Source organism: Paraburkholderia phymatum, assembly GCF_038900715.1.
GTDB lineage: Bacteria > Pseudomonadota > Gammaproteobacteria > Burkholderiales > Burkholderiaceae > Paraburkholderia > Paraburkholderia phymatum_A.
On record NZ_JAYMRZ010000002.1, the window covers coordinates 230,687 to 288,357 of the forward strand.

At 64.8% G+C, this 57,671-nt stretch carries 45 protein-coding genes (2 of these 45 running past the window's edge); 21 read left to right on the top strand and 24 right to left on the bottom strand.

Features of this window, described 5'->3' with window-relative positions:
• Together VSR68_RS04355 and VSR68_RS04360 are read right to left on the bottom strand one after the other, a co-directional pair.
• A protein-coding gene (locus VSR68_RS04355; protein ID WP_342938614.1) for a hypothetical protein crosses the window boundary here: on the bottom strand, nt 1-1,966 show its 5' portion. It extends 332 nt beyond the left edge of the window; 1,966 of the gene's 2,298 nt are visible here — the first part of the coding sequence; it begins with the start codon at nt 1,964-1,966; its stop codon lies beyond the left edge, outside the window.
• 1,068 nt (nt 1,967-3,034) lie between these two features.
• A complete protein-coding gene (locus tag VSR68_RS04360) occupies nt 3,035-3,244 on the bottom strand; it encodes a hypothetical protein (protein ID WP_342938615.1) in 210 nt (69 codons plus the stop codon).
• Between the two features lie 231 nt (nt 3,245-3,475).
• Between VSR68_RS04360 and VSR68_RS04365 the strand changes: the two genes are divergently transcribed.
• The 3 genes from VSR68_RS04365 to VSR68_RS04375 all read left to right on the top strand — a co-directional run bounded on the left by VSR68_RS04365 (nt 3,476) and on the right by VSR68_RS04375 (nt 7,469).
• Nucleotides 3,476-4,435 (top strand): substrate-binding domain-containing protein, encoded by a 960-nt coding sequence (locus VSR68_RS04365; RefSeq protein WP_342938616.1) that lies wholly within the window; start codon nt 3,476-3,478, stop codon nt 4,433-4,435.
• A gap of 85 nt (nt 4,436-4,520) precedes the next feature.
• On the top strand, nt 4,521-5,786 hold the full coding sequence (locus VSR68_RS04370; protein WP_342938617.1) for a leucine-rich repeat domain-containing protein: 1,266 nt from the start codon (nt 4,521-4,523) through the stop codon (nt 5,784-5,786).
• A gap of 303 nt (nt 5,787-6,089) precedes the next feature.
• The gene (locus VSR68_RS04375) at nt 6,090-7,469 is read left to right on the top strand and encodes an MFS transporter (RefSeq protein ID WP_342938618.1); all 1,380 of its coding nucleotides are present in this window, start codon (nt 6,090-6,092) and stop codon (nt 7,467-7,469) included.
• 95 nt (nt 7,470-7,564) lie between these two features.
• Here the strand turns inward: VSR68_RS04375 and VSR68_RS04380 are convergent, their stop codons facing one another.
• Nucleotides 7,565-8,212, bottom strand: coding sequence for an FMN-dependent NADH-azoreductase (locus VSR68_RS04380; protein WP_342938619.1), 648 nt, complete (start codon nt 8,210-8,212; stop codon nt 7,565-7,567).
• A 114-nt stretch (nt 8,213-8,326) separates the two neighbouring features.
• On the opposite strand from VSR68_RS04380, the gene VSR68_RS04385 reads away from it, so the two are divergent.
• Together VSR68_RS04385 and VSR68_RS04390 are read left to right on the top strand one after the other, a co-directional pair.
• Nucleotides 8,327-9,229: a LysR substrate-binding domain-containing protein gene (locus tag VSR68_RS04385; protein ID WP_342938620.1), complete on the top strand. Its 903-nt coding sequence runs from the start codon at nt 8,327-8,329 to the stop codon at nt 9,227-9,229.
• 5 nt (nt 9,230-9,234) lie between these two features.
• Nucleotides 9,235-9,885 carry a CDP-alcohol phosphatidyltransferase family protein gene (locus tag VSR68_RS04390; RefSeq protein WP_428983452.1) on the top strand — a complete coding sequence of 217 codons (651 nt, stop codon included), beginning with the start codon at nt 9,235-9,237 and terminating at the stop codon, nt 9,883-9,885.
• Between the two features lie 22 nt (nt 9,886-9,907).
• On the opposite strand, the gene VSR68_RS04395 is transcribed toward VSR68_RS04390, so the two are convergent.
• The 4 genes from VSR68_RS04395 to VSR68_RS04410 form a co-directional block, all read right to left on the bottom strand.
• The gene (locus tag VSR68_RS04395) at nt 9,908-10,213 is read right to left on the bottom strand and encodes a DUF4148 domain-containing protein (protein WP_342938621.1); all 306 of its coding nucleotides are present in this window, start codon (nt 10,211-10,213) and stop codon (nt 9,908-9,910) included.
• Nucleotides 10,214-10,588: 375 nt separating this feature from the next.
• Nucleotides 10,589-12,106 (bottom strand): diguanylate cyclase domain-containing protein, encoded by a 1,518-nt coding sequence (locus VSR68_RS04400; protein WP_342938622.1) that lies wholly within the window; start codon nt 12,104-12,106, stop codon nt 10,589-10,591.
• 239 nt (nt 12,107-12,345) lie between these two features.
• Entirely contained in the window at nt 12,346-24,195 is an 11,850-nt protein-coding gene (locus VSR68_RS04405; RefSeq protein ID WP_342938623.1) for an LWXIA domain-containing protein, read from the bottom strand.
• Nucleotides 24,196-24,565: 370 nt separating this feature from the next.
• A complete protein-coding gene (locus tag VSR68_RS04410; RefSeq protein WP_342938624.1) occupies nt 24,566-25,213 on the bottom strand; it encodes a DsbA family oxidoreductase in 648 nt (215 codons plus the stop codon).
• Nucleotides 25,214-25,397: 184 nt separating this feature from the next.
• Between VSR68_RS04410 and fusA the strand changes: the two genes are divergently transcribed.
• Nucleotides 25,398-27,443: an elongation factor G gene (gene fusA, locus VSR68_RS04415; protein WP_342938625.1), complete on the top strand. Its 2,046-nt coding sequence runs from the start codon at nt 25,398-25,400 to the stop codon at nt 27,441-27,443.
• A gap of 40 nt (nt 27,444-27,483) precedes the next feature.
• On the opposite strand, the gene VSR68_RS04420 is transcribed toward fusA, so the two are convergent.
• The 6 genes from VSR68_RS04420 to VSR68_RS04445 all read right to left on the bottom strand — a co-directional run bounded on the left by VSR68_RS04420 (nt 27,484) and on the right by VSR68_RS04445 (nt 34,193).
• Nucleotides 27,484-28,155, bottom strand: a complete 672-nt coding sequence (locus VSR68_RS04420; protein ID WP_342938976.1) for a DUF2894 domain-containing protein — start codon at nt 28,153-28,155, stop codon at nt 27,484-27,486.
• Between the two features lie 35 nt (nt 28,156-28,190).
• Nucleotides 28,191-28,838, bottom strand: coding sequence for an OmpA family protein (locus tag VSR68_RS04425; RefSeq protein ID WP_342938626.1), 648 nt, complete (start codon nt 28,836-28,838; stop codon nt 28,191-28,193).
• The gene (locus VSR68_RS04430; protein ID WP_342938627.1) at nt 28,835-30,934 is read right to left on the bottom strand and encodes a DUF802 domain-containing protein; all 2,100 of its coding nucleotides are present in this window, start codon (nt 30,932-30,934) and stop codon (nt 28,835-28,837) included. Before VSR68_RS04430 ends, VSR68_RS04425 begins: the two co-directional genes overlap by 4 nt.
• A 10-nt stretch (nt 30,935-30,944) precedes the next feature.
• Nucleotides 30,945-31,697, bottom strand: a complete 753-nt coding sequence (locus VSR68_RS04435) for a DUF3348 domain-containing protein (RefSeq protein WP_342938628.1) — start codon at nt 31,695-31,697, stop codon at nt 30,945-30,947.
• A 291-nt stretch (nt 31,698-31,988) separates the two neighbouring features.
• The gene (locus tag VSR68_RS04440) at nt 31,989-33,005 is read right to left on the bottom strand and encodes an alcohol dehydrogenase (protein WP_342938629.1); all 1,017 of its coding nucleotides are present in this window, start codon (nt 33,003-33,005) and stop codon (nt 31,989-31,991) included.
• Between the two features lie 240 nt (nt 33,006-33,245).
• A complete protein-coding gene (locus VSR68_RS04445; protein WP_342938630.1) occupies nt 33,246-34,193 on the bottom strand; it encodes a DMT family transporter in 948 nt (315 codons plus the stop codon).
• Nucleotides 34,194-34,443: 250 nt separating this feature from the next.
• Between VSR68_RS04445 and VSR68_RS04450 the strand changes: the two genes are divergently transcribed.
• Nucleotides 34,444-34,785 carry a zinc ribbon domain-containing protein YjdM gene (locus VSR68_RS04450; protein ID WP_342938631.1) on the top strand — a complete coding sequence of 114 codons (342 nt, stop codon included), beginning with the start codon at nt 34,444-34,446 and terminating at the stop codon, nt 34,783-34,785.
• A gap of 94 nt (nt 34,786-34,879) precedes the next feature.
• On the opposite strand, the gene VSR68_RS04455 is transcribed toward VSR68_RS04450, so the two are convergent.
• Together VSR68_RS04455 and VSR68_RS04460 are read right to left on the bottom strand one after the other, a co-directional pair.
• Nucleotides 34,880-35,389 carry a DUF1269 domain-containing protein gene (locus tag VSR68_RS04455; RefSeq protein ID WP_342938632.1) on the bottom strand — a complete coding sequence of 170 codons (510 nt, stop codon included), beginning with the start codon at nt 35,387-35,389 and terminating at the stop codon, nt 34,880-34,882.
• Nucleotides 35,390-35,560: 171 nt separating this feature from the next.
• Nucleotides 35,561-35,845 carry a hypothetical protein gene (locus VSR68_RS04460; RefSeq protein ID WP_342938633.1) on the bottom strand — a complete coding sequence of 95 codons (285 nt, stop codon included), beginning with the start codon at nt 35,843-35,845 and terminating at the stop codon, nt 35,561-35,563.
• Nucleotides 35,846-36,109: 264 nt separating this feature from the next.
• On the opposite strand from VSR68_RS04460, the gene VSR68_RS04465 reads away from it, so the two are divergent.
• From VSR68_RS04465 to VSR68_RS04480, 4 genes are all read left to right on the top strand, one after another.
• Nucleotides 36,110-36,595, top strand: coding sequence for an adenosine-specific kinase (locus VSR68_RS04465; RefSeq protein WP_342938634.1), 486 nt, complete (start codon nt 36,110-36,112; stop codon nt 36,593-36,595).
• Nucleotides 36,596-36,676: 81 nt separating this feature from the next.
• Nucleotides 36,677-37,603 (top strand): phosphorylase, encoded by a 927-nt coding sequence (locus VSR68_RS04470; protein ID WP_342938635.1) that lies wholly within the window; start codon nt 36,677-36,679, stop codon nt 37,601-37,603.
• 35 nt (nt 37,604-37,638) lie between these two features.
• Complete coding sequence (locus tag VSR68_RS04475; RefSeq protein WP_428983453.1) at nt 37,639-38,676, top strand: virginiamycin B lyase family protein; 1,038 nt, start codon at nt 37,639-37,641, stop codon at nt 38,674-38,676.
• 188 nt (nt 38,677-38,864) lie between these two features.
• Entirely contained in the window at nt 38,865-39,494 is a 630-nt protein-coding gene (locus VSR68_RS04480; protein ID WP_342938636.1) for an ABC transporter substrate-binding protein, read from the top strand.
• Nucleotides 39,495-39,569: 75 nt separating this feature from the next.
• On the opposite strand, the gene VSR68_RS04485 is transcribed toward VSR68_RS04480, so the two are convergent.
• Together VSR68_RS04485 and VSR68_RS04490 are read right to left on the bottom strand one after the other, a co-directional pair.
• A complete protein-coding gene (locus VSR68_RS04485) occupies nt 39,570-40,250 on the bottom strand; it encodes a haloacid dehalogenase type II (RefSeq protein WP_342938637.1) in 681 nt (226 codons plus the stop codon).
• A 55-nt stretch (nt 40,251-40,305) separates the two neighbouring features.
• Nucleotides 40,306-40,935, bottom strand: a complete 630-nt coding sequence (locus VSR68_RS04490) for a CGNR zinc finger domain-containing protein (RefSeq protein WP_342938638.1) — start codon at nt 40,933-40,935, stop codon at nt 40,306-40,308.
• A 173-nt stretch (nt 40,936-41,108) separates the two neighbouring features.
• On the opposite strand from VSR68_RS04490, the gene VSR68_RS04495 reads away from it, so the two are divergent.
• The 3 genes from VSR68_RS04495 to VSR68_RS04505 all read left to right on the top strand — a co-directional run bounded on the left by VSR68_RS04495 (nt 41,109) and on the right by VSR68_RS04505 (nt 43,815).
• Nucleotides 41,109-41,963, top strand: a complete 855-nt coding sequence (locus VSR68_RS04495) for an alpha/beta hydrolase (protein WP_342938639.1) — start codon at nt 41,109-41,111, stop codon at nt 41,961-41,963.
• 77 nt (nt 41,964-42,040) lie between these two features.
• A complete protein-coding gene (locus tag VSR68_RS04500) occupies nt 42,041-43,012 on the top strand; it encodes a zinc-binding alcohol dehydrogenase family protein (protein ID WP_342938640.1) in 972 nt (323 codons plus the stop codon).
• A 32-nt stretch (nt 43,013-43,044) separates the two neighbouring features.
• Entirely contained in the window at nt 43,045-43,815 is a 771-nt protein-coding gene (locus tag VSR68_RS04505) for an SDR family oxidoreductase (protein WP_342938641.1), read from the top strand.
• A 39-nt stretch (nt 43,816-43,854) separates the two neighbouring features.
• Here VSR68_RS04505 and VSR68_RS04510 read toward each other — a convergent pair whose 3' ends face one another.
• Both VSR68_RS04510 and VSR68_RS04515 read right to left on the bottom strand, forming a co-directional pair.
• The gene (locus VSR68_RS04510; RefSeq protein ID WP_342938642.1) at nt 43,855-44,568 is read right to left on the bottom strand and encodes a DUF2182 domain-containing protein; all 714 of its coding nucleotides are present in this window, start codon (nt 44,566-44,568) and stop codon (nt 43,855-43,857) included.
• Between the two features lie 221 nt (nt 44,569-44,789).
• Entirely contained in the window at nt 44,790-45,554 is a 765-nt protein-coding gene (locus tag VSR68_RS04515) for a DUF899 domain-containing protein (RefSeq protein ID WP_342938643.1), read from the bottom strand.
• 129 nt (nt 45,555-45,683) lie between these two features.
• Between VSR68_RS04515 and VSR68_RS04520 the strand changes: the two genes are divergently transcribed.
• The 3 genes from VSR68_RS04520 to VSR68_RS04530 all read left to right on the top strand — a co-directional run bounded on the left by VSR68_RS04520 (nt 45,684) and on the right by VSR68_RS04530 (nt 48,359).
• A complete protein-coding gene (locus tag VSR68_RS04520) occupies nt 45,684-46,904 on the top strand; it encodes a helix-turn-helix domain-containing protein (protein ID WP_342938644.1) in 1,221 nt (406 codons plus the stop codon).
• Nucleotides 46,905-47,037: 133 nt separating this feature from the next.
• Complete coding sequence (locus VSR68_RS04525) at nt 47,038-47,709, top strand: DUF6923 family protein (RefSeq protein WP_342938645.1); 672 nt, start codon at nt 47,038-47,040, stop codon at nt 47,707-47,709.
• Nucleotides 47,710-47,981: 272 nt separating this feature from the next.
• Nucleotides 47,982-48,359 (top strand): hypothetical protein, encoded by a 378-nt coding sequence (locus tag VSR68_RS04530; protein ID WP_342938646.1) that lies wholly within the window; start codon nt 47,982-47,984, stop codon nt 48,357-48,359.
• Between the two features lie 208 nt (nt 48,360-48,567).
• Here the strand turns inward: VSR68_RS04530 and VSR68_RS04535 are convergent, their stop codons facing one another.
• The 5 genes from VSR68_RS04535 to VSR68_RS04555 form a co-directional block, all read right to left on the bottom strand.
• The gene (locus VSR68_RS04535) at nt 48,568-49,569 is read right to left on the bottom strand and encodes a LysR family transcriptional regulator (RefSeq protein ID WP_342938647.1); all 1,002 of its coding nucleotides are present in this window, start codon (nt 49,567-49,569) and stop codon (nt 48,568-48,570) included.
• 84 nt (nt 49,570-49,653) lie between these two features.
• Nucleotides 49,654-50,499, bottom strand: coding sequence for a hypothetical protein (locus VSR68_RS04540; RefSeq protein ID WP_342938648.1), 846 nt, complete (start codon nt 50,497-50,499; stop codon nt 49,654-49,656).
• Nucleotides 50,496-51,410 (bottom strand): substrate-binding domain-containing protein, encoded by a 915-nt coding sequence (locus VSR68_RS04545; RefSeq protein WP_342938649.1) that lies wholly within the window; start codon nt 51,408-51,410, stop codon nt 50,496-50,498. The genes VSR68_RS04540 and VSR68_RS04545 overlap by 4 nt, the downstream gene beginning before the upstream one ends.
• A 102-nt stretch (nt 51,411-51,512) precedes the next feature.
• A complete protein-coding gene (locus tag VSR68_RS04550) occupies nt 51,513-51,950 on the bottom strand; it encodes a c-type cytochrome (protein ID WP_090870416.1) in 438 nt (145 codons plus the stop codon).
• 232 nt (nt 51,951-52,182) lie between these two features.
• Nucleotides 52,183-54,000, bottom strand: coding sequence for a methanol/ethanol family PQQ-dependent dehydrogenase (locus VSR68_RS04555; RefSeq protein WP_342938650.1), 1,818 nt, complete (start codon nt 53,998-54,000; stop codon nt 52,183-52,185).
• 395 nt (nt 54,001-54,395) lie between these two features.
• Between VSR68_RS04555 and VSR68_RS04560 the strand changes: the two genes are divergently transcribed.
• From VSR68_RS04560 to VSR68_RS04575, 4 genes are all read left to right on the top strand, one after another.
• A complete protein-coding gene (locus tag VSR68_RS04560; protein WP_342938651.1) occupies nt 54,396-54,782 on the top strand; it encodes a 4a-hydroxytetrahydrobiopterin dehydratase in 387 nt (128 codons plus the stop codon).
• A 442-nt stretch (nt 54,783-55,224) separates the two neighbouring features.
• Nucleotides 55,225-56,298 (top strand): beta-ribofuranosylaminobenzene 5'-phosphate synthase family protein, encoded by a 1,074-nt coding sequence (locus tag VSR68_RS04565; protein WP_342938652.1) that lies wholly within the window; start codon nt 55,225-55,227, stop codon nt 56,296-56,298.
• Between the two features lie 146 nt (nt 56,299-56,444).
• Nucleotides 56,445-57,371 (top strand): NAD(P)-dependent methylenetetrahydromethanopterin dehydrogenase, encoded by a 927-nt coding sequence (locus VSR68_RS04570; RefSeq protein ID WP_342938653.1) that lies wholly within the window; start codon nt 56,445-56,447, stop codon nt 57,369-57,371.
• A gap of 28 nt (nt 57,372-57,399) precedes the next feature.
• Nucleotides 57,400-57,671, top strand: the beginning of a protein-coding gene (locus tag VSR68_RS04575) for an ATP-grasp domain-containing protein (RefSeq protein WP_342938978.1). 991 nt of this gene lie beyond the right edge of the window; only the first 272 of its 1,263 coding nucleotides appear in the window; it begins with the start codon at nt 57,400-57,402; its stop codon lies beyond the right edge, outside the window.

Sequence of the window (57,671 nt, forward strand, 5' to 3'; positions counted from 1 at the left end):
CCTTGACGCGGCCCAGCGTGTTCGTGCCGTCGAGCACGCGGGTCATCGTTGCGAAGGCCATCGCTTCAGGCTTCGGCGACAGGTTCGATGCACCGAATGCGCCCTGCGCGTTGTTCAGGTCGAAGAACGAACCGTAGCCCACTTCGCCCGGATAGTCGGGGCCGTAGAACAGCGTCGTCATCTGCGCGCCGCCGCCCAGCACGATGATGTGCGAGCGAACACCAACGGCTGCATGTGCGAACAGCTGGTTCTGCGACGGCGTCGTCGGGCCGTAGTTGATGCCCGGGTCATAGCTCGTGCCCGCTTCCGTGAAGAACAGCTTCATGTTCGGCTTGCCGGCCTGCATCACCGAGCGCAACTGGCTCATCTGATTGTCGAGCGCGTTGGCCTGGTTCGCCGGATCGGGGTCCGAGTCCTGCAGCTCAGGCGGATGCGCCGGGTACGTACCCGCGTTCCAGTAGCCGTGCGTCGAAACCGCGTCGATGTAGTTCCACAGTCCGAGCGCGCCGAACTTCTTCAGATAGCCCGTCGTACACGTATCGCAATTGGAGGCGAACGGATTGCCCGTGCCCATCACGACCGCGTTCGGATCGGTCGAGTGGATGCCTTGATAGGCAGCCTTGTACATCGCGACAAAGTTCGCGTCGCTATCGGCCCAGCCGAGGCTCGGCTCCCACGTCACCTGATAGTAGTTGTTCTGCTGCTTCGGATAGTTCGCCGCGCGGATCAGGCTCGTGTCGGTGCCGACCTTCGCCATGAAGTTCTGGAACGCGGTCATATCCTTCGGCGCGTAGTAGCTGTCGGTGTACTGACCCGTCTTCGAATTCCACCCGGGGATACCGTCAAGACGCACGATGCGCATCTGGTCGGGGTTGTTCTTGTAGAACGCATCGAGGTCGTTCACGTTCGGCGTGTACGTGTTCGGACCGTTGGGCTCCATCGCCGACTGCTGACGGTCGTCGATCGTCCACGAGATGCCGAGTGCGTGCAGCGCGGCGATGTTGCCGTTGAAGCCCTGCATGCCGAAGCGGTGCTGATCCTGATGCGCGTAGTTCACGGTGCCGAGCACAGGCGCGAGGTTCGGCAGCACGCCGAACGTCGCAATGCCCGTCGGACGCGTGCCGCTGTGCGGCAGCGTGCCGCCGCTCGCGCGCAGCGTGGCCGTGAGCGCGCCGTAGCCCGACCACGTCGACGTACAGGAAATCGTGTTGGTCTGCACGCCGGCGTTCACGGGGAAGCTGCCCTGCGTCTTGATCGCACCGTTCGAATCGGCAATCGACCACACCACGGTATCCGCGTTCGGCGCGTTCGTCGTGATCGCGAGCTTGAACGGCGTGTTGTTCTGGAATACGCGCAGGCCGTCGCTGGTCGGCGTGTCAGCCGTGATCAGGCCGTTCGCCGTGCCGCCCGCCTGTTGCGTTGCCGTGCCGCATGAAAGCGTCGAGCTGCCGGACGGCGACGGAGCCGGAGCAGGCGTCGGAGCGGGTGCCGGCGTGGGCGTCGGCGTCGGAGTCGGGGTGGGCGTCGGAGTCGGCGCGGGAGCCGGTGCCGGCGTGGGCGTCGGCGACGGCTTCACCGACGGCGCGGGCGACGGTGCCGGCGCAGGTGCGGGAGCCGGAGCAGGCGTAGGAGCCGGTGCCGGCGTCGCCGCGGCAGCGCGCACCCAGCACGCCTTGTCATAGCCGACTGCGGGGTCGGTCTGCGAAACCGCGCCGACATAGCAGCCGACGCCGTTGCTAAAAGTACGCGGAGCCGTCAGCATCGCCGACGGCGCGTCGGGAGGCACGGTCCCGAACACGACTGAGCCCGTTCCGAGGAACGAGCAGTTGGCGTTTTCCTGTCCGCACAGCGTGTATTGCTGGCCTGCGACGGTGATCGTCTTGGTCTGAGCCTGAACGTGTTCCGCACCGAACGATGCCAACACGGTTGCCGACGCAACCCCCACTAGTTTCCAATATCTCATCATTGTCCGTATGTTTCGCTGAATAGCAGTTGTCCCCGAAGGCAAGCAAGATCGATCGGAGTCGTCCCGCCTTGGCGTTTTCGAATAGAAGGAGAAGTGAAACGGAGAACGCACCGCCTGCGTTCATTGCCTGAGCCGCTTGTGCCTGTCTCGGTTGCGCGTTCATGCATTCGCACGAACACCCACCGCACACAAACCCGCAAACTTGCACCCGTTACAACTTTTGTTGCGCACTTCGTTACTGCGAAGTTCATGGAGTCCGTCGTCCGTTCGGTGACAGAAAAGTATCTGGCGTGCCGTTTTTCAGCAAACTTACAAACTTAGGATTACTGATTGACACGCAAAGTACTTCGCGATTTTTTTGGCAACACAATGCCATCGCCGAACCTCATCGGTTCACGACACTTGACACAATCCTGCGATTGAACAGCCAGAATCCATGAGTCGGCTTCGCGCAAGCGCGAACCGGGCAGGAATTGACAACCGGACTTCAAGAACTTCAGGAACCGCCTCTTCGCCGCTGTTCACGGCGAAGTGATGCATGGCTATGCGCCACACCCTCTCCAGCAATTGTTACCCCTGTGGATGGCGGCTTAATGCTTGATCCGGTATTAATTACAGAAGATTTTTTGGGCAGACGAATTATAAACGTTTCATCATTGAAACGTGAACCGTTCAAATGAAGAAAAGGACTAATCTCAATAGCACGGGGAAAAATCGGCCCGCTATTTTCTTGATCGGCGGGAGTCGAGGGCGATCCGCCTACGAAGGCCCGATAAAAGGTATATCTATGATCGTTCTGGATATTTTTTCTCGGCGGGCCTTTTTATAATATTAATATGAATCGCGAATCGGCCCTTTCTAATCGTAATTATTTAATAAATCCGATAGATCACATCGAAATGCGCGGCATTATTTTACTTCAATTATTTACGTAAATAGGCGAATTCGGCATTTAGCGCATTTCATTCGTTTCGTTCTGAAGCGCCGCAATCAATGCAATCAAGACAAATACGGTCGAACTTCCCCATATGTTTCGCAATCCAAACGAAGTGATTCGGCCCGCTGTCACTAACCGCCCCTCCAGTTTCCCTTACCGATCGATCTGAGTATCGAGTGTCCGCGCGCAGTCAGATGCATATGCGCATGACCCGACGCGAGCTTTTCCAGCGAAACCAACTGGCGCTCGCACAACGCGTGCAGATCGTCACGGTCCAGGTCGTCCGGATATCGCGTCGTGCCGATCAGCATGAGCGCTGCGATCTCGTGTGGACTGAGCATGATTGTCTCCATCGGCGTGATGTCTATTCATGGCCTGCACATCGGGTATGAGGCGGGTCATGCTTCAAGAATAGAAGTTCACGGCAGCTTGTCGACGCGCACTTTGTCGCACGCAAAGCTCTTCGTATTCCGCGTAATACCTGCCCCGCAATACCTGCCCTCGAATTGCTGGCATACACTGTCATATTCCCGCCCGCGCACAACGCGTAGCCGCCTCCCGTTCATTCAGTCATGCCTCGCCAACAACGCCGTCGTTTCATTGTCGCGAGCGCGCTCGCCGCCACGGGTATCGTCGTTCCCAAACCATCGAAAGCCGCGAGCCGCAATGGCACGATCGCCCTTGCGCTGAAGTCGATTGCCGACCCGTTCACGTCGTCGATGATCGACGCGGCCCGCGCATTCCAGAAGCACTCCCCTTTTCCGTTCGATCTCGTCGTGCAGGGCACGACGACGGAGACGGACGTCGACGGCCAGATACGCATCGTCGAGAACCTGATCGCGCAACGCGTCAGCGCCATCGTGCTCGCGCCGACGCATTCGAAAGCGTTGATCCCCGCCGTGAACGAGAGCATCAGGCGCGGCATCATCACGCTGACCATCGACAACCCTCTCGATCCGGAGGCATCGAACGTCGACGGTACGCGCATTCCGTTCGTCGGACCGGACAATCTCCGCGGCGCGAAGCTGATCGGCCACTATCTCGCGCAAAGGCTGCATGGCGGCGACCACGTCGGGATTGTCGAAGGCGTGCCGTCGGACCGCAACGCGCAACAACGCACGACGGGATTCACGGACGAGATGAACGCTGCCCATGTCGAAATCGTTGCCGTCGAAGCGGGCGACTGGGAATACGCGAAAGGCAAGCGAGCCGCTGCTGCCATACTCGCGCGCAAGCCCGAGATACGCGCGCTGCTTTGCGGCAACGACAATATGGCGATGGGTGCCGTCGACGCGGTTCGCGACGCGCGCAAGACAGGCAGCGTGTCGATCACCGGCTACAACAACAGCAACGCGATCAAGCCGCTGCTGAAGAACGGCAGCGTGCTGGCGACCGTCGACCAGTTCGCCGCCAAGCAGGCCGTGTATGGCATCGACGTCGCGTTACAGGCTTTGCTGCAACGGCGCAGACAGGAGGACCTGTCCGCATACATAGAAACGCCCGTGGCGCTGGTTACGCGCGGCAACGCCTGAATCACGCCGGCGCAATCGCGCACGGCGAAATCATCGCCACGCTCTTCGTGTATAAAGAGAGCAATCCAAAGCAAGCGGAGCCGCCATGCCCGACACGCCAACCCAGGATCCGAAACCGGCTGCCGAAGCCTTCCGCGCGTCGATCCCGCCACGCGCAAAGCCGTGGATCATCGGTGGCGGCATCGCACTCTTGCTCGTGATCGTGTTCCTGATCCTCAGGCCTTCGGGAGAAAAGCGCGATCTGCGCGAGTTGACCGATCTCGGATTCTCGATCGATGCGTGCGTCGACAGCAATGGTTCGGCTGCCATTCCCAGATCCGAATGCCTTGGATTGCGAGCGAGGCCTGCACTGACCACATCACAGCTTGCGACTGCGCTGCCGCATCTGAAGGGACTCGATCGTCGGCTCGAACTGAATCTTGCCGGCACGCAGATCGACAGCATCGATTCGTTGAACGGACTCGATACGCTCGAATCGCTCGATCTCACAGGCACTTCCGTATGGCGCATCGATGCGCTAAAGGGAATGCATTCGCTGAAACGGCTCATGCTTCACCGGACGGAAGTCGAGAACATTGATGCGCTAAAGGAATTAACGGGACTGCAATCGCTCAGTCTTTGGGACACGCGTGTTGCGAATCTCGACGCATTGAAGCCTCTCACCGATCTGCAACTGCTCGATCTGCGGGACACGCAGGTTCGCGATCTCGATCCGCTCGAAGACTTGCCTCATCTGGAAACGCTCAAGCTGGGCGGCGCAAGAAACGTCCGCGACATCGATCCGCTTGGCCAGCTGACCACTTTGAGGACGCTCGATCTCAACGAGACGCAGGTCGAGAGCATCGGTGCGTTGAAGAAGCTGCGCGATCTGCAAGCGCTCTATCTCGCGAACACGCCTGTGCGCAACATCGACGCGTTGAAGGGAACGCCGTCGATGAAAACGCTGGTGCTCGACGGCTCCAGGGTCGAGAACATCGATGCGATGCGCAGCCTGCCCCAGTTGGAAACGCTCGTTCTTGCACGCACTCAAGTCACACGCATCGATGCGCTCAAGGATCTGAAGAAGCTGCAAAGGCTCAACCTTGCGGACACAACGATCGACAACATCGACGCGCTCGGAGGCATGAAAGCGCTTCAATCGCTGAATCTCTTCCGCACGCGGGTTCGCAACATCGATGCGCTGAAGGGCATGACCAGTCTGCGGGAGCTGTATCTCGCGAACACACCCGTCGATGACGTCGACGTGCTAAAAGGCCTGACCGGTTTGCGCGAAGTCGTGCTCTACGGCACAAAGGCAAGAAACGTCGACGAGATCAAATCGGCGCTGCCGAAGACCCGCGTCGTCTGGTGATCATTCCGCCAGCGCTTCGACGTCGCAACGTTCGACGTCGAAGCGCGCGGCGCCCATTCTCCATTACATACTCTTTACACCGCGCGACGGCTGCTTCTCGCGGACGTCCGCGCACGCATGTGCCCCCACTCGCTTTCCCTTGATGCGCCTTGCGCGCAGGCCCAGAGACGCGCATTCGAGAACCGGCGATACAGGGGAAATCCCCAATACGAACATCGTCCTATGACAAAAGGAAATATATCTGGTGACGTTACCTTAGATCACACCAGCGACCCGACGGGCCGCAGCTAAGCGAGGAAGCCAATGCGTTACGCGCAACCCTGGAATGCCACACCCGCCGCTCCGTCCTTCCGGGACGAAGCCGATCAACGTGAACGCGCAAGTGACGCGTCAAATCTGCTGAAGCGTGCCATCGCCGCTGCCGCACTCGGCAATGCAACCGAGTGGTTCGACTACGGCATCTATGCGTATGGCCTCGCCTATATTTCAGCAGCGCTCTTTCCCGGCAACGCCGCAAGCGCGACGCTGTTCGCTCTCGGCACGTTTGCCATTTCGTTTCTGATCCGTCCGCTCGGCGGCCTCTTCTGGGGTCCGCTCGGCGACCGCCTCGGACGCAAGCGCGTGCTCGCGCTGACCGTTCTGTTGATGTCCGGCGCGACGCTGCTCGTCGGCGTGATTCCATCTTATTCGTCGATCGGTTGGCTCGCGCCTGCCGCGCTGATCGTGCTGAGAATGCTGCAAGGCTTCTCCACGGGCGGCGAATATGGCGGCGCCGCGACGTTCATGGCCGAGTACGCCCCCGACGATCGGCGCGGCTTTTGCGGCAGCTTCCTCGAGTTCGCGACGCTGGCCGGCTTCTCGCTCGGCGCGCTGCTGATGCTCGGCTGTTCGCTCGTGCTCGGCGATCAGGCGATGCACTCATGGGGCTGGCGTCTGCCGTTCCTCGTGGCCGCGCCGCTCGGTCTCGTCGGCTGCTATCTGCGCTCGCGCCTCGAAGAAACGCCCGTGTTCCGCGAGCTGGAAGAGCAGGCGCACAAGAAGAACGAGCAATCCGTTCCGCTCAAGACGCTCTTCGTTCAATACGCCAAGCCGCTGTTCCTGCTCGGCGGGCTCGTCGTCGCGCTCAATGTCGTGAACTACGTGCTGCTCGCGTATATGCCGACGTTCATGCACAAGCAGTTGGGTGTCAGCGAGAACATGTCGTTGCTGATTCCGCTGATCGGCATGCTCACGATGATGGCGTTTCTCCCCTTCGCGGGTTCGCTGTCCGACCGCTTCGGACGCAAGACGATGTGGTGGTTCTCGCTCGTCGGCCTGTTCGTCGCGGCCGTGCCGATGTTCACGCTGATGACGCACGGCGTCGCCGGCGCGCTGATCGGCTTCGCGGTGCTCGGCCTGCTGTATGTGCCGCAACTCGCGACCATCTCCGCGATGTTCCCGGCAATGTTCCCGACTCACGTCCGCTATGCAGGCATGGCCATCGCGTACAACCTGTCGACGTCGATCTTCGGCGGCACCGCACCGATCATCAGCGACTGGCTCGTGGACAAGACGGGCAGCGCGCTCGTCCCCGCCTACTATATGATGGGCGCATGTGTGATCGGCGCGATTGCGTTGCTGTTCGTGATCGAGACGAAGGGCTGCTCGCTGCGCGGCCAGACCGTGCCGGGAAACAAGCGCTGATGTCACACGCTTGATGCACGAAGTCGAACGACGGGCGCAGCAGCGCCCGTTTTTCTTTTGCACGCGCGGTTATCCGTGCGGTAATCAGCGGATCGCTATCGACGATGCGCTAATTCACCAGACGCCAATGCCACCGCCTGTTCACGCGCAGCCTGTCTCGCCGCGTGATCCACTTCGGCGCCGAACAGCGTCTTCTCGACGACGATCGATTCAATATCGGTAACGCCGACGAAACGCAGCCACGCTTCAACATACGGCCGCTGAAAATCGAATGACTCGGCGGGCGTGCTCGACTGCTTCGAATAGTCGAGCCCTCGTGCATAGATCACGACCGCCTTCTTGTCTTTCAGCAATCCGCCGAAGCCTCGCTCGTCGAACGAGAACAGAATGCCTCGCTGCGACACAGCGTCGATGAAATGCTTCAGCTTGTACGGGATCGAAAAATTCCACAGCGGCACGGAGAAGAGCAGCGTATCGGCCGCATGCAGACGCTGCGCCAGCTGACGGATATCGGCCCATGCGCGCGCCTGAGCATCGCTGAGCGGCGTGCCGCTCAGGTCCGCATACTTCGCATCGAGCGCATCGCCGTCGAATTCCGGCAATGCCGTCGACCACAGATCGAGCACGTCGATCCGATGATCGGGATGCGCTTCGCGCCAGGCATCGAGATACGCGCGCGCGACGTCGAGCGACGCAGACCGCGACTTGCGCGGCGACGATTCGATATGCAGCAAGGTCGGCATCGGAAGGCTCCAAAGGATTGACCGGCCTTCATCACAACATATTTCGCGGCAAAATATAAACGAAGTATTATTGGCTTATTCAGCTTGGATCGCACTGAATCGGAGATAGCGCCGATGTTCGATACCGTTTTGCTGCGCTCATTCGTGGCCGTCGTTCAGGCAGGCGGCTTCACGCATGCCGCCACGCGACTCAACCTCACGCAATCAGCCGTCAGCGCGCATCTGCGCCGGCTGGAAAAGCAGATCGGCCGCGATCTGCTTTCGCGCACGACGCGCTCCGTCACGCTCACGGCGGACGGCGAATTGCTGTTGGGCTACGCGCGCGCGATCCTCGCGCTCAATCAGGATGCGCAGGCGCAGCTCTTTCGCGGGCCGAGCGAGGGCGCGATCCGTGTCGGGCTCTCCGAAGATCTCGCCAATGTCAGGCTGATGAACGTGATACAGAGCTTTGCCGTGCGCTATCCGCGCATCACGTTCAGCGCGAGAGTCGGCATCCCGGCCGAACTGCTTCACGCGATGGACCAGCGCGAACTCGATGTCGTGATCGGCGGACGCTGTTCGGATGCACGCCGCGGACGCATCCTGTGGCGCGAGCCGCTCGTGTGGGCGGGCGCGCAGTGGGCATCGCTGACACCCGGCGCGCCCGTGCCGCTCGCGCTGTTTCCAGAGCCGTGTCCGTATCGCGAGGCCGCATTGGCAGCGCTCGCTCGCGCGGGACTCGATCATCGGATCGCGCTGGTCTGCTCGAGCGGTTCCGGTCTGCTGGCCGCCGCGCAGGCCGGCTTCGCCGTGACGCCGATTCCGCAGACGCAGCTCGTGCACGGCTTGCACGTGGTTGCGCCGGATGCGGGCTTGCCCGCGCTGCCCGATGTCGAGTTCACGCTGTTCGCGGCGGCCGGCCCTTCCGCGCCTGTCGCCGACGAACTGGGCAACGCGATCGTGCTCGCATTCGCGCACAAAGGCGAAGCGCCATTCGCGCAAGGCACGCGCCTTGCGCCCGACAGCGGACAACCATGAGGAGAATGACGTTGCCACGCCCACCGCTCGACCACACCACGCCCGGCAAGAAGCGATTCTCGATGATTCGCGAGTTTCATCTCGCCGACTGGTTCACGCTCGGCAATGCGATCTGCGGCACAGGTGCGCTGTTTTCGATGATGAGCTACATCGGCAGCGCCGACGTCATGCACATCTATTTCGCGTGTGCACTGGTGTTCGCTGCACTCGTTTTCGATGTGCTCGACGGACGCATTGCGCGCTGGCGTCAAACGTCTTCGCTGCTCGGCAAGGAACTCGATTCGCTTGCCGATGTGATCTCATTCGGCGTCGCGCCCGCCGTGATTGGCTATGGATGCGGCATGCGCGGTCTTTACGACCGCTTTCTGCTCGCGTATTTCGTTGCGTGCGGCGTGTCGCGGCTTGCGCGCTACAACGTGACAGCCGAAGCGATGTCGGCTGGAACGGGCAAGGTCACGCACTTCGAAGGCACGCCTATTCCGACCTCGTTCGCCATCGTTCTGCTGCTCACCGTCGCAGCGACGCAAGAAGCGCTCGGCGCACAACTGTGGCTAGGCGAATGGCGTGTTGCGGGGCATGTGCTGCATCCGTTGACGCTCGTCTTCGGCATCTCGGGATCGCTGATGATCAGCCGGATCCGGATTCCAAAGCCCTAACACCGCGCATCGCAGCGCATCGTCAATGATGCGACAACAACGATGTGCCCGTCGTTGCTTTCGACGGCGCGCCCGATTGCGAGAAGTTCAACGGCATCGTCCCGTACGCTTCCGTCGACTCGCGCGCAACGCCCGTCTGCGCCGCCGCGTAGTCGGGATAATGCACTTTCGATTGATGCAGCGTGCCGTCCTTCTCGGCCTGAACGATTTGCGCCTTGACTTCGCTGCGCGTGACGGGGTCCTGAGTGGTCTGCGCGGACTGCGCATACGACATCGCAGGAATAGTCAGCGCCGCGGCAATCAAAGAAACGGTAAGTGAAGCTTTCATCACGCTCTCCTTTTGAGCTTGCGAATCTGAAACAGGGCAATCAGCCCGGCAACCATCGCTTCGTCATTCAAAGGACGACATTCAAACAACATAAGGCGCCGGAGTCCGTCGTGCTGTTCCAGTTCAGATTAGGGCGCTTAACTTAAAACAGCCTTAGTCGCGCCATCGAATTGCGTTCGATCCACTGCATGTCGAAAGCGGTGAATGACTCGCGTGATTGATTGTCGTCATGCGACGCTGACCAAAGACTGACCAGTCGATGACAATTCCGTCATCTGCCGAATGAACGTTGCTGGCGCAACCGCGCGGGCGCGCTTGTCTTCGCGCGCGGGCGCGCAGGGGAGGGAATTCGGAAAGCCGTGGAGTGAACGGGCGTCAGGCGTTCGAGACCCGATAGGTGCCTCTGCCCGCCTGCTTGGCGTTGTACAGCGCCTGGTCCGCGCGCCGGATCAGGCCGTCGACGGACTCGTCGTTGGCCGCGAGCGCAATGCCGATGCTGGTGCCGATGCTGATCGCTTCGCCCGTCGACAGGTGATACGGCATCGCAATCTCACGGATCACGCGTTGCGCGAGTGCGACGATGGAAGGCAGCGTCGCGTAGTCCGCAATGATCGCGAATTCGTCGCCGCCCAGGCGCGCGACCAGTTCGCCAGGGCGCAGCGTGCGCGTCAGGCGCAATGCCACCGTCTCCAGCACTTCATCTCCCGCACAATGCCCGAGCCGGTCGTTGACCTGCTTGAAGCCGTCGAGATCGAGATACATCATCGCGATGGCAGCTTCTTTGCGCTTCGGCGCACAGGCAAGAATGCGCTCCAGCCGATCGCGCAATTCACGCCGGTTCGGCAAGCCGGTGAGCGAATCGTGCCGCGCCAGATGCAGGATTTGCGCCTCGCTTTCGCGACGTTTCGTGACGTCCTCGATGATGATGACGGCGCTGCCGTCGGGCACCGGGTTGCGGGTCATTTCGAGCTGGCGGCCGTCTCCCAGTTCGAGATCGAGCGGCCGGCCCTCGTCGGAAAGCCATGCGGCGCATCGCTCGACCAGTTGCCTGCGCAGCGTTTCGCCGAACTGCGCGAGCCCCACCTGACCGATGAACTCGGGCAGCGGCACGTTGAGCTTGAGCGTTTCGACGGTCGCGCCGAAAAGCTCCGCCGTCCGCCGGTTCGCGATGATGACCTTGCCGTTGGAATCGATCGTGCACAGGCCGTGCGGCATGTGGGCGAGCGCGGCATCGAAGCGCGCCGCCAGTTCGGCGTGCCGCTGCTCGGCCGTCATCAGCGCGACGAGGCCCTCATAGTGGCGACCGACCACCGACACCATCGCGCCGATGTACGCGACGAGCGGCGGGATCAGAATCCACAGGCCGCTCTTCGCGGCGAAGAGCGCGCCGACGCCGATCGGAACCGCGCCCAGGCCGATCTGCGTGATAGCGAGCCGCGGCAGCGCCGCGTTTCGTGAAGCGATCCCGCCGAGGATGCCAGCCGTCACCATGATGGCCAGCAACGCAAGCTGCCTGTCCGCCGACATCACGCACGCCATTGTGCCCAGACCAAACACGAGGCACGCGACGAGGCCGACGGGCGCATAGCGCGTCGCCCACGCCGCCGGATGCACGACGCCCGAGCGGCTGCGCACCAGATACAGACGCACGATACCGAGGCGCGTGAGCAGCAGGCCGATATCGGCGACGAGCCACGCCACCGTCCACGGCTCGCGCAGACGGACGAACGCGACCAGCGCGACGAACACGCTTGCGATGCCGGAAAGGAACAGCGGCCAGACGTTATCGAACAGCGTCGAAAGCAACGACGCGCGGATCGACGGGCTGATGAAGCACTTTCCATGCGCTGGCGTGGCCAGGAACGGATCGAACAGGGAAGGTCTCTCTGACATGGGTGGGGCCGTGGTCAAGAATGTCGAACTCCGGCTCATGGTAGGCATGCTTCGCTTTCTGCCTTCGCTTTTTGCCTTTGATCTCTGTATTAACGGCACGAATTCGCAATCCTTGATTATTACCCGATTATCGACCGTTGGTTCTTCTCCTTACAAAACGACAGCTCAAGAAAACAAAAGCCCCTTCGCGTGAGCGAAGGGGCGACATCGTTTCGTGTGCAATGAAAATGAAATCCGCGCTATCCGATGATGATCTTCTCGCCCGGTTGAATCAGCGTCGGATGCTTCGCGACCTGCGGGTTCAGTTGCAGGATCTCATTGAACGCGGCGTCATTCTGCTCGCCGCGCGTCATGTGACGTTGGTCGTCGCTTGTCACGTGCGCGGCGTCGAGCAGCGAATTCCGGTTGCGCTCCGCGATGACCCACAGCGAGTCGTTCTCGACCACGAAATACGCTTTCGGCGGCGCCGTGTTTTTCGGCCGGCCCGTGGACGGCTGGGTAGGCGTCGACGGCTGCTGGGTCGGCGTCTGCACGGGCGACTGCGTTTGCGTTGGCGTCGGCGTCGCAGGCTGCGTCGACGTGACGGGTGCCTGCTTCGTGCCCACGGACGGCATACCCGTGACGCCCGGCGTCGGCACGGCGGACACGCCCGGCTGCGGCGCATTGCCGTTGAGATTCGCGCCCCCGTGATTCTGCTTGTCCTGATCGTTGCTGGAACTGCCGCTGAAGAAGCTCTGGATCAGCGTGCTCGTAAAAATGCCGACGGGCACGAGCGCGAGCATCGTCGGGAAGCGGTCCATGCCGGGCGTCGCGTTGGGGAATTGCGTATGCAGGCGGCCCGCGCCGAGTATCGTCGCCGACGTGATCGCGATGCTGCCCAGCCACGGATGTCCGCTGCCCAGTTGTGCAATCCCGCTCGCGAAGCCCGCCGCCGTCGCGACGTAATCGCCTGCCGCCTGCGCGAAGCGCGTCGAGCGGAAGCGCTTCTCCGCGTTCACGTGGTACGCGCTGTTGAAGTACACGATGCCCGTATAAGTCGCCGTCAGCCCCGCGCCGATCGACGTCAGCAGCGGCGCGAGCGCCGGGTGTCCGACGAAGGTCGCGACGTTCGTCGCCATCGTCGCGCCGTAGCTGATGACGGCCGCGCCACGGCCCAACAGGCCGAAGTGATGACGCGGACTGCCGCGATGCAGACCCTTCAGCGACGTGCCGCCCACCACGCCCTGCATCTGCGCGAGCATGTCGGCGGCGATCGCCTTCGTATGCGCATGGGCATCCTCGAAGCTCAGCATGCCCGCGCGCTGCATCGCGCGCAGCTGGCCCGCCTTGACCTTGCCCTCTTTCGCCAGTAGCGCAAGCTGCTCGACGCGCTGCTTGCTGATCTCGTTCGGACCGAGCTGCCTGCGCAAGCCGCGTTCGAGCCGGTCGACGACGGCGTCGAACACGCGCGGATCGCCGTTCTTCAGGCTCTCGACGGCCCCCTGATGCAGCGCCTGGAACACGCGCCCGCCGCGCGTGCCCGCGAGCAGCGACGTCGTCGTCTGGTGCAGCCCTTCGCTGCCGAACGTCTTCAGCAGATGCAGCGCGTTGCCGCCGAGCACCCCCAGCGAAGGCAAGCCCGCGCCGACCAGCGCGCCCGTCTGGATCAGCCCCTTGCGCCCGCCATATCGTCCGTGCACACGCAACGCATGCAGCTCCGCGCTTGCGCGGTCTTGCGGGTCGATCGGCTCGGCCGTCAGTTGCGCCGCCGTCTTGCGGCTTGCGCTGATCGGCTTCGTGCCGTCGTTGCGCAACGCCGGATCGCCGACGACTTCGTCGCGCCAGTATTCGACGGGATCGGTCGCCGCGCCCTGTCCGGCCACCGGCTTCGTCTTCACGGGCGCGAGATTCAGATGCACGCCGACCTCGGCGTCCCAGTCCTTCGCGAAGTCACGCGCGAGGCGCTGCGTCATGCTCGCGCGATCGGCCGCTCGCCAGTCCGGCGACGCGAAATCGATCGTCGCCTTGCGCGCGCGATTCAGCAGCGCCGTCGTATTGCCTTCGCAGAGCTGGCTGCGCAACGCATCGATGTCTTCCGGCGTCATGCCCTCGGCGCGGCCCAGGCGCGCGACCTCCGCGAACAGCAGCTCCTGCTGATCGGCGAGCGTCTGCTCGTTGACGCGCTCGAACACGCGCGTGAGCGCATCGGCGCCATGCAGCCGCGCGAGCCTGTCGGGCGCGCGGCGCGCGTAATCGACGATCATCCGCGCGAGCGACGTCGTCAGATCCTGGTTCGCGATGAAGTCGGCCCCGTGCGTGCCATACGACAGCCCCATGTGTACCCAGTCGAGCGCGCCGCGTTCGAGCACCGCCCTCAGCAGCTTGACCTGGCCCGAGCCCGGCACCGATTCGGGCACGGCATCCCAGCCGTGGAACGTCACCATCACGGTCGGCGCGTTGCTGTCGGGATGATCGATCGCCCACTGTTCGAGTGCGCCGAAGGTGCGCACGTACTCGTGATAGGTGTCGTCGGTGCCCGCCTGGAAGCGCCGGTCGCCCTTCGCGACGAGCGCGCGCGAAGGCGCCGTCTCCAGCCGGATCGCAAAGCCCGCTCTCGACGCCTCGTCGAGCCAGCCATGCAGATGCTGCAACTCGTCCAGCGCGAGCGCCTTGCCGTCCGAATCGGGCGCGGGCTCGATCACGTTGCGTTCGGCGTCATACGTCGCGTGCTGCTGGTCGCCGAGCGCTTTCACATCCTTCAGGAACTCGCGATCGTGACTCTTGCCGAGCGCCGCCGCGAGCGAATGCGGATCGACGACCAGCGACACCATCGGCATCACGCCGCCATAACGCTTCACTTGCGCGGTGAACAGCTTCGGGTCGTCGCGCAGCGAGTACGCACGCGACATCGGTGCAAGACGCCGCTGCACTTCCGGCGCGAGACGCACGAACAACTGGATCATGCGCCGGTTCGCGACTTGCGCGACGCTGAAGCGCCGCCCGAGCCTTGCGCCGAGCATCGGCACGCTGCGAAACGGCATCGTGGTCACTTCGCGCGCGACGTACAGCGCATTGCCAAGCGACGTCCACAGCTTGCTGTCGACCATCACCGTCTGCGCGGCGCCCGTGAGCTTCAGGCGGCGCTCGTCGGGCAGCGAGCGTCGTGCGTTATACGCCTTGACGAGCGCGTGCGTCGCGAACCATTTCTTCGCGTCGGACGAGCCGTGCCGCAGATTCGACTCGGCGACCGTGGTACTCGCAAGGCCTGGCTGATACGGCTGGATGTCGAGCGCATCGGCGGATTGCGCAAAGGCTCTGAACGATTTCCCCGATTTCCACGCGACGCTCACGCGGCGTTGCGGGTTGAAATGGTCGATCTCGTTCTTCGCCTCTTCGATGCCTTGCCGCAAGCGTTGCGACACCGCTTGCAATGAACGCGCCCTTGCACCGCTCGCACTACTCGTGCCGCTCGTGACATTAATCCGGCGCGCCCTCAGCTGCGCCTCGAACTCCGCCTTGCGCGTGCGCGCCGCTTCGAGCTGCGTCACGCCGACGTGCTCGAAGAACCGCTCGGGCTTCAGGTTAGTCACGAGAAAATGAATGTTCGCGCCATAGCGTCCGCGGCCGATCGGCATCTGATCGACGGGCACGCCGCGCGCATCCGGATTGTTCGCCTTGCGCAACTCGTCGAACCACTGCAACGAGTCCCCGCGCCTCGCGATCACGCCGATGGGACGGGTCAGCGCCTTTACGAGCGGACCGTCGGTGTCGTACACATACACGTGGTGATCCGCGTCGAGGGTGTTGCTGTCGAATGCGCGTTGCAGATGCAGCGCGTTCTGTCCGCTGAAATCGGTTGCTTCGAGGGGCTTGTCTTTCTCGGGCAGCAGATTCGGCGCAAGCAGCGCGTCGGCCTGCGCGGAGCCGGTGCGAGCGGCGGCACGGCTCATCGCCTGATTGACGGCTTGCGTCGCGGCCTGCTGACGGCGCAGCAACGCGACGGCCTTGCGCGCCGCGTTGCCGACATGGCGCGGCGCGTTCACGACGAGCTTCGTGCCGCTTTCCATGCCGCGCTGGCCGACGTCGCCGAGCTTCATGCGCGGCGGCTTGTCGGTGTCGATCGTCTTGCCGTCGGCTGCGGCCTTTGCGGCATCCTTGCCCAGAAAGCCGCCCAGACTATCGACGCGCGACGGTTCGAGCGCGGTCACGACGAACCTGACGCCGCGCCGGCCCGCGCGGTTCACGGGAATCCCTTTCGCGCGGCGCCGGAACGCGTCGCTCAGATCATGCGGCGCGATCTCGGTATCGCCGAGCGGCGTCTTCTCGTGATAGCGCCAGGTCGGCGCAAACGACGTCGCCGTGGCGACCAGACCTTGCGCCACTTCCGCATCGGATTTGAGCGTCGCGTAGCCGAGCACCTTGCCCGTTTTCTCTTCGATCGCGTAGATGGTCTGCTGCGTGTCCGCCTGCGCGGCCTCGGCGGCGCGCTTCGGGCGCTTGAAGGCGGTCTTGTGCGCATCGGCGAGCGCGGCGATGTCGTCGATCGCCTGCTGGTCGATCGCGCCGTTGCCGCGTTCGGCTTTCCACGTCTGCCGCGTGTTCGACGCCTGAATCTCCGACGCGCCGCCAAAGCGCGCCAGCGTTTCCGCCGAAACGGGCGACACATAGAAGTCGTAGCGCGCGCGTTCGTTGCGCCCAGCGCTCCCGGAGCGCAACAGCTTCTTGAGCGTGGACGCGCTGAGCTTTTTGCCGGGAAGGGTCGTGGGCGCGCCGAGCTTGCCGTGCGCATCGGTTTTCATCTCGGCGAGGAACTCGGGCTGAACGTGTTCGCCATCGTCCGCCGGCCGCGTGGTCTTTCTCGCGATCAGCACATGCGCGCTGCGCCCCGCTTCGTGCTCGAGTCCGTTGAGTTGCGGAACATGCGTGCCGTCGATGCGCGTCAGTTTGCGCAGGCCGTTCGCATCGAGCCAGGCGCCTGCCTGTTCGGTCAGGCGTTGCGCGGGCGCGGCCGCCGAAGTCGAGCGGGCGGGCGCGGCTGTCGATCCTGAACGCGCGTGAGGCCCCGCGCTGCCTGCCGCCGCAGACGCGGCCGCCGGCGCGGCCGTCGACCCGGCAGGCGCATGAGACGCCGCGCTGCCCGCGGCCGCGCCCGCGCCCGCGCCCGCCGCAGCGCCACTGCCGAGCGCGTTGCCCGCGTTCCGGCTGCGCGCCTGCGCTTCGTACAGCCGCCGATAGTCCGCATGGCCGGGCAACGACGGCTTGACACTGCCGAACGCCTCCGCGAGCCGCTGCATCGATGCGGCGTCGTTCGCGCTCACATGGCCGTATGTCTGCTCGATCGCATCGGGCAGTTTCAGTTGCGCGCCGATGTCGACGCTGCCAGGCGACGCTGCCTTGATCTGATCGCGCACGGTGAACGCGTTCAACTGAGCGCGCGCCTCGGCGGCGAGCGCGCTGTCCACATAAGCATCGACGCTGCCGAGATCGAGGCCCGTCCTGCCCTCTATCACATCCGTCGCGTGGCCCGCTTCGTGCGCGAGCGCGTAGACCATCGCGCCTGCCTGCTGGAACTTGCCGTCGATCACGATGCGCTTGCGCCCCCCATCGACGCGGCTGCCCTCGCCCGCGCGTCCGCGCACCGCCTTCCAGCCCGCCTGCTTCCAGAGCCGCATCTGCTCGCTCAACAGATCCGAATGGCCGACGAGATCGAGCGCCTCCTTCGGAAGCGGCGCGCCGCCGAAGCGCATGCGCACGCGCGTGATCAGCGCCGGCTTCTGCGCGAACGCGTCGGGCTGCATCACTTCTTCGGCTTCGGGATGCGCGAGTTCGATACCGCCGTCGCTCGCGCCGCGTTGCGGCTTCGGTTGCGCGGGGAGCGTCTGCGCCTGATCGTCCTGCTGCTGACGCTCGACCCGCGCGCGCGCAAGCCCGATCAGCTCATCGATTCTCGCGAGGCTTTGCGGCGTAGGCGGCGTTCCGGGCGTGACGGCTTGCGCATCCGCGAGATCGAATGTGCCGTCAGCGCGCACGAGGAATTGCAGATCCTTGATCTCGATGTTGTTCTCGACGAGCCAGTTGCGCGTCGCGCTCAGGCTGTCGATGCTTCGCTGCGAGAAAAGGCTCGTGTCGTACACGGAAAAGTAACCGCCGCGCGGCGCGCTGAGCGCGGCCGTGGTCAGCGCGCGATCCGATGCGCGGTATGTGTCCATCACCAGCGCGGGCAAGCCGTGAATCTGCGTGACGCCGTGAATCTTCGCGAGATGCGGCGCGCCGAGCGTCCTCAGCTGATCTGTGAGCCCAATCATGCGCTCGGGCGAATCACGCGTCGCAGGGTCCGAGGATGGATCGCTGCTGTCCGTCTGCATCACGTGATCGCCGATCTCGCGATACACGACGAGCGTCTTGTCGCCGAGCCGCAGCGCCGTCTTCTCGCCGCCCGCGCCGAGCAACATGCCCAGATGCGCATGCGGATCGATCGGCGAACGCGAGCCGTCGGCGTGCGTCACGTGGAAGGCGCCCGTGCGCGCGTCGAACTCGACGGGACCGTCGAGCCCCGTGTCGATGCGGCGCGGCGCGAGCGTCGCCCACTCGGCGGGCGCTTCGGGGCGCGGCGTCACAACGTAGCTGCCCGTGATGTCGGCGACGGCCTGCGCGCGCTCGAAGCCGTGCGTATTCGGACGCACAATGGGCACGACGATGGCGGGCTGGTCCGCGATCACCCAGTCTTCGAAGAGGCCGTCGTGCAGCGCCAGTTCATGCGGCGACCTCGTGAGCAGCACGTCGACGAGACTATCCGGCAGTTTCACCGCGCCCTTGAGCGGCGCATCGCCGACCGCGCGATTCAGGTTCGCCTGTCGCGTGTCGCGCAACGCGATCAGCTCGCGAAAGTCCGTCGGCAACGGCAGGCCCTCGGGCGGCACGTTGCGCGCATCGCCTGCGTCCTGCATATGCGGCGCGGGCATCGTGCGCGCCGCCTGCCGAACGTTGCGTGTGTCGCCCGTCGCACGCGTTGCGCGCTCGTATGCATTGCCGTAGAACCCGGCATACGTGATGCCGTCGCCACCCGACACGGGCGACGCGCCGAACGCATCGGCAAGACGTGCAACCGTGTGCGCGTAGTCGTTCTGCGGCGTCCATGCATCGGCTTCGCGCTGGATCAACTGGGGCAGGCGCACGTTTCGCGCGATATCGCCGCCGCCCAGCAGATTGATCTCGTAGCGCGCTTCGAACGCGTTGATCTGCGCGCGCGCCTCGGCTTCGAGCGCCTTGCGCGTAAAGCGGCTGCGCGAGCTGTAGTCGAGGCCCGTTTGTCCCTGGATCGATTCGATCGCGTGCTTCGCCTCGTGCGCGAGCGCGTATGTCATGCTGCCCGCGTCGCGCAGCCCGCCGTCGAGCGTGACGCGCCGGCGCTGCGTATCGACGCGGCTGCCGCCGCCCGCGCGCCCGACTTTCACGCGCCAGCCGCTGTCGCTCAGCATGCGCATCTGCTGCGCGAGCGTGCCGGACCGCTGCGCCAGCGCGCTGACTTCGTTCGGCAACGGCGCGCCGCCGAAGCGCATTTGCAGACGCGCGAAGAAACCCGGCTGGGTCGCATCGGCGGGCGCGTCGACTTCCATCGCCGGATGCGCGAACACAAGGCTGTCTTCGTCGACGTCATTCGACCGCGCCTTGCTTTCCCTCGCGTTCGACGCTTCTTTCGTCTCTTCCACATGCGATGGCTGCCGCGCCACATACACGCCCGCTCGCGGCGGCGCTTCTGTTTCGCGCGCGCCGGGCACGGCCTCATCCGCGCCGACGTTCGTATCGATCACATACAGGCCGCTCGCGCGACGCACATAGCCCGCTGCGGCGGCCGGCGTGCTTAGCGTCGTATCGACGGGAGTCGCGCCTTCTGCTTCCGGCTGCGTTGCCGCACGTGCAGTCGCGGCGACGATCGCGGGCTGCTTGAGTCCGTTCGCGAACTGCGGTGTGCGCGTGGCCGGTTTGCCGTCCATCTTGCCGTCGTCGAGCACGACAATCGGCTCGTCCTGCGAAGCGGACTGATTGACGGCCGCTTGCCGCAGCGGCGCAGCGCGCGTTTGATCGGCCGATGCTATGGGATCGTCGGGCTTCTTCGAAGTCGCGACGGGATCGCTTAGCGTGTGACGCACGACATACAGCGTGCGATTGCCAACCTCCACCTGTTCGACCACTGGTGTGGGCGCCCGCAGTTGGCCTGTTGAAATGCCCAAGCCGTTGTTGTCGGCGGACTTGGGCGACACGTCGCTCTCGTTGAGCACCGACGAGACGACGCGCTGCCGGAACGTCGTCGGCGCCTGCGCTTCGTCGGCGTGGCCGCGCGCGAGCGGATCATCGACACGCCGCCACGCCGCCGCGCTCGCCGCACGGCTGCGGCGATCGGAGCGCATCGCGACATCGGCTTCGCTCGCGTCTTGCCGGCTGCGCTCGCGGACCCGGTCGCCCGCGCTCGCCGATGCGCTGCTCGTGTTGCGCGCCGTCGCGGCAACGCTCTGCGCCGTCTGCGCGTCGGCGTTCTCGTTTCGCGGCCGCGCGACGGGTTGCGGCGTGTCCGAATCCGCGCTCGCGTTCTCGCTTGCGCCTGCTTGCGGCGTCGCAGGATGCGCGGTTTCATCGGGCGCGGTCGCGGGATCGTCATTCGACGATTGATCCGGATTGCGGCCCGCGATCTGCGCGACCTTGTTCGCCGCGTCTTCGGGCGATGCGATTTCATCAGGATGACTGAGCGACAGCCGGTCCGACAACGACAACTGACCGTCCTCGTCGACCGTGACGCGCTCGTTCGTCTCGTAGCTCTCCAGCGATGGCCGGCGCACGAGATTGCCCGGATTGCGATCGAGGATCGAGATGCGGCCGTCGCTGTCGAGCACCGCGCCGCTGCCCGTCTGCGCGGCGCGCCCCGTGTTGCCCGCCGCGTTGCCGCGATTGAGCACGCGCACGGGCAATCCTTCGTAGGTGAGCACGCGGTTGCCTGCCATCAGCGTGCCGTCTCGCGCGACCGTCACCCGATGACCGTCGAGCGTCGCCGGCGCGCGGTCGAGCGTCAGCGCGTCGGTGCGCGCGGCGACGCGCGCGACGCCGACCTGCTGGCCGTCGAGCGACATCGTCGTGCCGTCGGTGCCGCGCGCGGCGAACTGCGAGAACTTGCGCACGGCGCCCGTCGACGTCGCCTTCAGCACGTCATGGCCCTTGAGCAGCGCGACGTTCATCACGAGCGACGACACGTCTCGCGAGATGTTGCCCTTGCCGGTGAAGCTGTCGTAGGCGAGCTGGCCACCCGCTTCGATCGCGCCGCCGAATGCCGTCACCTTGGCCGTGACGTTCGTGCCTTTGGTGAGCACGCTCGCCGTCTTGTCGGCGTCGAGGCCGACCGTCGTCACCGCCTTCGAGAACAGCTTCGTGCCGGCCAGTTCCGGCACGGCCTTCGCCGCGCCCGCCGCGCCGAGCGGCACCAAGTTGATGTAATCGGCGCGCGCGCCCGCGTCGAGCGGGCTGATCGTCTGATCGTGATACGCGCGGTTGCCAAGATCGTAGCCCGCGTTGACGGCGGCGCCCGCCGTCGCGCCGATGATCATGTCCGTGCCGACGACATCGAGTGCAACGCCGAGCGGCGCCGCGACGCCCGTCGCGTCGAGTATGCCGCCCGCCACGTCGAGCACGACGCCGCCGATCAGCGTGCCGAGATTCACGTTGCTCGCACCTATCGTGTGCAGCGCGCTTTGCAGGAAGCTGTCGTGATGCGCCTCGCTCTGCTGCACCTGGAGCGTGCCGTGGTCGTAACCCGTCGCGATGTCGATGGTGCCATCCGACGACAGCTGGTTGTTGTGGATATAGTCGTCGATGCTCGAATAGTGCGCGCCCGTATCGTCGATGTAGTGCGTATCGCCGCCGCCTTTCGGCGTGACCTTGAAGAGCGCCGTCTGCGCGATGCCGGCATCCTTTTGCGCGTAGACCATCGGCAGCACGCTCACCTGCGCGTCGTCGCCGCCGTCCTTGTGAATCTCGTCATAGACGGAGTCGATGGTCTTGAGCGCATCGCCGTCGTACTGCTCGCCCTGCGCGGGCGGGTTCTTCATCGGCGTCAAACCGAGCGCCTGTCCGATCAGATTGCGCTGCGCATCGGGGTTCATCTTGCCGAAGTCATACGCGGCGCCCTTGTTGGTGGCGGCGCTCATCTGGTCGAGCATCGAGTGTGACATCTCGCTGCGATGCGACGCGTAGAACTGATCGAGTGCCTTCGCGTAACCGGCCTTGTCGGAATCGGTGACGGGGTTCAGCAGATTGTCGGCGAGGCCCGCCTGGAACTTGTCGAACAGCACCTGCTGATGCGTGCCCTCCGACATCAGCGACAACTGGTTCACGCGATTGTTCGCGGCCGTCGCGGCGGCGCGCGCATCGTCGAGCTGCTTCGAGTACGGGTTGATCTGATACGGCACCTGCACGCCCGTCGATACGTTGGCGGGCGCGGCCGTCTGCTGCTGCACATTGAGGAGCGGCGTCTGCTGCGTGCCGCCGCCATGCGTCTGGTTCCATCCGTCGTATTGGATCTGCGCGAGGTGCAGCGTGTCGTTAGCCTTGCCGAGCGTGTCCTGCGCGAGCGTCAACTGGAACTGCGTCGCGCGATCGGAGACCGAATCCGTCAGCCGCTTGTCCGCGGCCTGCACCGCCGATGCAATCGTCTTCGCGCCCTTGATTTCGAGCGGCATCGGATCGTTCGCGACGCACATCGTCCGATGGTCGTACTGGTTCTGCATCCCGTTCGCGGCGTCGCCGTATTGCGCGGCGAGCGACTGGCCATACGCGGCGACGAAGCTGTCGTGCGAAATGCTCGCCTGCGTTTGCGCCTGATACAGCTTGTTGCCTGCGTCGTTGAGCGTGGGGTCGCCGTCCGGCTCCAGGTTATGCAGATGCGGATTCGCCGCATACGCCGCGCGCGACGCCTGCTGCGCGGCGTTGTAGTCGGTCTGCGCGGAACCGGCCGCGCGCTGGTCGTACAGCATCTGCAGATAGGCGCCGCTCGTCTGCGCATTCGTCTGCGCGTGCGTCAGCAAGGTCTGTTGCGCCGCGACCGTCGTGTTCATCACCGTGGGGCCGAACTTGCCGGACACGGCGTCGTAGGTCTGCTGCACGTCGGCGAGATGCGATGCGTCGCTCGCGGCACTCAGGCATGCGTTCGCGTAGTTCGCATCGTCGGCGGCCTGGCTGAGGTTGGTGTCGGCCGTCTTCGCATCGACGGGCGGCGGCGCGTTGACTTCGAGGCCGAGCGGCGCGAGCTTGTCGTTCAGCTTCGCGAGTCCGCTGTTCATCGCGCCGCTGTAGTCCTTGTCGGATGCGTGCGACTGCAACTGCGCATAGGCCAGATTCGAGTTCGCGATGTCGGCGCTTTCGCGGCCCTGCGCCTGGCTGTATGCCGCCGACGCCTTCTGCCATTTGTCGTAAGCGCCCAGTTGCGCGGGCGTCTTGCAGTCGCTCGCCGACGGCGGGTTCTTCGGATCGAAGCCCGGCATCGCCTTCTGCATCGCGGACGTAGCCGCGTCGTAATTGCTTTTCGCGGGCGCGACTGCGGCCTTGTCCGCGTCCGCCTGCTGCGCGTAGGCGATCATGTAGCCCGCGTCCGTCGTGACTTCGAGCTCGCGCCCCGCCGCCGTGGTCGCCTTGTGCGCGTTGTCGTAATCGGTCTGTGCCTTGTTGATCGACGCGTGGCTGGCCGTCGGGTCGCCTTGCAAGCCGGTGAGGGTCGTGTATTTCTTCTGCTCGTCGGTGGCGGCGTTGTCGTACTTCGTCTGCGCGTCCTGAATCGCGGACTGCGCGGCCTTCGTGGTCGGATCGTCGACGGTGATGTCGGGCGGCGGCGGACGGTATTGCGCGGCGAGCGTCTGGATCAACGTCGTCGCATCGTTGATCTCCCCGTTGGTCGGCTTCGACGGGTCCGTGCTCGCGTTGACCTGTACGGTGATCTGCGGCGCGGCGGGAGGACGTTGGGTATTCGGCGGATTGACCGGCTGCGGCGGTTGCGGCTTGGGCTTCGCAAGCGTTGCGTCGAGGAATTGCATCCAGTTGACGCCCATGCCAACGCCATCGATTTTGAGCATGCAAGTCTCCGTGCGACGGGCCCGCGCACAAACGCGGGAACGAACGAGGCCATGCGCCGCGCGCGGCGCCGACTTCGAGTGTAACGAGCACGGATGGCGTCTAAAGGAGGCGATCTCGTAGCGGGATGCGGGCGCGAGTGGAATAGCGCCGCGCGGGCTACGAAATGCAGGGGCGTGCGGATCGCACGAAGCGAAATACATCGCCGCGCTGCTGTCTGCGCACGGCGATGCGTGCGCAGACAGCGATGAAACTGCGGCTTTACATGATGCGCCTGTGGCGTCGCGCCCGGTTCACGGGTTCACGGGTTCACGGGTTCACGGGTTCACGGGCTCACGGGCTCACGGGCTCACCCGCTCACGCGACGAAAAACTACGCTTGCGGTTCGGCGAGAATCTGCTGGATGGCCTGCTCGAATGCTTCGGGCGGCTGTCCACCCGTCACCAGATAGCGCTGGTTGAAGATGATCGACGGCACCGACTCGATGCCCAACGACTGAGCCTCGTTTTCCTGTGCGCGCACATCTTCGGCATAGTCGGTGCTTTCGAGCACGGCGCGTGCCTGCGCTGCATCGAGCCCCACCGATTGCGCGGCTTCGACGAGCACATCGTGATTGCTCGGGTCCTTGCCCTCCGAATGATAGGCATGCAGCAGCGCGAGCTTGAGCGGCAATTGCTTGTCTTCGATGCCGGCCCATTGCAGCAGCCGATGCGCGTCGAACGTGTTGTACACGTGCTCGCGCGGCCCGAACACGAAGCCGACGCTTGCGCCGCGCTCGCGGATCGTCTCTTGTGTTTCAGCGATCTGTTCCGGCGTGCGTCCATATTTCTTGCCGAGATAATCGACGATGCGCTCGCCTTGCGGGCTCATCTGCGGATTCAACTCAAACGGATGCATGACGATCTGCGCATCGACCGAATCGCCGAGACGCGATAGCGCGAGCTGCAATGAAGACAGGCCGATAGCGCACCAGGGGCAGGCGATATCGGAGACGAAATCGATTCTGAGTGGTTGAGTCATGGGCCTTTCGATCAGGGAAGTTGGTGGAGATCAGCCCACCTTAACAGAATCCGCCGATATCGTTTTGCAGCGCGTCTTATGCCGCGCCGCAACACATCTGCCGGCTCTCGAATCATCGCCGCAGGTGGCGGCCCGCGCCGTTTTCACGAATAATGGCCGAACAACAGTCGCAGGGAGGACGGACATGGAATATCCACCCGAAGCCATCCGCACCATTGCGTTGGTCGGCCATGCCGGATGCGGCAAGACCTCGCTGATCGAGGCGCTGCTGCATCAGGGAGGCGCGATCCATGCGGCCGGCAGCGTCGACAAAGGCTCGACCGTCTGCGACTTCGATCCGCTGGAGCGCAAATACCACCACTCCCTGACCTCCGCGATCACCCACCTGCATTACCAGAACACCCGCATCTACCTCGCCGACACCCCTGGCTACCCCGACTTCTCCGGTCTCTCGATCAGCGCGCTGCCCGCCGTCGAAACGGCTGCGATCGTGGTCAACGCGCGCACGGGCATCGAGATGACGACGCGCCGCATGATGGCGTGGGCGGAAGCGCGCAAGCTGTGCAGGATCATCGTCGTGAACGGCATCGACGGCGAAAAGGTCAATCTGCCCGAACTGCTCGAAGAGATTCAGGAGACATTCGGCAAGACCTGCCTGCCCATCAATCTGCCCGCGCAAGGCGCACAGGCAGTGGTCGACTGCTTTTTCAATCCGTCCGGAGAAGCCGATTTTCTGTCGGTCGAATCCGCGCACGACGCGCTCGTCGATCAGGTGATCGAACTCGACGCGAAGCTGATGGAGCTATACCTCGAACAGGGCGAAGCGATCGAGCCCGCGCAGTTGCACGAGCCGTTCGAGCGCGCGCTGCGCGAGGGACATCTGGTGCCCGTGTGCTTTACGTCGTCGGCGACGGGCGCGGGCATTCAGGAACTGCTCGACGTGTTCGCGCGGTTGCTGCCGAATCCGCTCGAAGGCAACCCGCCCCTTTTCTATCGCGACGTCGATGGCCGTCGCGAGACGGTGCAGGCCGAGCCGTCCGCCGACAAGCACGTGCTCGCGCATGTGTTCAAGATCGTGATCGACCCTTACATCGGCAAGATGGCGGTGTTCCGCATCCATCAGGGCACGGTGCGGCGCGACAGCCAGCTGTATATCGGCGATGCGCGGCAGCCGTTCAAGGTCGCGCATCTGATGCTGCTGCAAGGCAAGGACCACGTGGACGTCACGGAGGCGGGCCCCGGCGACATCTGCGCGACCGCGAAGGTGGACGAGATCGGCTTCGATGCCGTGCTTCACGATGCGCCCGAAGACGGCAACATCCATCTCGCGCCGCTCGCGTTCCCGACGCCGATCTACGGTCTCGCGATCGAGCCCGAGCGGCGCGGCAACGAACAGCGTCTGTGGGAACTGCTGCAAAAGCTCGCGGCGGAAGATCCATGCCTGAAGATCGACCATCCCGTCGGCACCAACGAAACGGTCGTGCGCGGGCTCGGCGAACTGCATCTGCGGCACATGCTCGAACGGCTCGCCGATCAGTACAAGCTCGCCGTGATCACGCGGCCGCCGAAGATTGCGTATCGCGAGACCATTGGCGGCAAGGCCGAGGGCCATCACCGGCACAAGAAGCAGACGGGCGGCGCGGGACAGTTCGGCGAAGTGATGCTGCGCGTCGAGCCGCTGCCGCGCGGCGCGGGCTACGAGTTCGTCGATGCCGTCAAGGGCGGCGCGATTCCGGGCCAGTTCATTCCCGCCGTCGAGAAAGGCATCTTGCAGGTGATCGAGAGCGGGCCGCTCGCCGGCTTTCCGATGCAGGACGTGCGGATCACCGTGTTCGACGGCAAGAGCCATCCCGTCGATTCGAAGGAAGTCGCGTTCGTGACGGCGGGCCGCAAGGCGTTCATCGATGCCGTGCTCAAGGCCCAGCCGATCCTGCTCGAACCCATCGTCGACATCGAAGTGATGACGCCCGAAGCGACGATGGGCGACATCATCGGCGATCTGTCGGCGCGGCGCGCGCAGGTCCAGGGCACGCGCAACCTCGCGGGCCATGCGGTCGTGGTGGCGGGCAAGGTGCCGCTGTCGGAGCTGGCGGATTATCAGTCGCGCCTGAACGCGATTGCGGGCGGGCACGGCAATTACAGCATCGAATTGAGCCACTACGACCCGGTGCCGCCGAACCAGCAGGACAAGCTCGCTTCGCAGTACAAGAAGCAGAGCGACGCGGCTTAGCCGGCAGCGCGCCTGCACGTTTCAGCGCATCGGCGGCGCATCAGCGCGATCGGCTTCGCGCGCTCTTCTTCGTGCTTGAGGCGCGCGGCGCCTCTTTGGCGGGCGATGCGATGCCGCCCGTCAACTGCTCCATCCACGACAACGCATCGACATACGACAGGAACTGCTGCAAATACCCCGGCGACAACTCGCGCATCAGTGACAGCGACCGGTGCACGAGGCTGCTCGAATTGAGCGGGCCCGCATTGCCGGGCACCTGTTCGAGCGACTGGCGCAACTGCTTGTCGGCGCTGAGCTTCGACCAGGTTTGTCTGAAGTAATCGAGTGTTTCTTGCTGTGGGTTTGGCGACGGGCGGTGCTGTGCGTTGCCTTGCGCCGGCGACTGATTCGCCACGATGTAATCGGCCAGTTTGCCGAGCGGGCCGCGAGCGCGCGCGGGACTGTCGTCGAGCGCAGCGGCAGCGCATTTATCGTTCTCGCGGTTCAGATCGGCGGCATAGGCTTCGAGCAGCGCCGACAGACGCTCGTCGAGAATACGCCGCGCTTCGCCGTGATGAGCGGCTGCACGCCACGCCATCGCGTCGATGAAATGAAAGCGCATCGGGTCGAGCCGATCGGCGCGTTGCGCGCGCCATGCGTCGAGCGTCGCGCGCGCATGCGTTTCTGCTTGCGACGCTTGCTGACCTTGCTGGCCTTGCGCGTCGCTTTGCATTTCGCTGTCTGCGCCACCCGTCATGTCGTCCTGACTCACGGCGCCCGTCCGCCGCTCGACGAAGCCGGCCTCGGCACCGCCGCGATTTCGACGCGCCGGTTCCTGGCGCGTCCCACATCATCGGCATTCGAGCTGACAGGCTGCTCGGAGCCGAATGCCGCGGCAAACACCGACGAAGCGGGAATGCCCGCATCGATGAACGCGCGCGTCACCGTCAGCGCGCGCTGCGCCGACAGTTCCCAGTTGTCGGCGAAACGGCGGTTGCCCGCGCGCACCTGCTGGTCGTCGGCGAAACCGCTGACCATCAGGATCTCGTCGCGCGATTTCAGATACGTCGACAACGGCCCCGACAGGCTCTTCAGCAGTTCGCGGCCTTGCGGCTGCAACTGGTCGGAGTTCAGCGCGAACAGCACGTTGCCGCTGATGCCGATGCGTCCGTTGACGAGCGTCACCCGCCCCGCCGCCAGCGGCCCCGCGAGCGCCTGCTCGAGGGTCTTGCGGCGCTGCGCTTCCATCTGACGCTGCCTCACTTCGTCGTGGAGCCTCGTCGTCAGTTCGAGCTGCATGCCGATGACGCCCACCAGGATCAGTACGAACGCGCCCAGCAGCACCGACATCAGATCGCCGAAAGCCGCCCAGATGGGCGTCGTCGGCTCCATGCCGCCGTCGATTTCGTCGTTCATGCCGATTCGGCTCCCGCCGACGCCCGCTGCGCGGCAAGCTGCTGCAGGTCTTCGACGATCTGCTTCTGCGACAGCATGCTCAGGTCGATCACTTCCTTCGCCTGCGCGACGTAATAGGCAAGCTGCTCGTCGCTGCGCATCAGCGACTTGTCGAGCGCGGCTTCGATGCGCTGCAGATGGGCCGTCAGCTTGTCATTCGATTCGCCGAAGAGCTTCACGGCCACGCCGAACGCCTCGCCGAGGCTCGCCACCTCGACGGCGCTGCCCGTGACCTGCGCGGACACGTCGTTCAGCTTGCGGGTCTCCATCTCGACCTTGTCGGTGAACTGCGTGCCGACGCGAGCGAGCATATCCGCCGACGTCGCGACGAGCGCATCGACGGCCGTGCGCTGTTCCGTCGACGCGTGGTTCACGGCGTCGAGCAGCGTATCGAGCGTTTCGAGCAGACGGCTGCGCTCTTCGAGCATCGCATTGTCGCGCGCCATGCTGTCCGTGAGCTTCTGGCGCAGTTCCGCGATGACTTCGGCCGCAGCGCGTGGCGCTTCCGACGCGGCCTGCACGAGCCGGGAAATCTCCGCGATCGTGCCGCTCGCATGCGCCTGCGTCTGGGCGGAAATATCGCTGGCCGTGCGCGCGAGCGTGTCGCAGATTTCCTGCTGGCGGGTCGCGGCGCGCGCGCCAGTTTCTTCCCATTGCTTGCTCAGCGTTGTGGCCACTGCGTCGAGTGACGCGCGCCACGCCGCCAGACGCGCTTCGTCGCGCGCGGCCGATTGCGTCTGCAAATCGGCGTGCGACTGATCGACGGCGCGCAGCAGCGCCGCCGCGTGTTGCTCGAAGGTCGATGCGGCCGTCGCGAGCGCCTGCTGATTGCGATCCGCGATGGTCTCGCTGGCGCGCTCCTGCCGCGCCAACGCGTCGTTCCACGCTTGCGAGACGCAGCCCGCCGTGGCTTCGAGACGCGTCGATACGCCGTCGAGCAGACCCGCCGAGCGTTGCTCGAAGGTCTGCGTGAACTGATCGAGCGACGCGCGCAAATCCTGGACGAGCGATTCGCTCGACCGCTGATGTCCCGCGAGCGCCTTGCTCCACAGGTCCGAGACGGTCGCGGTCGTCGACTGGAAGCCGCTCGACAGCCCGTCGAGCTGTTGCTGCACCGCATGCGTGACCGTCTCGCGCAACGCGGCCATCTCGCGTGCGTGACCGGTCATCGTGGCCTCCATCGCCGGTTGCAGCGCGGCGCCGGCAGCGCGGGCGCTTTCGGCCGCGCTCTCCTTCAGCGACTGCGCCACCGACGACGCGAGACGCGCATACGCCGTTTCCGTCTTGCTGTGGAACGCGTGCTGGCTCGCGGCAAGGCGCTCGTTCAGCGCGAGGCTCTGGTGCTCGATGGCCGTCATCATCGTCTGCAGACGGTCGACCAGCGCGGGCATCATCTCGGCCTGACGCTGCATGAGCCTGAACGTGTCCTCGCGCTGCTGGCCCTGCGAATAGACGCGCAATGTGGTTGCGATCTTCGCGTCGAGCTGTTGCGCGGCCTGAGCCCGCTCGCGACGGCACAACGCGGACAGCAGCCCGAGCATCGCGGACGTCGCGACGCCTGCAATCGACGTGCCGAAGGCAAAGCCGAGTCCTCTGACGGGCGCCGCGAGCGATTCGCGGATTGCCTGGATGTCGGTCGCGCTGTCGAGCGCCGCGCCCGTGCCGCGCAGCGTCGTGACCATGCCGAGCAGCGTGCCCAGCATCCCCAGCAACACCAGCAGGCCGACCAGATACGGCGTCAGCGCCGGTCCCGGCAGCGCGACGCGCTCGCCCTCGATGCGCAGGCGCACCGCGCTGCGCAGCCCCGCATGCAGCCCGTCGAGCCACGCGGACAGACGCGGCGGCGTCCCGGACAGACCGGCGATGGCGCTCGTCAACGTCGAAGTCGCCTGCTGATAGCGGTGCAACTCCAGCGCGCCCGCCACGTAGCAGGCGGCAATCACCAGCGTGACCGTCAGCGCCAGCAGATTCGAGCCTATATAGCCCGCGCCGACCCAACCCACGGCAACGAGACCCACCAAAAACACAACGACAAAATCAATGCGATATCTGGACATGTTGTCCCAGTTAGCTGATGCGAAGGGCCGCGAGCAACCCTTCGACCGGTTGAAAACGAATTTCCAGTTCGGCGAGCAGTACGCCGTGCATGTCCTTGCGGAACACGTCGAGCCACGCGCCGGGCTTGACGGCAGGTGCAGCGCCTTCGGGGACGTGCGTGTCCGCCAGTTTGGCCAGCGCGTCCTGCTCGGCCTGGCGCAAGCGCTCGAAATGCGCGCGGAGCATGCCCGGCACGGCGGCCAGCAGGTTGTGCTCGCGCGCGCCCAGTGCGCGCTCCATGATCGCGTCGACGACCGCGAGCCGCGTCATCTCGGGCGTCTTCGCCGCCAGCATGCTCCGCAGCCGGCCGCGCAGATTGCCGATCGCGGTTTCCATCGACTGCTGCATCGCGAGATAGCGCTGCCGGAAATCCGCGTAATCGGGGGCCGGTTCGGTCGGCTCGCCCTGCGCGGATATCGGCGCTGAGCCGCGCCGGCGGGCCGAAGCTGACGCGTTGTCGCCGGCGATGGCTCTCGCAAGCGACGCGCGCACCTGCGCGCATTCGCTCTCGACGCCGCCGTGCGGCCGCGAGCCGCCAGCGACGGCGGGCGGACTGCCGTTCAGCGCCGTCGATAGCGCGATCGCGTCGGTCCAGCCGAGCCATTGACTCAACTGGTCCGACAGCGACTGACTGGACGCGGGAACGTCGACGGCCGTCAGGCGGGCCAGCAGCCGGACGAGCGACGGGCCGCTGACCGCTGCGCGCTGAGGGGCTTGAACCATACAACCAGAATCGTAAAAAGGCAGCAGTTTACACGCTGGCGGGGTGGCCGCCGTCAGCCGGAAATGATTTCGGCGATACGAAATCGGGCGTCGGCCGTGAAAGCCCCGCGCATCAAGGGCGAGCGCAATCGTGGCCGCTATCGCCTGATGTGCGATAGCGGCCACGCGCGCCGCACCGGCCCACGCCGACGCGGCCCGATGCAGCGCCCGATACACCGGCCCGATGAAGCGGCCCGATGAAGCGGCCCGATGCATCGGCCCGATGCGGCTGATCGGCAGCGTGGGACCGCGCTAGCTCATCGTCAGCACGACGCGAAAGCGCGCGGCGCCGCTCATCATGCGATCGTAGGCTTCGGCCGCGCGTTCGAGCGGATAGGTCTCGATCATCGGCTTGACGCCGGACAGCGCACTGAACGCGAGCGTGTCCTCCGAATCGGCCGATGTGCCCGACGGCCAGCCCTGCACCGCGTTGCGGCCCATGATGAACTGCACGCTCGGCACCTCGATCGGCTTCTCCGCGACGCCCACGATGATCAGCTTGCCGTCGAGCGCGAGTCCGCCGAGCGTGGCCGTCATCGCGTCGCCGTTCGTCACGGTCGCGAGCACCACTTTCGCGCCGCCCAGAGCGCGCAGCGCATCAGCCACGTTTTGCGTGCGGCTGTCGATGTAATGATGCGCGCCGAGCTGTTTCGCGAGCGGCGCCTTGTCCTCGCCTCGCGCGATCGCGACGGTGCGAAAACCCATCCGCTGCGCGAATTGCACGCCCAGATGCCCGAGCCCGCCGATGCCGAGAATCGCGACGACATCCCCCGCGCGCGCGCCGCTGTTTCGCAATGCATTGAAGGTGGTGATGCCCGCGCAGAGCAGCGGCGCGGCGTCCACGTCGTCGAGTTCCGACGGCATGCGCGCGAGCGCTTCGACGGGCGCCACCAGATACTCGGCGTATCCGCCGTCATAGCTGATGCCCGGCACCTGCGCGTTCTCGCACACGACGAAGTGGCCGCGCCGGCAATTCGCGCAATGTCCGCAGTGGCCGCCATGCCAGCCCACGCCCACGCGCTCGCCCGCCTTCCACCCTCCGACGCCCGCGCCCAGCGTATCGATCACGCCCGCCACCTCGTGTCCCGGCACGCGCGGATATTGCAAGCCCGGCCACAGCCCGTCCTTCGTCATCGAATCGCTGTGGCAGATGCCGCACGCCTGCACCTTGATCAACACATGACCGGGGCCGGGCGCGGGCACGTCGCGCTCCACGATCTCCAGCGCCCCGCCGGGGCCGCCGACCTGTACCGCTCTCATCTTTCGCATCGAATTTGCTCCAGTCGAAGAACAGTCACTCCAGCGCGGCCAGGCTCGCGTCGGCCATACCTTCGGACGCGCCGCATCGCGACGCAGCCGGCTGGTCCGTCAGGGATAGTAGGTGGAGAAGCGCGCGCCCGCAATTGAGCGGTCGAATCGGGGCGAATGTGGTCGAATCGGTTGAATCCCGGTGACGCCATGCGCTCGCCGACGGCAATCACGGATGCGACGGCCGACGAATACGGCCGTTCACACCGAGCCGATTTTTCCGCGGCGTCGTTGTCGTGTGAACAGGTTGTTCAGCCACTCGCGGCCATTGACGACCATCATGCCCGCGAGCACGAGCACACTGCCCGCGAGAAAGCCCGGATCGAGCCGCTCTTGCAACAGCAGCCCGCCCATCGCGACGCCGAATATCGGCGACATGAACGACAGCACGCCCAGGCGCGACGCGAGATAGATGCGCAGCAGCCAGAACCAGACCGCATAGCTGATGAAGCAGACGACGATCGCCTGAAACCCGAGACTCGTCCAGACGAGCGGCGTGCCGTGAAAATGGAACTGGCCCGTGATGGCCGCGAACGGCAGCAATACCGCAAAGGCCCACGCCAGCTGATAGAACAGCGTCTGCGTAGCGGGCGCTTCGCTCAGACGCGTCGCGCGCACCGCGACCGTCGTCATGCCCCACGCGGCGCCTCCGCAGATGCCCAGCAGGTCGCCGAGCATCCAGTTCGACGACGACGGATCGCCGCCGCCCTTCGTGCCCGGCCCGACAAACGTGACGACGATGCCGACGAACGCGATCGCGATGCCCGTCCATTGCATGCGCGTCAGGCGCTCGGAAGGCAGCGCCATTTGCAGGCCGACTGCGGCGAACATCGGTGCGGTGTACAGGAACACGGCCATATGAGAGGCCGTCGTCCATCGCAGGCCTTCCGCCACGAACAGAAACTCGGCGGCGAACAATATGCCGACCAGCGCTCCCGGCCTCAGCGCGACGCCCGGCACCCAGTTGTCGCGGATGATCATTCTGCCGAACACCCAGACCAGCACGGCCGCGACGCCCGAGCGCATCGACACCTGAAGCAGCGGCGAGACATCGCTCGCTATCGATTTCATCGCGACCTGTTGCAGCCCCCATACGAGGCACAGAATCACCATGCTTGTAACGGCAAAACCGTCTAGAGTTTTTCTCATCGATGTTCGTCAGCAGGTCTGGGGCAAAGCGGGTCTGCTCATGGCTCGCGGGGAGCTAGATTTTCGACGATTTGCGCTGCGATGTCGAATCCGCGCTCGCGCTGGTGCGGCGGGTCACTGTCGTTGCGGACGAGTCCGGCGTACTGCGGATAGCGAACGCTCATTGCCCCAGGTCGACGAGCCAGCGACACGACACCGTTATACTCTCGCACTTTCTTTTATTCGCGTCGTCGCGTACCAGGGATTCACCATGACCGCATTGCCCCCTTGCCCGAAATGCCATTCCGAATTCACGTATGAAGATGCGGGCGTCTTCATTTGCCCCGAGTGCGCGCACGAATGGACAGCGCAAGCCGCGGGACCTGCCGAAGCGACAGCGAAGGTCTATCGCGATTCAGCCGGCAACGTGCTGCAAGACGGCGATACCGTCACGGTCATCAAGGACCTGAAACTGAAGGGATCGGGCGGCGTGGTCAAGATGGGCACCAAAGTGAAGAACATCCGTCTGGTGGATAGCGATCACGATATCGACTGCAAGATCGAGGGCTTTGGCGCGATGAGCCTGAAATCGGAATTCGTCAGGAAAGCGTGACGGGTTTCACGTCATTGCGATTCCGTGTGTCCGGCAACGAGTCGTTTCCGGACACACGGTAATCCGCTGAACGGCCGACGCGAGCGATGCATGCTCACGGGAAAATCGGCGTGGTGGGCTCGGCGCCTTCGAGATCGGCCTTCGGGAAATGCTGCGCGACCATCTGCTCGATCTCATGCTCACGCGAGCCGGGGACGTCGGCCATGATCAGTATCTGGCCGTCGCGTATCGCGTTGCGGAAGCGTTCGAGTCGCGTGTTGGGTTCGTCGACGCCGATCATCGCCGCCGTCCATGCGCCGAAGCCCGCGCCCGCCAGCGTCAATCCGACGACGGCGCCGCCCGCTATCGCCAGCTCGGCGGGCGGAAAGACGAGCGCCACGAGCCCGACCAACGCGCCCGTCGCGCCGCCGAGCGCCACGCCGCGCTCCAGTGCATGCACGACGTCGCTGCTTTGCAGCAGCGATGCCTGAGGCAACTGCTCGAGCGTAACGCTGTGATTCGCGAGCACGTGGATGTGGCGCCACGTGATGCGCGCCCGCAGCAGGTCGTCTACGATCGCCTTCGCTGTCAGCGCGTCAGGTACGAGAAAATAAAGGCGTCTCATGTCGGCTCTCCGTCAAACTTACGGTGATCCGCGAGGGGATGATGCGTTCATCGTACGCCTGTTGAAGCACGCCAGCGCGTGGCTGTCCGCCAATGTCATGACGCGCGGACATAGTGCGGACATGTTGCGCAGCCGCAGACGGCTTGCGCAACGAGGATCGCGCAACGAACCTCAGGCGTGTCCCGTCACGAATTTTTTCGTCGCATGGTAGCCGTGCTTCGTCGCATCGGCGACGGCGTGTCCCGCCGACTGCGCGCCGTGGCCAATCGCATGACCGGCCGACTTTGCGCCGTGGCCGACCGCGCGCGCCGCGTGGCCCACCGCGTGGCCCGTGTCCCGGCCCGCCGTCTTGGCGTCTTCCTTGAACTGGTGAGCGCCCGAAGCGAGGCTTGCATGCGCCAGCGGACTGGCCATGACCAGCGCGGCGACGATGATCGAAATTCTGGTCTTTTTCATGGCCCCGATTGTCCCACGCAGAATGATTGCGCGCGGTATATGGCTGGTAAGCATTCGTCCTTCTTTGTATCGCGATGTTTCCGCTCGTGGCGCGCAAAATATGCCAGGAATATGCGTTTTGCCCGGCGCTTTCGCTGATGCGCGGTTGGTACTAGTCTAGAAGGCGGGTCCAGGACGGACCGCGCGCATGCGCTGCGCGCCAGCCACGTTCATCCGTCCGTGACGCGTTCTCACGTCGTTCTGCGCACCGGAGCGAGGTTCGCCATGCAATTGTCCGCCGTCAAGGTCGTCAAGCCCGAAGCGACCAACTTCATTCTCGGGCACAGCCACTTCATCAAATCCGTCGAGGATATTCACGAGGCGATGGTCGGCACCGTGCCCGGCATCAAGTTCGGCCTCGCGTTTTGCGAGGCATCCGGCAAGCGGCTCGTCCGACGCTCGGGCACCGACGAAAGTCTCGTCGAGATGGCGTGCCAGAATGCGACGAACGTCGGCGCGGGCCACAGCTTCTTCGTGTTTCTCGGCGACGGCTTTTTCCCCGTCAACGTGCTGAACACGATCAAGTCGGTGCCCGAGGTATGCCGCATATTTTGCGCGACGGCGAATCCCGTCGAAGTGCTGATCGCCGAAACGGATCAGGGGCGCGGCATCGTCGGCGTGATCGACGGCTTTCCGCCTGTGGGCGTCGAAAGCGCGGACGACGTGCAATGGCGCAAGGATCTGTTGCGCACCATCGGATACAAACTGTAGCCACTGCGAGTGTGCAAACCTCGCGCTGACGTCGTGCACACGTCGTACACACATCGCGCGCCGCTCGCCAGCCGACCAGACATGGAACAACAACGACGCCTCGCGTCGGGCACGCTATGGCCCGCCATTCTTCGACAGACGGAACACGCGCTACGCTGCGGCGCGATGCAACCGATCGACACGCAACAGGCGGCGATCGAAAGCGGCGGCATCCGCTTTCTCGTGCGGCAGGTGTCGAGCCTGACGCGCAAGGAGCAGCAGCGCGCGCAGGCGGCCAAAGTTCAGACGGCGAAGCGCCCTTCCGTGAACCCGTTCCTGCCATACGAGCCTGATCTGTTCGTCGCCGATATCTCCGACACGCATCTCGCGTTGCTCAACAAGTTCAACGTCATCGATCATCATCTGCTGATCGTCACGCGCGCGTTCGAGCGCCAGGAGGCGCTGCTCGATCTCGCCGACTTCGAAGCGCTGCTGGCGTGCATGGCGGAGTTCGACGGCATCGGCTTTTATAACGCGGGGGCAGCAGCGGGTGCGAGCCAGCCGCACAAGCATCTGCAGATCGTGCCGCTGCCGCTCGGCGATGCCGGTCCGCTCGTGCCCATCGAACCGATGCTCGCGACGGCTGTCGTCGACGGCCCGGCGGCACGCGCGCCGGGTCTGCCGTTTCGGCACGCGTTCGCGCGCTTCGAACCCGATGCGATGGCATCCGCCGATGCGGCCAGGCTCGCGCTTGCCTGCTATCACACGCTGCTCGAAGCGGCGGGCGTCGGCGCGGTCGACATCGACGGAGAACGCTGTCACGCGACGCCATACAACCTGCTCGTCACGCGCGAGTGGATGCTGCTCGTGCCCAGATCGGATGAGCGCGTCGAAGGCGTATCGGTGAACGCGTTGGGATTCGCGGGATCGCTGTTCGTGCGCGACGCGGCGCAGATGGATGTGATCGAGCGGCTCGGCCCGATGACGGTTTTGCAACGCGTCGCGCTGCCCGCGAACGCGTCGCGATGATGCGAGTGATTCGTGCCGAAGCGAGGGAGGCGGACATGCTGAAGATCGTCGCGATGGATCGGATCGCGGCAACGCTGCGCAAGATTCTCGAAGCCCGCAACGCACGCGTTGTCGCCGCGTTGGCGCTCGCGTGTGTCGCGCTCGCGGGCGCGGCGCAGACGCGGCCCGCTTCGTTCGACAGCTTCGCTGTGCCGTCGGGCAGCGCGCCTCATGACGTCGCGCCGTCGCCGGACGGCACCGTGTGGTTCACCGCGCAGGCGCGAGGCTCGGCGGGAAGGCTCGATCCGCGCAGCGGCAAGATAGACAGCATTGCGCTCGGCAGCGGATCGGCGCCGCATGGCGTGATCGTCGGACCGGACCAGGCGGCGTGGATCACCGATGGCGGCCAGAACGCGATCGTCCGTGTCGATTCGAAGACACTCGCCGTCACGCGCTTTCCGTTGCCGAAGGACCGTCCGAACGCCAATCTCAACACGGCCGTTTTCGACAAGCAGGGACATCTGTGGTTTACGGGGCAAAGCGGCATCTACGGCGAGCTCGATCCGAAGCGCGGCACGATGCGCGTGTTCGACGCGCCGCATGGTGCGGGCCCGTATGGCATCTGCGTGACGCCTGATGGCGGGCTGTACTTCGCGTCGCTCGCGGGCAGTTACCTCGGCCATATCGATCCCGCGACAGGCGCCGCGCAAGTCATCGAGCCGCCGACGCCGGATCAGGGCGCGCGCCGCGTCTGGTCCGATTCGCACGGGCGCGTGTGGATCAGCGAATGGAACGCGGGACGCGTGGGCATGTTCGATCCGTCGACGCAGCGCTGGCGCGAATGGCGTCTGCCCGGCGACAACCCGCATGCGTATGCGATCTTCGTCGACGATCACGATATCGTCTGGCTCAGCGAATGGAGCGCGAATGCGCTGGTGCGCTTCGATCCGCACACCGAGCGCTTCGACGTGCTCCCGCTGCCGCGCGACCACGCGAACGTGCGCCAGATGATGGGCCGCGCGGGCGAAGTGTGGCTGTCCGAATCCGCGACCGATCATCTCGTGCGCTACCCGGCAGGCGCTGCAAAAAACTAACGGGCGACTGACGGACGCGACGCCACCGGCGCACGCGCGCATCGCACATCGCGCCGCACCGCGCCGCGGGCAGCTTGTCTGCCAAAAACAGCGGCCGCCCCTACAATAGGCTGCGCCGCAAGATCTCGCGCGCGCCGCGCCGGGCGCGACCCACGCAATCACATGACGAGTTCGCCGATATGAGACTCATGAGACTTCGATTTCTCATTGCCTTTCTCTTTGCCGTCTTCGCGTTTTGCACGGGCGCATCGGCACAGACCGTCGACAGTTCCGATCCGCAGGCGTTGATCAAGACGGTCACGCAGCAGGTGCTCGACGAAGTGCGCCAGCGCGCGATCGAGCCGACCGACATTCCGCGCATCATGGACATCGTGAATCGCGACATCCTGCCGTATATCGACTTCGAGCATACGACGCGTCTTGCAGTGGGCCGCCACTGGCGAACGGCGACGCCCGAGCAGCAGAAGCAGCTCGTCCAGCAGTTCCAGACGCTGTTGATACACCTGTATTCGGGCGCGCTTGCGCAGCTTCGCCCGGACCAGCAGATCGAATATCCGCCGATGCGTTTTTCGCCGACCGATACCGACACCGTCGTGCGCACGATCGCGATCACGAATGCACAGCCCGTCGAGATCGACTACCGTCTGCGCAAGACGCCGCAAGGCTGGCGCGTGTACGACCTCAACGTGCTCGGCGCGTGGCTCGTGCAGACCTATCGTCAGCAGTTCGGCGAGACGATCCAGCAGAGCGGCGGCATCGATGGGCTGATCCGCTTTCTCACCGACCGCAACGAGCAACTCGCGTCGGGCAAGCAGTGAAACGCAACGCTCGGCGATATGAATACGTTCGAGCCTTAAATGCGAAGCAGTGAATGAAACGCCCAGCGCGCTGCGTTATTTCGCGGCGCCGAACAGCTTCGCCAGCGCATCGAGTCCGGTCACTTCCCAGTCCGGCTTCTGGCCCATTTCCTCGAAGACCTTGCCGCCCCGATTGATCCACGCCGTCGGAAAGCCGAAATAACGCGCGCCCGTCGCATCCCATGCATTCGACGACACGAACAGGATCTCCGTCCGGTTCAGCCCGAACGCATGCTCCGCCAGTTCGTACGCGCGATTGTCCGGCTTGTACACGCGCACGGGATCGACGCTCAGCAGATGATCGAAGCTGTTGCGCAGCCCCGCATGGCCGACCACTGCGCCTATCGAATGCGGAGAGCCGTTCGACAGGATCGCCAGCTTCAGGCCGCGCTGCCGCAGTTCGCGCAACGCGTCGGGCACTTCCGCGAACGGTTGCAGATGCAGATACGCATCGGACAGCGAGCGGCACGCGTCGTCGTCCAGCGCGAGGCCGAGATGCCGGCCCGTATAGCGCAACGCTTCTTCCGTCACGTGCTCGAACGGGATATAGCGGTTCATCAGGCTGCGCAGCCACGTGTATTCGAGCTGCTTCTGCCGCCATACGTTGCTGATCTCCTGCCCGCGCCCGGGGAATTGCTCGTCGCATCGGGTGGAAACGGAGTGAACGTCGAACAACGTGCCGTAGAGATCGAATGCAATCGCTTTGATGTGGTCCATGCCATGTTCTCCAGATAAACGCGAAGGTCTTTATCGAGGCCTTAACCCGCAGGCCTCAACCCTTCGCTTCCTTCAATCGCGCCCGATGCGCCGCCACTTTCGCGCGATTGCCGCAGACCGCCATACTGCACCAGCGGCGCGCGTGGCCTCGCGTGTGATCGGCGAAAAGCAGCGTGCATTTGGGCCCTTCGCACGCTTTCACCTGTGTGAAGTCTTCTTCGCAGACGAGCCGCGCGAGTGCTTCCGCGATCGGCATCAGTAACGACTCCGCCGATTGCCATTTGCGCGTCATGCGAAACGTCAGCGCCGTTGCTTCTTCCGGCCCGTTCGCGACGATCTGGCCGTGCTGTTCATCGCGTGCGAGCAACTGGTTGAGCGGCTCCAGCTCGCGCAAGTCCTTGACGGCGAGCGCGCGACCTTTCCTTTTCTGTACGTATCCCCTGAACCATTCGCGCAGACTGCGCGCCTTCGCGGCGACCTCGTCGAGTTCCGCGGACGTGGACTGCGCGCGCAGGGCCGCCAGCACGTCAGCCGGAACCATGCCCGCCTGTTCGAGCCAGCCGAGCAGACCTTCGCCGTCGCTGATCCAGTCGACGGGCTCGTCGACGGGTGTCGCAACCGAATTCAGGAAATCAAGGCCGGGCGCATCGGCCACGAACATCGCCGGTATGACGCGGTAGTCCATTGCGTGTCTAACGTGTGTTGACGATGACTTCATCGTAACCGCTAAAAATCTTCTTGACAAGTTACATCTTCACTTTGTAACCTGCATATCACCGTTTTGACAGTTACATAGGACGAGGCGAAAAGCCCCGATCCGAAGTCGGTAGCAACCCCAACCCTTACGGAGAGAACGCCATGTCCACGATTGCCCATCGCCATGCCGACGTTGACGGCTTCAACGTGTTCTATCGGGAAGCCGGCCGCCCCGGCGCGCCGAAGTTGCTGCTGCTGCACGGCTTTCCGACTTCGAGCCACATGTTCCGCGACCTGATTCCACTACTCGCGGAGCGCTTCCATATCGTCGCGCCGGATCTGCCGGGCTTCGGCCAGTCGGACATGCCTGATCGCAGCGTTTTCGCGTACACCTTCGACAACCTCGCCAACGTGATCGACCGCTTCACCGAAGTGATCGGCTTCGACCGCTACGCGGTGTACGTTTTCGATTACGGCGCGCCGACGGGCTTCCGTCTCGCGCTCAAGCACCCCGAGCGGATCACGGCGATCGTTTCGCAAAACGGCAACGCGTATGTGGAGGGACTGAGCGAAGGCTGGAATCCGATTCGCGCGTACTGGCAGGACCCGTCGCAAGCGAACCGCGACGCGCTGCGCGCGATGCTGACCAAAGAGACAACCGTCTGGCAATACACGCATGGCGTGCCCGACACTGCTGCGGTATCGCCCGATGGCTACTCGCTCGACGACTACTACATGAGCCGTCCCGGCGCGCATGAAGTCCAGCTCGATCTGTTCGGCGACTATCGAAGCAACGTCGCGTTGTATCCGGCGTTCCAGGAGTATTTCCGCACGCATCAGCCGCCGTTCCTCGCCGTGTGGGGCAAGAACGATCCGTTCTTCCTGCCCCTCGGCGCCGAAGCGTTCAAGCGCGACATCCCCAACGCGGACGTGCGCTTCTTCGACACCGGCCACTTCGCGCTCGAAACGCACGCGCAAGAAATCGCCGCGGCCATTTCCGGATTCCTGATTCGCTGATTCGCTGATTCGCGGACGCGTCGTCCGCTTTATCGCATCGCGTCGACCGACGCTGCATCTACCTTGGGAGAATCTTCATGCGTGCAATCGTGCTCGAAAAATTCGGCGGCCTCGATAGCCTCGTCTACACGGAACTGCCGGAACCGGAGCCGCTGGAAGGCCACGTCGTCATCGAAATCAAGGCATTCGGCATCAACCACGCCGAAATGCACATGCGGCGCGGCGAGTGGGCAGAAGCGGCGAAGGTCAGCGGCATCGAATGCGTGGGCATCGTCAAGTCGTGTCCGGGCGGCGAGTTTCCGGTCGGCGCGAAGGTGGCCGCGTTGATGGGCGGCCTCGGCCGCACGATCAATGGAAGCTACGCGGAATACACGCGTGCGCCCGTTTCCAACGTCGCGCTGATCGAATCCGATCTGCCGTGGGCCGAGCTTGCGGCGATTCCGGAAACATATGCGACGGCATGGACGTGCCTGTTCCGCAACCTCGACATCAGCGAAGGACAGACGCTGGTGATTCGCGGCGCGACGTCGTCGTTTGGACAGGCGGCCGTCAAGCTCGCCGTGAACGCGGGCGCAAAAGTGATCGCGACGACGCGCAATCCGGCGCGCTTCGCGATGCTCGACAAGCTGGGCGCATTGCGCGCCGAACTCGAAGGCCCCGATCTGTCGAAGCGCATTGCCGAAGCGAAGCAGATCGACGCCGTGCTCGATCTCGTCGGCAACAGCACGATTCTCGATTCGCTCGCGATGTTGCGGCGAGGCGGCCGCGCGTGTCTCGCGGGCTGGCTCGGCGGCCTCGCGCCCATTGCCGACTTCAATCCGCTGCTGCAAATGTCGAGCGGCGTGTACCTGACGTTTTTCGGCAGCTTCGTGTTCGGCACGCCGGGCTTTCCGCTCTCCGACGTACCGCTGCAAGCGATCGCCGCCGATGTCGCGGCGGGCCGCCTCAGCGCGAAGCCGTCGCGTGTGTTCGGCTTCGATGAGATTCGCGAAGCGCACCGCGTGATGGAAGCGAACGAAGCGGGCGGCAAGATGGTCGTGGTCCACTGACGCGTGATGATCGACGAAACCAGGAGAACGTCATGTCCGGCAAAGTAGCGATCGTCACGGGTGCGAGCCAGGGCATCGGCCGTTCGACGGCCATCAGGCTCGCGCGCGACTTCGATGCGATCGTGCTCGTCGCGCGCAACCGCGAGAATCTGGAGCAGACGGCGAGCGCCGTCAGGCAGGCGGGCGCGGAGGCGCTTGCCGTCGACGTCGATCTGTCGTTAGCCGAAGCGGCTCGACAGGTTGTCGACGCAACGCTTGCATCGTTCGGACGGGTCGACGCGTTGCTCAATATCGCGGGAGCGGTGCCGCAGATCGACGTGTTCGACATGACCGATGACGAATGGGATCGCGGCCTCGCGTTGAAGCTGCATGGCGCGCGGCGTCTGACGGTCGCGGCGTGGCCGTCGCTGAAGAAAACGTCGGGGTCCGTCGTCCTGATGTCCGGCAACTCGGCGCTTTTTCCGAAGGCGCCGTATGCGGCCGTCGGCACGATCAACGCGGCGATCGTTGCGCTCGCCAAGGCGTTTTCGGATCGCGGCATCGCGGACGGCGTGCAGGTCAACAGCGTGCTGCCCGGACCCGTGATGACGGGACGCCGCCGCTCGTATCTCGAACATTGGGCGCCGCTGCACGCGATGACTGTCGAAGAGGCGACCGCGAAGTTTCCGATGGACGCGGGCATCGCGCGGTATGGCACGCCGGAGGAAATCGCCGAACTGATGGCGTTCATCGTTTCGCCGGGCGCGCGATGGATGACAGGCACGACGCTGCGAATGGATGGAGGCGAAGTGAAATCGATCTGACTTCTGAAAGCCGGCAACGCGTTGTGCGTGTGCCGGCCTTCAACCGAACGCAAATGCACGCGCGATCATCGTCATACCCATCGCCATGACGAGCACGCCGGTCGCACGCGCAACGCGATCGCCAGCAGGCGCGAGACGTTCGGCGGTAATGGCCGCCGTCACGAAGGCCATTGCGTAAAGATTCATGATGCCGTCGATCAACAGCACAGCGGTCAGGCCGGCGCAGCAATAGCAGCAGTGCGCGCCGAGGCGAAGGCCATGCAGCCAGGCCGCGCGGGCGTGTGCTGGCAGCGCGCAACCGCTCATGAATGTACAGCGGCAGCACGCAAGATGACGCGCCTTCAACGCACTGAACTGCACCACGCCTGCGATGAGAACAACCACGCCTGCCGCGAAGGGAATCGCGCGAGCGAGGGTCGCGAAGTGCAGCGAGAGCGCCGTCGTCGCGGCGCCCAGCGCGAGCACGGCCACGCCTGCAACGGTCCAAACGAAGAAATAGCCGACGCTCACGAGCGTCGTCAACGGTGCGACGCTTCTACCGTCCGTTCCATTCCTTGCGCGTGTCGAGCCGACTGCCTCGTGATAGCGCCACAGCACGGGTGCGAGAGACGGCAGCATCATCGCGATCATCATCACGAGCCACATGCCGACGAACGACGCTGCGGCGCGCGGCCATCTCTGTCCGCACATCGGGGCCCATGTCATCGACAGGCTCCAGCCGCCGGGCATCGGCATGTCGCCCATCGCCGACATCGACGTGCACCAGACGATCGTCGATGCCGCGCAGACGGCGAAGACGAGTGCAACGATGGCGAAAAAGATCCGCCGCGAGGATCGCCGTGAATTCCGCCGTGAATTCCGCCGTGAATTCCGCCGTGAATTTCGCCGCAAAGCCCGCCGCAAAGTCCGCGACGAAACCGCCCGCTGCGAAACATTGCGCCCGATGGCAGCGCCGATGGTGTCCACGACGAGCCTCAGCGCTGCGCGTATTCGTCGTGACGACGCCACCAGATGCCCTGCTCGTTGCGCCCTCTCGGCGCGCGATCGAGCCACTGGTACATGCCCCACAGACCGTCGAGGCCGCGCGCGTACGTCGAGTACGTGTGATACACGACGCCGTCTTCGATGACGAACGCGCTCATGCCTGGCCGATCGCGCGAGTAGGTCGGCGCATCGGTGCCGCACGTGGCGGCGAACTCGACGACGGGTTTCGGCGCAGGCTCGACGTCCATTGCGTGCCCGCCGCGCTCGAAGTTGTACTCGACGTCGCCGGCGCGCTGCTGCTCCTCGGTGAACGACACGTTGAAGTCGAAGTTGAAGTCGCTGCCGCTCGCCGATGCCCACGGAAACGTCCAGCCCATCCGCTTCCGGTACGCGTGCAGTTTGGCGAGCGGCGCACGGGAAACGGCCGTCAGCATCACATCGTGATTCGCCAGATGAACGGCGAAGCCGTTGAAGCCGTCCGCAATCGACGAGCACGACGGGCAGCCCGCCGTATAGTCCGGCCCGAACATGAAGTGATAGACGAGCAGTTGCGATCGTCCCCTGAACAGGTCCGAGAGCGTGGCGCGCCCGTCATCCGTGTCGAACGCGTACGCCTTGTCGACGCGAACCCAGGGCAGCGCCTGACGTTGACGCGCCAGCTCGTCGCTGCGCCGCGTCAGCGCCTTTTCCGCCTCCAGCAGTTCGAGCCGCGCAGCCAGCCATTGCTGGCGTGTTCCTGTTGTATGAGTGGTCATCGTGGGTTCCTCCGTTGAATGTCGCGCGCCGGTCGATGCGTCGCCGATGCGCCGTTTTCGTGAATCGACGTGTGCTAGATTAGGGCCGCCCATCGGATGGATGGGAGTGACAAATGTGACGGGATTCGGATGGACGCACTCATCGCCGCTGCGGCGCGCGCGCTCGCGGCAGGTGATCCCCTCGGCGCGCTGAACCGCGTCGCGTTGCGCGACGACGCGCCCGCGCTCGCGCTGCGCGGCATCGCGATGGCGCAGCTCGGCGATCTCGTTCGCGCGAAGGCGCTCGTGCGAAGCGCGGCGCGCGCCTTCGGTCCCAAAGAGGCCGTCGCACGCGCGCGATGCATCGTCGCCGAAGCCGAAATCGCGCTGGCTTCGCGCGACCTCGGCTGGCCCGCGAAATCGCTCGACGCCGCGCGCGCGACGCTCGAAGCGCACGGCGACCATCTCAACGCCGCGCATGCGCGGTATCTCGAAGTCAGGCGCCTGCTACTGATCGGCCGTCTCGGCGAGGCCGAGCGCCTGCTCGACGGATTCGATCCCGCGCCCTTCCCGCCCGCTTCGAGCGCCGCGCACGAGCTGATCGTGGCGGGCATCGCGATGCGCCGGCTGCGCACGAAGACGGCACGCGCCGCGCTCGCTCGCGCCGGGCGCGCTGCCCGTCACGCGGGCATTCCGGGACTTACGGCCGAGGTCGAAAGCGCTGCGCGTCTGCTGGACTCGCCGGCTGCGCGGCTGATCGCGCGTGGCGAAGAACGGCTCCTGCTGCTCGACGAAGTGGAGGCGCTGATGGCGTCGAACGCGCTCGTCGTCGATGCATGCAGGAACCTCGTGCGCGATGCGGGCAGTGTCGTCGCGCTCGCGACGCGTCCCGTGCTGTTCAATCTCGCCCGCGTGCTCGCGGAGGCGTGGCCCGCCGACGTGCCGCGCGATACGCTCATCGCGCGCGCATTCCGGATGAAGCACGCCGACGAGTCGCATCGCGCGCGCCTGCGCGTAGAGATGGGACGGCTGCGGACGATGCTCGGCGCACTCGCCGACGTCACGGCGACGCGGCGCGGCTTTGCGCTCGTGCCACGGCGCGCGCCCGAGGTCGTCGTGCTCGCGCGGCCCGTCGAAGAAGAACACGCGGCGATGCTCGCTTTTCTCGCCGATGGCGAATCGTGGTCGAGCTCGGCGCTCGCGCTTGCGCTCGGCGCGAGCCAGCGCACGGTGCAGCGCGCGCTCGATTCGCTTGCGGCGGCCGGCAAGGTGCAGTCGTTCGGGCGCGGGCGCGCGCGCCGCTGGATGACGCCGCCGATGCCCGGATTCGCGACGGCTTTGTTACTCCCCACGCCGCTACCCATCGACTAGCATGAGAGGCTCGACGCTTCACCGACCATTGTTACTCCCCACGCCGCTACCCATCGACTAGCATGAGAGGCTCGACGCTTCACCGACCACCTTCACCGCCCCCTTTCACTTCTTCACCGACCAGGATGGCAGCATGAATCGATCAGCCGCTGAAATCGTGCGTGAATATGGACCCTTTCCGGGCATCGACAGCGTGCATGGCGTCACGTATGACGGCCGGAACGTCTGGTTCGGCACCGGCGACACGCTACAGGCGCTGGACCCCGAAAGCGGACAGACGACGCGCTCGATCGGCGTCGACGCGGACGCGGGTACGGCGTTCGACGGCCAGCACCTGTTTCAGATCGCCGACGGCCGCATCCAGAAGGTCGATCCGCAGACGGGCAGCGTGCTCGCGACGATCCCCGCGCCCGCCGGCAGCAACTCGGGGCTCGCGTGGGCGGAGGGATCGCTGTGGGTTGGGCAGTATCGCGAGCGGAAGATCCATCAGGTCGATCCGCAGACAGGGGCGATTCTTCGCACCATCGAATCGAACCGCTTCGTGACGGGCGTGACGTGGGTCGACGGAGAACTGTGGCACGGCACGTGGGAAGGCGACGAGAGCGACTTGCGGCATGTCGATCCGCGTACGGGCGAAGTGCTCGAAATGGTCGAGATGCCGGAAGGGGTGATGGTGTCGGGACTCGAGTCCGATGGTGCAGACCGGTTTTTCTGCGGCGGCGGGGGCAGCGGGAAAGTGCGTGCCGTCCGGCGGCCGAAGAGGGAGAGCGAGGTTGGGGGGACGGTTGGCACGGCGGGCGTATGAACAGGGCTTTCGGCGTGCGTCAAAATAAATGAGGATGCCTGTTCTGTGCATCACGCTTTTATCAGGCCATGCAATCGTATGGAGCCGCCTGCATCTCCCGACAGCATATTGCAGCGATCCGCAAAGAGGCGGCTTGCTATCGCGAGCGAACCATCCAGCCCCCACCCCACAGCCTCGAAACAGCATTTACAGACGATTACACATTCGCACACCCACACCTCACGGCCGCTCATACAATCCGTTGCATCCGAAACGGCATCAGGGAGACAGCAATGGTTCGATCGAAGACGGCCGTGGCCGCGGCGGTGTTTTTCCTGGCCTGCGCGTCCGTGCCTGCATTTGCTCAGGGCGGGGGCAATGGTGGTGGTAACGGTGGGGGCAACGGCGGCGGAAGCGGAGGCAACGGCGGCGAAAACGGTGGAGGCCATGGCGCCGGCGTCGGAGCCGGCATGGGCCACGCGGGCGGCATGTCGGCGAGCCACATGAGCGCCAAGGGGCTCGCCAATACCAACGGCCACGTCGCGGCCGACCGCGACAAGGGACAAGACCGGGCCGCCGATCGCGCGAGCATTCACTCGCAAACCCACATCGGCCAACACGTGAATCGCGGCAAGCGTACGGCGACGGGCCGCACGGCGACACATACGTAGTGCACGCGAGTAGTGCACGCGACACAGAGGCAACACAGGGGCGACACAGAGGCAACACAGGGACCACACGGCGGCAACACAGGGACCACACGGCGGCCGCTCCCGTTCGGCCGCCGATAATGGATGCCGCTCCACAGCAAGCCTGATCAGCTGCGCTTGCTCCTCAAGCTTGCATCCGCGCGGTAGCGTCCGAGGGCCGACCCCACGCTCACCCCCGCTCCACCTTCTCCACCCGCTTCGCACTGCGCGCACGCTGCGCAGTCGCCGACGACAACGGCCGCATCAACTTCGCATACTCCTGTTCGAGAAACGGCTCCGCATGTTCGAGCAGAAAGCGTCGAAACATCACGCACGTCGGCGACAGTTGCTTCGAGCTCAGATGCACGATCTGCCACGTGCGCTCGACGGGCGTGCCGTTCACGTCGAGCAGCGCGATCTCGCCGGTGCGCAGTTCGAGCGCGAGCGTATGCAGCGAAATCAGGCTCACACCCATGCCCGCCATCACGGCCTGCTTGATCGTTTCGTTGCTGCCGAGCGTCACGCAGCGCGCCGGCGTGAACAGATGCTGCCGGAACGTATGTTCGGCAACGGCGCGCGTGCCCGAGCCCGGCTCGCGCAGCAAAAACGTATCGCCCGCCAGCTCCTGCAAATCGAAACGGCGCGCGTGACGCAACGGATGCCTAACAGGCGCGATGATCACATGCGGATGGTACGCAAGCGGCTCGGCTGTCGTGCCCAGCTCCGGCGGCGGGCGACCCATGATCGCGAGATCGGTTGCGTTGTCCTGCAACAGCCTCAGCAGCGTCTCGCGATTCCCGACTGAAAAATGCACGTCGACCTTCGGAAACTGCTTCGAATACAGCGCCAGCAGCTTCGGCGCGAAGTAAGTCGCCGAACTCACGATGCTCACCGCGATCGTGCCACTGTCGGCCTGCGCGAGCGAGGACATCGTGTCCTCGGCGTCCTTGATCTCGCCGAGAATGCGGCTCGCGTGATGTGACAGACGCTCGCCCGCTTCCGTCAGCGTCAGCCGCCGCGCGATGCGCTCGAACAGCGGCATGCCGATCGCCTCTTCCAGTTGCCGGATCTGCATCGACACGGCGGGCTGCGTCAGATGCAATTCTTCCGCCGCGCGCGCGAAGCTCGGCAGACGGCTTGCGATCACGAAGATCTGCAGTTGCCTGAGCGTCAGCGAGCGGATCAGATTCATGATGCGTTTTCCCAAACGCGTTTCGACGGGCAGCGAGCACGCCGCCCGTCATGTCACGCAGCGTCCATCCAGGTTCAGCGAAAATCAGCGGCTCGCACGCGGTGCATTGGCGGGTGTCTTCGGTGCCTTCGGTGTATTCGGTGTCGAAGGCGCGCCGTGCGCGGGCGGCGACAGCTTGCGCACCGACGTCTCGTAGCTCACCGATTCCGTCTTCACGGGATGCGTGAAATCGCCGTTGTCGCCGGGCACCTCGGTCAGCAGCAACGACACGCCGCCAGGCACGCCATCCGCGAGGATGAACGTATAGCGCTTGCTCGTGTACTGCGGAAAACGCTCCGCGTTCGGATCGTTCAGATACGGTTGAATCACGATCTTGCGCGCCTTCACCGGCTTGCCGTCCACCTGCGCCGTCGCATCCGTGACGGGCGGCCCCGCCGCGAGCGCGAGCCGCACGCGTTGCTGGAAGTAGCGACGCTGTCCGCCCGTCGACTGCTCCATCTCCGCGATGTCGCGTTCGAGAAAATACAGAATGATCGGGTTGCACGGCAGATCGCCGGGCAACGTCGCCTTGCCGTGCGCATCGGTAACAGTCGCGTCGCTCTTCGCGTTGTCGTCGCTCGCGACGAGCACGCGAACCCGGTCCGTCGACTTCTCGGGCGGCGCCGATACGACCAGCGAATAGTCGAGCTCCGTCTGCGACGCGACGCCGTGCAGATGCGGCGTGAGAAACAGCAGCTTTTCGGCGGGCGCGATGGGTGTCGTATCGGCGGCGAACGCGGCCTGCGGCACAGCCATCGACGCAACCGTCGACACGGCCACCGACACGCCGGGCGGCACCGCGACCGCCGTCATCGCCGCCGTCGCAACAGCGCCGCGCACGGCAAGCGCACGTGCAAGCGCGCGTGCGCATCGTGCCGGCTTGCGCATCATTTCGGCGAATCCGTCGCGACGGGTGCGCTCGCCAGCGGCAGCAGCGGCACGTCGTAGCTGGTCAGAATCTGGTCGATGTTGCCCTGATGCGTGGCGATCCACTGGTCGATCTTGTCGTGCCATGCTTTCTCGCCGTTGCGCACGCCCATCGAGATTTCATAGTCGAAGCGGATGCCCGGCTGCGGCGGGAACGGCACGAGCTTCACGCGATCGCTCGCCTGCTTCGCGAAGTAGCCCGCAATCGGCCCCCAGACGAACACCACGTCGACCTTGCCCTGCGCCAGATCGCGCTGGATCATCTCGCCGGGAAACGCGTTCGGGTCGCCGCTTTGCGCGCGATACGACACGGCCTGGTCGATCAGATTGTTCGACAGCAGCCAGTCGACGGCAGGCGTCTGCGTGAAGATGCCGAGCTTCAGCTTCTTCAGCTGATCGGGCGGCAGCTTCAGCAGATCGGTCGGCGTGTTGATGTTCGCGAACTCAGGGCGTTTCTGGAACACCATCGCGTAGGTCGAGTGCAGCCAGGGCCGCGTGGTCGCTGTCATGTCGTAGCCGTGCGGCACGCCGATCACGAGGTCGCACTTGAACTGCTCGGTGTTGGGCAGCTTCTCGCGCAGCGTATGCCGCACGAAGCCCATGCGCTGCGGGAAATACGTGTATTCGAGCTTGTAGCCGAAGTCTTTGGCCATCGCGGCCGCAATCTTGTTCTCATAGCCCTCGCCCTTCTCGTTCGAGAGCGGCATGTTGTTCGGATCGGCGCACACGCGCAACACCTTGTCGGCGCCGTCGTTGTTCGGCAGATCCGGCGCGGGCGCACCCTGCGCGCGAGCGGCTGGCCCACCAGCACAGGCCCAGCACAGCGTCAGCATGGCACAGGCAACATGGACGGCTAAACGTCTGCGATCGGACATAAAGGTCTCCCGGGTTAGCGTCATGCGATGCTCGGCATACGGTCACTCACGTCACTCACGTAAGCGCGTCACGAAGAATCACATGACGTGACGTCGTGAAGCTCATTTTGCATCGATCGCCTGCAGATCGCCCGGTTTGATCTTGCCGTCGGAGCGGCCCTTCAGGTACGCGTAGAGGTTTTCCCAGTTCTTCTGCATCATCGAACTCGAACTGAAGTCGGGCATGCCCTTGTCGACACGTCCGCCGAATACGGTACGGTGAAATTCGTTCTTGTCGAGCGTCTTGAACGCGTCGATCAGCGACGGGCCCACGAGGCCCTCCTGCTTCGCGCCATGACAGCGCTCACAGGCAAGCGCACGCCATGTCTTCCAGCCCAACAGGGTATTGTTGTCGACCTTGTCGCCATCGACGACCTTGTAGGCGACCTGCTGGACCTGAGGCGCGCCCGACGACTGCCCCCAGCTATTGGTCATAACGACAGGTAATGCGCCCAATCCCAGCAACGTACCTGCAAGCGACAGCACAACACGGCCTTTCATGCGTTCGTCTCCCTTACTCTGGTCCCACGCAACGTCGTTGCGTGTTTTCGATTGAACTGCTCTTGACCTGCTCTGCGACTGCAAGGTGACTGCCGTGCGGCGCGTCTGCGTTCGACGCGCCGCCGGCGCCGCCTCGAGTTTTCATCGAAGCCGAAGACCGCATGCGGGCGTCTTCGGCTACGTCACTGCTGCTGCGGAACTGCTTCAGGGTCAGTCCTGAACCAGGCCTGAATCAGCCCTTTTCGCCCGGAATGGCGAACACGAACAGCGTGCCGCCGAGGGCCGTGTACTTCGCCAGTTCGCGGTAGCCACCGACAGCGCCCAGGCCTTCCGTCGACTTCTGCAGGCCGGCTGCCATGCCGATGCCCGCCCAGCCGCCGATGCCCGAGTACACGCCGATGAACTGCTTGCCCTGATACTGATACGTGAACACGTTGCCGATGATTCCCGACGGCGTCTTGAACTTCCACAGCTCCTTGCCGTCCTTGATCCGAACTGCCTTGATGTAGCCTTCCAGCGTGCCGTAGAAGACGATGCCGCCCGCCGTCGCCAGCGCGCCCGACCACACCGAGAACCGTTCCGGCTTCGACCAGACGATCTTGCCCTTCGACGCATCCCACGCGATGAAATTGCCCATTGCGCCGTTTTCGTTAGGACCGGGATACATCGACAGCGTTGCGCCGACATAGGGTTGTCCCGACACGTAATCGACGTCGAACGGCTCATAGTCCATGCACACGTGATTCGTCGGCACGAGGAACAGACTCGACGACGGATCGAATGCCGCCGGCTGCTCGTCCTTCGAACCCAGCGCGGCCGGGCAGATGCCCTTCACGTTGTGGTCGGGGCCCGCTTTCTGCGTCGAATACGTTGCGTTGCGGATGGGAAGACCGCTCTTCAGGTCGACGCTATCCGCCCAGTTCACGGCCGGGTCGTACTTCTGCGCAACCAGCAGTTCGCCTGTCTCGCGATTGAGCGTGTAGCCGAAGCCGTTGCGGTCGAAGTGCACGATCGCGGGCGTCTTCTTGCCGTTCACTGCGATGTCGGCGAGGATCATCTCGTTGACGCCGTCATAGTCCCACTCGTCGTGCGGCGTCATCTGATAGACCCACTTCGCCTTGCCCGTATTCAGGTCGCGCGCGAAGATCGACATCGACCACTTGTTGTCGCCGGGACGCTGCGTCGGATTCCACGTGCCCGGATTGCCCGTGCCGTAGTAGACGAGATTCAGCTTCGGGTCCCACGCGTACCAGCCCCACGTGGTGCCGCCGCCGAGCTTCCACTGATCGCCCTTCCAGCTCTTGATCGACGAGTCCGCGCCTACCGGCTGCAGCTTGCCGTCGGCCCAGGTCATCGTCTGTTGCGGATCGAGCAGCATCTCGTTGTCGGGGCCCGTGCTGTAGGCGATCCATGCCTGCTTGCCCGTCTTGATGTCGTAGGCGATCAGACGCCCGCGCACGCCGAACTCGCCGCCGGAGATGCCCGTCAGCACCTTGTCGCCGAATACGTGCGGCGCGTTGGTGTTGGTTTCACCCGCCTTCGGATTGCCGTTCTGCGCTTTCCAGACGACGTCGCCCGTCTTCGCGTTCAGCGCGACGAGCGTCGTATCCGCCTGTTGCAGGAAAATCTTGCCGTCGCCGTATGCGAGCCCGCGGTTGACGGTATCGCAGCACATCACGGAGATCACGGCCGAGTCCTGCTTCGGCTCGTACTGCCACAGGAAGGTCTGATCCTTGAGGCTGATCGCGATGACCTTGTTGGGGAACGGTGAGTGGATATACATCGTGTCGCCGATCACGAGAGGCGAGCCTTCGTGACCGCGCAGCACACCCGTCGACATCGTCCAGGCGACCTGGAGTTTGCCGACATTGCTTTCGTTGATCTGCTTGAGCGGGCTGTACCGGTGATTCGCATAGTCACCTGCCTGCGACGCCCAATTCGAGGGGTTCTTGAGCAGCGAGTCCAGTTGCGGATCGGCATAGGCCAGGAACGAGTTCAGCGCCGTCGCAACGAACACCGCCAGTCCGAGAACCAGGGTGCGTACGTTCATGTCTCCTCCAGAATGATGTACTGGTTAAACCGTCCAGTTACCGATGACACGCTACCGGGTCGCTCCAGCCGCGCCTCTGGATGCAGGTAACGCCTTGTGCTGGGCCGGGTCCATTGCCCGACTCATGCGTATGACGGCGGATCGCATATTCCATGCCGGTCGTGGCCGCACGCCAATCGCACGCCGCCACGTGGCGCTGTGGCGTCAACGTGTTCCGCTTCGCAAGCGGCGGCGAGACATACTGTGTCAGATACGCAAACAATCCATTGCACGGCTGGGGCGCATGTCAGCGGATTGCAATCGGCTTTGCTTCGAAACGGAGGCCGGCATCGAATCGCCATCGGCACTAAGCTTCCATATGCAGATCCATCACATCACACGAGCGGAGGCCCGCCATGACGCAAAGCGAACAGGTGTATTCCGACGAGGAAATCCAGAAGAGGCTCGAAGGCCCGTTGCAGCACTGGTATCTGGAAGACGGCTGGCTGCGGCGCAAGTACCGCACGGAAAGCTGGAAAGGCACGCTGATGGTGGTCAACGCGGTCGGCCACCTCGCCGAGGCCGCGTGGCATCACCCGGATCTGACGGTGTCGTATGCGTTCGTCATCGTGAAGCTGAAGACGCACACGGCTAAGGGCATCACGGACAAGGACTTCACGCTCGCCCGCAAGATCGAGGAAGTGATCCAGTGGCAGCCGGGCAAGGAAGGCGGTCCGCTCGAAGGCACGCCGTCGGACGATCAGCGTTTCCGCTATATCAAGTACGACGCGCCGAAGAGTTGAAGCATCAAGGAGCCGACGCGGCGAAAACGGCGCGCGTGGCCCAGCCGCCGCGCGCGCATGAAGCGCGGCGCTGCCGTTTTGCAGCGAGCCGCGCGTGACGGGCCGTGACGCGATCGTGCAGCGACGCGCCGCGTTGCGGACATGTGTAACGCGGCTGTATCGCGGCTGTGTCAGGGCTGTATCGCATTCGACACGCGATGTCGCTGCGAGCACGTCGCTGGCCGCGCGCGATGCCGCTGCGATGGTGCCGCCACATCGTAGCCATATCGCCGCCACATCGCCGCCGTATCGCCGCGATGCCGCCGCGCAGGGCTGCCGGAAGGCGTCGAGGCCCGCGCCGATATTCGCCCCATCGCCCGTGGTACGGCTCTTGCCTGACGATGGGAACGTCCCGGCTCGTCTGGCCGCCCCACGCACACCCCATTCGACAAGGAAGCTTCGCATGCGGATGTCATCCGAACGCACGTCGGCCTTGCCAGCCCTCTCCGCGATCACCGTCGAAGCGCCAGGCCGCCTGCACATGGGCTTTCTCGATCCGGGCGCATCGCTCGGACGCGCGTTCGGCAGCGTCGGCGTCGTGATCGAAGGCTGCTGCACGCGCGTCACCGCGCGGCACGCCGACGACCGGCTGATCGAAGGCGAGCCCACACCCGCGCAGCGCGAGCGCATCGAGCGCTATCTGGCGCTGCTGCACGACGCATACGGCGGGCCGCCCGTTTCCATCGCAGTGGAACAGGCCGCGCGCGCCCATTGCGGCGTTGGCTCGGGCACGCAGCTCGCGCTCGCGGTCGCGACGGCGTATGCGCGTCTCGCGGGCATCGACGCGACGAGCGCGGAACTCGCGCTACGGCTCGGACGCGGCGCGCGCTCCGGCATCGGCGTGCTCGGCTTCGATCACGGCGGGCTGATCGTCGATGGCGGCCCGGGCCACGCGGCATCCCGCAGCGGCGCACATACGGGATCGTCGGCGTCCCGCGCCGCGATGCTGCCGCCGCTGCTTGCGCGCCAGCCCTTTCCCGACGACTGGCGCATCGTGCTGATCGACGACACCACTCGCGAAGGCCTGCACGGCGAAGACGAGCGGCGCGGCCTCGCCGCGTTGCCGCCCTTCCCGCAGGAACTCGCCGCGCACGTGTGCCACCAGTTGCTGATGCGCGTGCTGCCCGGCATGGCGCAAGACGATTTCGATTCGTTCGCGGCCGGCGTCAGCGCGATCCAGCAGTCGATCGGCGAGTACTTCGCGCCCGTGCAAGGCGGCGTGTATTCCAGTCGCGCCGTCGCGGCCGCGTTGCGGGCGATCGGCGCGAACCAGACGGCGGGCCTCGGGCAAAGTTCGTGGGGGCCGACGGGCTTCGCGTTCGTGCAAAGCGCGCAACGCGCCGACGAGGCGCTCGCCGCCGCGCGCGCGGCGACGCGCGCGTTTCCGGGCATCGTGTGCTCGGTCACGCGCGGCCGCAATTACGGCGCGCGCTTCTATGCCGTCCAGCAGCCGCATTTCGGCGTGGACGCACGATGACCCGCCCGATGAGCCGCCCGATGAGCGCCAATCAACGGGAATCAGCCCATTCAGCCCGAATCGCCGCCCCTGCCGCCGGATCGAATCTGCGTGTCCCGACGGATCGCGCACGCCCCGCTACCGACTCCCCCCAATGAGCCCACGCCATGTCCACAACCACTGAAAGGCCTTACATCCTGCACATGTTCACGCCGACGCCGCAGATGAGTCCGTTCGACGTCAACATGGCCGCCGATGCCGGTTATCAGATTCTCGTGCCGTACTGCGAGGTCGACGTGCGCAACGTCGTGCAGCTGACGCAGGACGCGATCTTCTCGCGCGGCCCGAAAGGCGTGTCGCGCACGGGCATCTTCATCGGCGGGCGCGACGTGATGCTCGCCGCCGACATGCTCGACCGCGCGCGCGAAGCGATGGTGCCGCCGTTCGAAGTCTCCGTGTTCGCCGATCCGAGCGGCGCATATACGACGTCGGCGGCGCTCGTCGCGCTCGTCGAATGTCATCTGAAAGCGCAGTACGGCGAAGAACTGAAGGACAAGCAGGTGCTGATACTCGGCGGCACGGGCGCCGTCGGACGGATCACGGCGGCCATCGCGGCGACGCTCGGTGCGCATGTCTCCATCGCGAGCCACTCCGATGCGGCGCGCGCCGAACGCGCGAGCCAGGACGTCGACGAACGCTTCGCCATCCGGACGACGGGCGTCGGCACGAGCACGCCCGATACGCTGCATGCCGCGCTCGCGCGCGCCGATATCGTCTTCGCAACGGCGACGGCGGGCGTGCAGGTCGTGAGCGCCGCCGATCTCGCGCACGCGCGGCGGCTCGTCGTCGCCGCCGACGTCAACGCGGTGCCGCCCGAAGGCATCGCGGGCGTGAACGTGATGGACGACGGCAAGCCGCTTGCGGGCGCCGCGCGGCCGGACGCGATCGGCATCGGCGCGCTTGCGATCGGCAACGTGAAGTACCAGGTCGAGCATCGCCTGTTCACGCGGATGCGCACGGCCGGCAAGCCCGCCTACCTGGGCTTCGTGGAAGCGTTCGACGAGGCGCGCGCCGTCGTCGCCGAGCGCAGCTAGTGCGCTGAGGAACGACGTGATGTCCGTGATGTCCGCGACCGCCGGCCACTTCGCCGAGCCGCGCGCGCAGCCCGACGGGAGCGCGCCGTTCGTCGCGGTGGCGGGGCTGTCGGCGCGCATGCTCGCGCAGTCGGCGGCGCATGCGGGTTATCAGGTGGCCGCGCTCGATCTGTTCGGCGACCGCGACACGCGGCTTTACTCGAAGCTGTGGATCGATATCGGCGGACAGGGCCTGTCGATCGATCGCGGCAAATTGCGGGCCGCGCTGCAGCGTGTTGCGCGCTTGCCGCGTCTGCTCGG

Bases quoted from the DNA above. Each gene is read 5' to 3' on its own strand.
- VSR68_RS04360 (WP_342938615.1), bottom strand. From the start codon at position 3,244: ATGCTCAGTCCACACGAGATCGCAGCGCTCATGCTGATCGGCACGACG.
- VSR68_RS04365 (WP_342938616.1), top strand. From the start codon at position 3,476: ATGCCTCGCCAACAACGCCGTCGTTTCATTGTCGCGAGCGCGCTCGCC.
- VSR68_RS04370 (WP_342938617.1), top strand. From the start codon at position 4,521: ATGCCCGACACGCCAACCCAGGATCCGAAACCGGCTGCCGAAGCCTTC.
- VSR68_RS04375 (WP_342938618.1), top strand. From the start codon at position 6,090: ATGCGTTACGCGCAACCCTGGAATGCCACACCCGCCGCTCCGTCCTTC.
- VSR68_RS04380 (WP_342938619.1), bottom strand. From the start codon at position 8,212: ATGCCGACCTTGCTGCATATCGAATCGTCGCCGCGCAAGTCGCGGTCT.
- VSR68_RS04385 (WP_342938620.1), top strand. From the start codon at position 8,327: ATGTTCGATACCGTTTTGCTGCGCTCATTCGTGGCCGTCGTTCAGGCA.
- VSR68_RS04390 (WP_428983452.1), top strand. From the start codon at position 9,235: ATGACGTTGCCACGCCCACCGCTCGACCACACCACGCCCGGCAAGAAG.
- VSR68_RS04395 (WP_342938621.1), bottom strand. From the start codon at position 10,213: ATGAAAGCTTCACTTACCGTTTCTTTGATTGCCGCGGCGCTGACTATT.
- VSR68_RS04400 (WP_342938622.1), bottom strand. From the start codon at position 12,106: ATGTCAGAGAGACCTTCCCTGTTCGATCCGTTCCTGGCCACGCCAGCG.
- VSR68_RS04405 (WP_342938623.1), bottom strand. From the start codon at position 24,195: ATGCTCAAAATCGATGGCGTTGGCATGGGCGTCAACTGGATGCAATTC.
- VSR68_RS04410 (WP_342938624.1), bottom strand. From the start codon at position 25,213: ATGACTCAACCACTCAGAATCGATTTCGTCTCCGATATCGCCTGCCCC.
- fusA (WP_342938625.1), top strand. From the start codon at position 25,398: ATGGAATATCCACCCGAAGCCATCCGCACCATTGCGTTGGTCGGCCAT.
- VSR68_RS04420 (WP_342938976.1), bottom strand. From the start codon at position 28,155: ATGCAAAGCGACGCGCAAGGCCAGCAAGGTCAGCAAGCGTCGCAAGCA.
- VSR68_RS04425 (WP_342938626.1), bottom strand. From the start codon at position 28,838: ATGAACGACGAAATCGACGGCGGCATGGAGCCGACGACGCCCATCTGG.
- VSR68_RS04430 (WP_342938627.1), bottom strand. From the start codon at position 30,934: ATGTCCAGATATCGCATTGATTTTGTCGTTGTGTTTTTGGTGGGTCTC.
- VSR68_RS04435 (WP_342938628.1), bottom strand. From the start codon at position 31,697: ATGGTTCAAGCCCCTCAGCGCGCAGCGGTCAGCGGCCCGTCGCTCGTC.
- VSR68_RS04440 (WP_342938629.1), bottom strand. From the start codon at position 33,005: ATGCGAAAGATGAGAGCGGTACAGGTCGGCGGCCCCGGCGGGGCGCTG.
- VSR68_RS04445 (WP_342938630.1), bottom strand. From the start codon at position 34,193: ATGAGAAAAACTCTAGACGGTTTTGCCGTTACAAGCATGGTGATTCTG.
- VSR68_RS04450 (WP_342938631.1), top strand. From the start codon at position 34,444: ATGACCGCATTGCCCCCTTGCCCGAAATGCCATTCCGAATTCACGTAT.
- VSR68_RS04455 (WP_342938632.1), bottom strand. From the start codon at position 35,389: ATGAGACGCCTTTATTTTCTCGTACCTGACGCGCTGACAGCGAAGGCG.
- VSR68_RS04460 (WP_342938633.1), bottom strand. From the start codon at position 35,845: ATGAAAAAGACCAGAATTTCGATCATCGTCGCCGCGCTGGTCATGGCC.
- VSR68_RS04465 (WP_342938634.1), top strand. From the start codon at position 36,110: ATGCAATTGTCCGCCGTCAAGGTCGTCAAGCCCGAAGCGACCAACTTC.
- VSR68_RS04470 (WP_342938635.1), top strand. From the start codon at position 36,677: ATGGAACAACAACGACGCCTCGCGTCGGGCACGCTATGGCCCGCCATT.
- VSR68_RS04475 (WP_428983453.1), top strand. From the start codon at position 37,639: ATGCTGAAGATCGTCGCGATGGATCGGATCGCGGCAACGCTGCGCAAG.
- VSR68_RS04480 (WP_342938636.1), top strand. From the start codon at position 38,865: ATGAGACTTCGATTTCTCATTGCCTTTCTCTTTGCCGTCTTCGCGTTT.
- VSR68_RS04485 (WP_342938637.1), bottom strand. From the start codon at position 40,250: ATGGACCACATCAAAGCGATTGCATTCGATCTCTACGGCACGTTGTTC.
- VSR68_RS04490 (WP_342938638.1), bottom strand. From the start codon at position 40,935: ATGGACTACCGCGTCATACCGGCGATGTTCGTGGCCGATGCGCCCGGC.
- VSR68_RS04495 (WP_342938639.1), top strand. From the start codon at position 41,109: ATGTCCACGATTGCCCATCGCCATGCCGACGTTGACGGCTTCAACGTG.
- VSR68_RS04500 (WP_342938640.1), top strand. From the start codon at position 42,041: ATGCGTGCAATCGTGCTCGAAAAATTCGGCGGCCTCGATAGCCTCGTC.
- VSR68_RS04505 (WP_342938641.1), top strand. From the start codon at position 43,045: ATGTCCGGCAAAGTAGCGATCGTCACGGGTGCGAGCCAGGGCATCGGC.
- VSR68_RS04510 (WP_342938642.1), bottom strand. From the start codon at position 44,568: ATGTCGGCGATGGGCGACATGCCGATGCCCGGCGGCTGGAGCCTGTCG.
- VSR68_RS04515 (WP_342938643.1), bottom strand. From the start codon at position 45,554: ATGACCACTCATACAACAGGAACACGCCAGCAATGGCTGGCTGCGCGG.
- VSR68_RS04520 (WP_342938644.1), top strand. From the start codon at position 45,684: ATGGACGCACTCATCGCCGCTGCGGCGCGCGCGCTCGCGGCAGGTGAT.
- VSR68_RS04525 (WP_342938645.1), top strand. From the start codon at position 47,038: ATGAATCGATCAGCCGCTGAAATCGTGCGTGAATATGGACCCTTTCCG.
- VSR68_RS04530 (WP_342938646.1), top strand. From the start codon at position 47,982: ATGGTTCGATCGAAGACGGCCGTGGCCGCGGCGGTGTTTTTCCTGGCC.
- VSR68_RS04535 (WP_342938647.1), bottom strand. From the start codon at position 49,569: ATGAATCTGATCCGCTCGCTGACGCTCAGGCAACTGCAGATCTTCGTG.
- VSR68_RS04540 (WP_342938648.1), bottom strand. From the start codon at position 50,499: ATGATGCGCAAGCCGGCACGATGCGCACGCGCGCTTGCACGTGCGCTT.
- VSR68_RS04545 (WP_342938649.1), bottom strand. From the start codon at position 51,410: ATGTCCGATCGCAGACGTTTAGCCGTCCATGTTGCCTGTGCCATGCTG.
- VSR68_RS04550 (WP_090870416.1), bottom strand. From the start codon at position 51,950: ATGAAAGGCCGTGTTGTGCTGTCGCTTGCAGGTACGTTGCTGGGATTG.
- VSR68_RS04555 (WP_342938650.1), bottom strand. From the start codon at position 54,000: ATGAACGTACGCACCCTGGTTCTCGGACTGGCGGTGTTCGTTGCGACG.
- VSR68_RS04560 (WP_342938651.1), top strand. From the start codon at position 54,396: ATGACGCAAAGCGAACAGGTGTATTCCGACGAGGAAATCCAGAAGAGG.
- VSR68_RS04565 (WP_342938652.1), top strand. From the start codon at position 55,225: ATGCGGATGTCATCCGAACGCACGTCGGCCTTGCCAGCCCTCTCCGCG.
- VSR68_RS04570 (WP_342938653.1), top strand. From the start codon at position 56,445: ATGTCCACAACCACTGAAAGGCCTTACATCCTGCACATGTTCACGCCG.